Source organism: Nocardia sp. NPDC019395, from assembly GCF_040632335.1.
GTDB lineage: Bacteria > Actinomycetota > Actinomycetes > Mycobacteriales > Mycobacteriaceae > Nocardia.
In genome coordinates this window covers 1-57,671 of the sequence record NZ_JBEYBT010000025.1, presented here as the reverse complement: position 1 = coordinate 57,671, position 57,671 = coordinate 1, and the positions used below count along the sequence as shown (strand labels likewise).

Sequence of the window (57,671 nt, the reverse complement as noted above, 5' to 3'; positions counted from 1 at the left end):
CCCCGGCCGATCGTCCCGGGCCCACGTCCCGGCCCGGAAGGCCGGCGACCGGGGCCGAACACCGGAGGTATGCCACCGGCGCAGCGGGGTGCGCAGCCGCCGCAGCGCCCCGGCCCCCCGCCCGGGCGGCCACCGCAGGGCCGGCCGCAACCACCGAATCAGCCGACGCAGCGGATGGGCCGGCCAGGTGAGCCGGGTCCGCAACGCGGCGAACAGAGCACAGCGAAGATGCAGAATCCCGCCGGGCCGAACCCCGCCGGATCCCCCGAGACCGCGCGGCGCGAACGACCCGCGACCGGGCCGCGACCGGCGACCCGCCCCGGCTCGAGCACCGGGGAACGCCGCGCGGTCGGCCCGGACGGCGCATCCCGCGTTCGCTCCGGCCCCGGCGGTGGCCCACCGCCCCGGCGCCCCGGTGGAAACCGCTCGGGCGGACCGGGCGGCCCCGGGGGCCGGGGTCCCGGGCAGAAACGCAAGAGCCGGTGGAAGATCGCGCGCCGGATCGCGTACGTGCTGGTGGCGCTGGCCATTGTGGTGCCGAGCACGGTATTCCTGATCGCGTATTCCACGGTTTCGGTCCCCGAGCCCGGTGATCTCAAAACCAACCAGGTCGCAACGATTCTCGCGGCCGACGGGGAGACGGAGATCACCCGGGTCGTTCCGCCGCAGGGCAATCGCACCGATGTGACGATCGATCAGATTCCACCGCATGTGCGTAATGCCGTGATCGCCGCCGAGGACCGCGACTTCTACAGCAATCCCGGCTTCTCGATCTCCGGTTTCGCCCGCGCGGCACGGGACAATGTGCTCGGCCGGGACAGCGCCGGTGGTGGTTCGACGATCACCCAGCAGTATGTGAAGAACGCGCTGGTCGGTGACGAACGCAGTCTCACCCGTAAACTCCACGAGCTGGTCATCTCGGCGAAGATGGCCCGGCAGTGGAGCAAGGACGAGATTCTCTCCGCCTACCTGAACACCATCTACTTCGGGCGTGGCGCCTACGGCATCAACGCGGCCGCAAAGGCATATTTCGATAAGCCCGTGCAGGAGTTGAGCCCCGCCGAAGGCGCTGTTCTCGCCGCGTCGATCCAGCTTCCGTCGATGCTGGATCCGGAAACGAACCCCGAAGGCGCCAAGGCTCGCTGGAACTACGTGCTCGACGGTATGGTCGCCGGCGGCAATCTCCCTCCGGCCGAACGTGCGGGCCTGGCCTATCCCCAGGTCGTGCCGTCGTCACAGGCCGGTGAGAAAACCGAGGCGACCGGTCCGGAGGGCCATATCAAAGCGCAGGTGATGCGTGAACTCTCCGAAGCGGGTATCAGCGAACAGCAGATGAACACCTCGGGTTTGCAGATCACCACGACGATCGACTCCAAGGCACAGCAGGCCGCCCTGAACGCCGTGCACACGAATATGGAGGGCGAACCGGACAAACTGCGCACCGCGGTTGCCTCGATCGACCCGAAAACCGGTGCGGTCCGCGCCTACTACGGCGGGGAGGACGGCTACGGCTACGACTTCGCCAACGCCCCTCTGCAAACCGGTTCCTCGTTCAAGGTGGTCGGCCTGGCACAGAACCTGGAGCAGGGTATTCCGCTGTCGCAGATGTACGACAGCTCGCCGATCACGGTCAACGGGATCGAGATCACCAACGTCGAGGGCGAGCAGTGCGGGGTCTGCACCATCGCCGAAGCCCTCAAACGGTCGCTGAACACCAGCTTCTACCGAATGCAGCTGGAAATGCAGAACGGTCCCGAGAAAATCGCCGCCATGGGGCACAAACTGGGGATTCCGGAAGAGATTCCGGGCCTGGGTCCCACGCTGACCGAACCGGGCGGCGCCGGGCCGAACAACGGTATCGTGCTCGGCCAGTATCAGGCCCGGCCGTTGGATATGGCGTCGACCTACGCGACGCTGGCAGCCTCCGGCACCTACCACAAACCGCATTTCGTGACCAAGGTCGTCACGGCCGACGGCCAGGTGCTGCTGGACCGCGGTGATACGGCCGGGGAGCGCCGGGTTTCGGAAGCGGTCGCCGACAATGTGACCGCGGCGATGGAACCGATCGCCGCATCTTCGCGCAACCACGGACTCGCCGGTGGCCGCGCGTCGGCCGCCAAAACCGGTACCGCACAGCTGGGTGATACCGGTGAGAACAAGGACGCCTGGATGGTGGGCTACACCCCCTCGCTGTCCACCGCGGTCTGGGTGGGTACCACCGATAATTCGCCGTTGCGCAACTACGGCGGCGCCATGATCTACGGTTCCAGCCTGCCTTCGGATATCTGGAAGCAAACGATGGACGGCGCCCTCGAAGGCACGCCCAACGAGAAGTTCCCCAAACCGGCACCAATCAAGGGACAGGCCGGTGTACCGAAGTGGACTGCCCCGTATACCGCGCCGTCCACGACGATGCCGTCCTTCGAACCCCCGGTCGTGATCCAGCCGAGCCAGGTCGAGATCCTGCCCGGTATCACGATTCCGGTTCCCGGAGTCCAGCCGAACCAGCAACGCAGCCAGACGCAACCGCAAGGCCGGCAACAAGGCGATTCCGGAGCGGGCCCGATGCCGGGACAGCCGACGGCCACCGAGGGTTCTTCGCCGACCATCACCCAGGCCCCGGGCGCCGGCACCGAGAACGATACGGGCGGCGGGGACACCACAGGCAGTCCCGACGCCGGCGGCTGACGAACCGCACCATGCTCCCGGGGGCCCGGCTCGATCCGAGCCGGGCCCCCGGTAACAGGTAACCTCGGGTCCCGTGAGCGAGCAGCGACTGGCGGGTGGGCCGGACGAAGGGGACGAGCCCGGCAACGGGCGGACCCGGCCGGACGCCGACCGCGGATACGATTCGCCCGGACCGCTCGCCCCCGATCTGCGTTCGGCCGATGCCCGCGACAAGCCGAGCCGCAACGATTCGATGTCCGCCCAGCTGTGCACCGCGATCGGCGGGCCGGTAGGCGATCACGCTCTCATCGGACGGGCCCGTTTCTGGACCCCGATGCGGGTCCTGCTGGCGTTCACCGTGATCTTCCTGGCATTCGGGTGGTTCGCCAAAGCCGGTTGTATTCAGCAGACCGATACCGGCGGCGGCGCGCTCTCGCTCGACTGGAACAACGGCCGCCAGTACACCGCAATGTGCTACTCGGACACTGTGCCGCTCTACGGCGCCGAACGACTCAACGAAGGTGCCTTCCCGTACAAGAAGTACTGGGTGGAAGAGGCTCCGGGCGGCGGCACCGAAGTCAGGCATATGGAATATCCGGTGCTGTCCGGGCTGTACCAGTACGTGGCCATGCTGGTGGCCAAGACATGGGACGCGAGCCCACTACCTGGTGCGCTACAGGTGGTTCTCTACTTCAACGTGGTGGCGCTGGGGTTGTCGATGGCCTGGCTGGCCACTATCTGGGCGACAGCCCTACTGGCCGGACGCCGGATCTGGGACGTCGCCCTCATGGCTTGTTCACCGCTGGTGATCGTGCACGCCTTCACCAATTTCGACTTCCTCGCCACCGCGTTCGCCGCCGCGGGCCTGCTGGCCTGGGCGCGGCGCCGGCCGCTGCTGGCCGGCATACTGCTGGGCCTGGGTGGGGCGGCGAAACTGTATCCGCTACTGCTCCTGGGTCCGATCCTGGTGTTGTGCCTGCGTGCCGACCCGATGCAACGTACACCGCGGACACGACAGTCGACGCGATTGCGCGATGTGCGCAGTGCGGATTCCCTGGCGGACTGGCTGAGCGGGATTCCGGAACGGATCCGGTTGCTCGCCACCCGGCCGCTCGGCGCGGCCGGATTGACCGCCGGTGGCGCCTTGGCCACCTGGGCAGTGGTGAATCTGCCGATCGCGCTGCTGTATCCGGACGGCTGGCGGGAGTTCTTCCGGCTCAACACCAGCCGGCACGCCGACCCGGATTCGCTCTACAACGTGGTGATGTCGTTCACGGACTGGAGCGGTTTCGACGGCACGCTCCGGCACGGTGAAGCACCGACTGTGCTCAACCTGGTATCGCTGCTACTGTTCGCCGCGGCCTGCCTGGGTATCGCGTACGTCGGCCTCACCGCACCACGCCGCCCCCGGCTGGCCCAGCTGTGTTTCCTGGTGATAGCGGCTTTCCTGCTGACGAACAAGGTCTGGAGCCCGCAATATTCGTTGTGGCTGGTGCCGCTCGCCGTGCTGGCCCTGCCCCATCGGCGATTGCTCCTGGCCTGGATGACGATCGACGCACTGGTTTGGGCACCCCGCATGTTCTACTACCTCGGAATCGACCGAAAAGGCCTACCCGAGCAGTGGTTCACCGGCACGGTGTTACTGCGCGATATCGCTGTGATCGGCCTGTGCGTGCTGATCGTCCGCCAGATCTACTGCCCGGACCAGGATCTGGTGCGCCGGGATTATCTGGACGATCCGGTCGGCGGGGTCGTGGACCGAGCCCCCGACCCGCTCCTCCCGTGGCTACCGGAAATACTGCGGCCCAGGATCTCGCTGGACACCCACTGGACCCGCGAGGCAGCGGTAACCGCAAAGGTAGTCAGGTAAACCGGAACGTGAAGGCGTGAAGCGGGCTGAAACACGAAGGTGGTAGGCGGAGCAATCCGTGAAGGTTCTGTGTTTTTGGCGTCGCCTGCGGCGCCGCGACGCCGGAGGCGGCGCCAAAAACACGGCTCAGGAGGCTCTGAGGATCCTCGCCTGGCGTTCCGGTTCCTGGGGCAGGAGGTCCAGGTCGAGCTGCCAGGCATTGTTGGTCCAGGGATCGAACAGCGGGGTTCCGCTGACCGTCGGCAGATGCCGGCATGCTCGTGACAGCGCCGCCACCGTGCTGTCGTTCGAATCCGATTCGTTCGCACCGACAATCACCGTCGACAAACCGATCAGGTCCGCGCGGGCCAGCAACATGGCCAGGCGCTGCGCGTCCATGGACTGGTAGCCGTGCGGGAAATCCGCCGCCAACAGGATCCGGTGCTCGGCCGGCGGGACAGCCTGTCCGGAGTTGTAGGCCATTTCGGCGAGTTCGGCAGCGTCCACCAGTTGCTGCAACCGCGGGGATATATCCGAGTGGTCCGTGATCGGCGGCCCCGCCAGCAGTGGTGCCAGCATTCCCGTGAAACCGGTGAACGCACCCGTCAGGTCGATGACGTCCACCACCGTGCGGCGACCCGGCGCGGCGCGTAGCAACCGGGCCAGCAGCGCGCCGATCACCGGCGCTACCGCGACGGACGATTCGGTGTCGACCCATAGCGGCCGGTTCAGCGGAACCGGTACACAGTAGGGGATTCGGAGCGCTCCGCGGTCGAGCGCGTAGAGCTCGCCGAGCCGGATACCATCCGCGGGAGCGGCCGGGCGGTCCCAGGCCGGCGAGTTCCAGGATGCCAACGCCGCGGGCAGTACCGCATCCGCCTCGGCGAGTTCGCGCTGTAGCTGGGTGCTGTCGGCTCGGTGCCGATCCTCCGCGGTGGCGGTGAGCTCGTCGCAACGCCGCTGAGCGGCCGCGCGCGCGGCATCGGCTGCCGGGGTGTTACGGGTCGCCGGGTCCGATACCGCCGCGGAGAGTTCCTGGTCGAGCCGCTCGGCCGCGTAGCTGCGAGCCGATTCCAGTGCGGCGGCCGAACGCGCGGCGTCTTCGAAGATCATCCACAGCCGTTCGAGCCCGTGTCCGACCTCCATCGGTGGAATCTCGGCCGGAGGCGGCGAAGGCGGGGCCGCGGCCGCCGTGGCGGTGCCGTCGACCACAGTGGCGGCGGAGGCCGCCACCGGCGGTGCGGCCGTAACGTAATCCTGCGCACCATGGGTGCGCAGGAGCTCGGAAATCCCGCCCGCATAACCCTGGCCCAGTGCGCGTAGTTTCCAGCCTGTACCGCGCCGATACAGTTCGAAGCAGATCAACGCGGTTTCCCCGGCTTGCGGGGTGATCACGAATTCGGCTACCGGCGTATCGTTTTCGGACAGACCGGCGGTGATCACCCCGGGACCGCTGTGCGCCGAGACGACCAGCAGTACCGCCTGCGCGTCCGCGCGAACCTCCGCGGGCGTGACCACGACGGCGGCGGCCGCCTCCTCGATCCGCACGCCGGGACCCGTGGGCCGCTCGGACACCAGCACATCCGCTGCCGAACCCACCCGCAGATCATCGGCCACCACCAGCGCCGAAACCGTCAGCGGTACCGCCCCGTTCACCTGGAACCGGGCCACACCACCGGCGAGCGGAATGTTCTGACCTGCCTGCAAGAGCTTCATATCCTGTCCCCCGGACGCACTCATGCCGCCAGGAACCGTCCCAGCTGCGGAATGGCCTCGCCGGGATGTTTGGCATTGAAACCCTCACCGATGGCCTGCATCTTCCAGTCCCCACCGGCGACCCGGAACAGTTTCGACATGACCATGGCCGTGGTGGGAGCGCCGCCGGTCAGGGAGTACCGGGCCAGTTCGGCATTGTTCGCGCCGTCGATCAGCCGGCAGAACGCGTTCTGGACCTGGCCGAAGGTGTGCCCCTTGTAGGAGGTCACGATGAAAACCAGGCTGTTGACATGCGCTGGAATGCGCATGAGGTCGACCAGGATCACTTCGTCGTCACCGGCGCCCTCACCGGTGAGGTTGTCACCCTGATGGCGGATCGAGCCGTCCTTCGAGGTCAGCTGACCGTAGTAGGCGACGTCCACCGGGTTCAGGTCTGCGAACATCACCACCGACGCGTCCAGGTCGATATCGACGGTGCGGCTGCCGAACATGCCACGCTGCTGCACCGGATCCCAGCCCAGACCCATTTTCACGAAGGTGAGCGACGCGCCGTCCTCCTTACGGAGGCTGACCCGCTGACCCTTCTGCAGGCTCACGGGACCGGTCTTGCTCAAACTGATCTCACCGGGCTGCTGCGGCGGGGCCGGAGCGGGTGCGGGAGCCGGCTGACCGGGCTGGTAACCGGGGCCGGGCGGCGGCGGATAACCCCCACCCTGCGGCGGGTAGGGGGTGTTGAGCGGCTGCTGTTGCGGAGGGTAAGGCTGCTGAGGCGGCGGAGGCGGTACCGGCGCGGACTGCTGAACGGGCGGCGGGGGGGCCGGTGCGGGCGGCGGAGGCGGGGGCGCGGACTGTGTCTGTGCGGGTGAATCGTCGACTGTGACACCGTGATCGGTGACGAGCGCGGCGAAACCACCGGCGTACCCCTGGCCGACGGCGCGGACCTTCCAAGAGCCTTGGCGGCGATACACTTCGAGCGCGATGACGATGGACTCGCTGGCCAAGCCGTCGATCCGGTATTCGAAGAGCTGTGCCCCCGACTGATCGGAGACATAAGCGACGGGGGGCGCGAACTGACCGAAGTTCGCATTCGGATCGTCGAGGGTGATCACGGCGCGCACCTGCGCGATATCGGCGGGCACGGCACCGAGGTTCACTGCCAGCGAGGCGGGCTGTCCGGCGGGGCCGGGACGCAGATTCACGCCGGGACCACTGGGCTGGTTGTAGAACACGAAGTCGGCGTCGGTTCGGACCTTGCCCTGCTCGGTGACCAATAGTGCGGACAGATCGGCCGGTGCGGCCAATTGGATCGAAATCACCACATCGTTGGTGGCCAGTGGACCGTTCTGGCCCTTGGCGAGTGTTGCGGACAAGTCAGACCCTTCGCTTGTCGGTGCGTATGCGTTAGCTGCCACTGTACGAGAAACGTGGACCATACGAATCTCGTTGACAGTGTTCGCGGCGGGCGCGAGGTTGGACTCGGTCGACCTGCGGCGATTAAGGTGGCGGCGATGGATGGGTGCCGGTCGCGGATCGGGGCTCGGGGCGGCGACGACAGGGCGACACTTCATGGCACAACTCTTCGAACAGTCGAAGAAGGTGGTCGAGGCCCACCTCGCGAACACCAGTATTCGCGCTATATCCGGTTCCATGGTCGCCTACGAGGGGGCGGTGCAGTTCAAATCCGCGGGGTTCGGTGGCGGCGAGGGCGTGCTCGCGGGGATGAAGCGGCGAGCGACCGGTGAGAAGTTGTCGTTGATGGAATGCGGCGGTAACGGACGGGTGTTCTTCGCGGTCAACGGTCAGTATGTGTCTGTCGTGAATCTGAACAACGAAACCCTGCAGGTCGAATCGCAGCAGCTGCTGGCATTCGCCGGGAATCTGCGCACCGATGTGCGGTTCGCGGGGGTGCGCGGGGCGTCCAGTGGGCAGGGGCTTTTCACCACCACGGTGAGCGGGCAGGGACAGGTGGCGCTGCTCTCGGCCGGCGGGCCACTCATTCATCTCGAGGTGTCCCCGCAGTTCCCGCTGGTGGTCGACCCGGATGCGTTTGTCTCCGCTCGCGGTAACCTCAACCAGTCTTTCGTCACCGATGTGTCGTGGCGGTCGGCGCTGGGACAGGACGGTGGGGAAGCCTTCTCGCTGCGGTGGGACGGTCAGGGCGTGGTCTCGATCCAGCCGGCGGAACGGTAGGTCATGTTCGAGAAAGTCAATTCCAAGGTCGTCACAGTCGATATCGGCGCCGCGGGCGGGGTGGTCGCGCGGGCCGGCGGGATGCTCTTCTACACCGGCGATGTGTCGTTCGCCCCGCACGAGATACCCGGCGGGGCGGGCGCGGGTGGCGGTGGCCTGGTAAGGATGGCCGGCCGGATGATGGCGGGAGAGCATCAGCGCACCATGCTCGCCCAGGGCACCGGGCAGGTGCACTACGGGTTCGCGGGCCTGGAAGTCCAGGTGGTGCCGGTGCAGCCGGGCGCGGTATTGCAGGTCGAGGCGTCACGGCTGCTTGCCTACACCGCGGGTCTGCAGACCTCGGTGGTATCGGTCATGAGTTCCGGTGGCGGTGGTGGCGGCGGGGGTCTCATGGGCGCCCTGCGCGGTGCGGCCTCGGGCGCTCTCACAGGCCAGGGGATGTTCACGACCCAGCTCTCGGGGCACGGTTGCGCGGTCCTGCTGGCCCACGGCGGTTATCTCGAATTGCAGATCGGTGGACCCGACCCGGTGGTCGTGGACCCGCAGGCATTCATCGCCTCCTACGGGAATGTGCAGACCGAGTTGAAGACGGCGGTGAGCTGGCGGGACGCGGTCGGGCGCGGAGCCGGTGAGGCCATGCAGTTGCAGTGCGCCGGACAAGGTGTCGTGTATGTGCAGGCATCGGAGGAGAAACTGTGAGTGAGCCCGAGAGCGAACCATCGACACAGTGCGCATCGCGCACGACGGAGCCGAGCGTCAGCGAGGTGCAGTCGTGAGTGAGATCCTCAGCCCGATGACTCTCGGGGAGAGCGACAATATTCCCGGCAACAGCTACGCCTACTGCATCGACCTCACCAAACCCTGGTTCATGCGCAAGGGGGCGATGATCGCCTACTACGGCCAGATGCGGTTCCAGGCACTGACGCACGGTCTGCAGGGTCAGCTGCTGCATATGGTGGCCAACCAGTTCTCCGCACCGCTGTTCACCGGCGATTATGTGGTGGCCGAGGGCCAGGGCAAACTGCTGATCGGCGACCGCGGTTACGACATCAACTCCTACGACCTCGACGACGGCAACCTCACTATTCGCGCGGCGAATCTGCTCGCGTTCGAACCGGGGCTTTCGCTGAACCAGTCGATCGTGCCCGGCTTTCTCACGCTGATCGGTACCGGAAAGTTCCTGGCGTCGTCGAACGGTCCGGTGATCTTCGCCGAACCGCCGCTGCGCGTAGACCCCGAATCCCTGGTGGGCTGGGCCGACTGCCCGTCGCCGAGCCACCACTACGACCAGCGCTGGGTTTCGGGATTCCTGTCCGCGGGCGCCGCCGCGTTCGGGGTGAATTCCGGTGAGGAACGGCAATTCGATTTCACCGGCGCCGGAACGGTACTGATCCAGTCGAGCGAGAAGGTGCTCAGCGATTCGGCCCTGATCCGCACCATCGAAGGGCAGTTGCAGAGCGGGATCACCGTACCCGGGCTGCAGCGGTTGCAGGGTGTGATCGCGCGGCAACTGCAGGGGCAGCAGGGGCACTGAGCCGGAAACACCACGCCGCCGGAGGGCCGGGCTGCGGCGGCGCGGCCGGACGGGCAGACTTGGCGCATGCTGCATCTGCGGGTGATGGCGCCGGCCGAACTGACCGACGACGTCCTGACAGTTCTCGGATCCGACGACGCCGTCAGTGGTCTGGCGGTGCTACGGGGTAGCGCGATCCGGCCCGAAGGCGATGTGATCCTGGCCGATCTGGCCCGGGAAGCCGCCAACGACATCATCGACCGGCTGCGCGCGACCGGTCTGCACCACCACGGCAGTATCGAGCTCGAGCCGGTGCAGACCTGGATGTCGCTGTCGGGATATCTGGCCGAGATCCGGACGCCGGGCTACAGCGCGGATTCGGTGGTCTGGGCGGATGTGACCCAGAAGTCCTATGAGGAAACCGAACTCAACTGGACCTATCTGAGCTTTATGACCCTGGCGACCATCCTGGCCGGTATCGCGATCGTGGTGGATTCACAGATCCTGGTGATCGGGGCCATGGTGCTGGGTCCGGAGTTCGGTGCCATCGCCGCGCTGGGAGTGGCGCTGGTACGGCGGCGGCTGGCGTTGTTCGGCCGCGCGGTCGCCACCTTGCTGGCGGGATTCGCGGCGGCAATTTTCCTCGCGTTCTTCGCCGCCCTGGGGGCCCGTCTACTCGGCTGGATTCCCCCGGAAGCGGTCACCGGGGAACGACCCGACACAGCCTTCATCTACACCCCCGACAGGTGGTCGTTCGTGGTCGCCCTGATCGCCGCAGCCGCCGGGGTGCTCTCACTCACCTCGGCCAAATCCGGCGCGCTGGTGGGAGTTTTCATCTCGGTGACCACAGTGCCCGCGGCCGGCAACATCGCGCTCGGCCTGGCCTTCGGAGCCTGGCCGGCGGTGTGGGGCAGCGCACTGCAACTGGTGGTGAACCTGGCCGGAATGGCGCTGGCGGGCTGGGCGACGCTGGCTCTGCAGAACATCGTCTGGTCCCGGATCTCGTTGCGGCGGGCGCGAACCGCTGCCCGGGCGCGCCGCCGCATGCTCTGATACTCCCGCCCGGCAGGGCGAGGTACGCACAACGCAACGCGTATGTCCGCGGCACCGACGGCCGAGGTACGCGCGTGGCCGAAGCCGAGGACGCCTACACGGTGGAGTCGGCGACCCGGCCGGGAAGGGCGGCGGTGAACCAGTCGATGATCTCCTCCCCCGCCAGGATTCCGGTGGCGGAGGTGACCGTCAAGTTCGGGTGGGTCCAGCCGAGCTCTTCGAGTTCGCCGTGCCGGGGCCGGATTCCCCGATCCGCCGCGGCGAGCATTTCGGCGTCCAGCGCGCCGTCACCGGCGGCGAGCGTCGGTGCCACCGGGTCGAGCCGGCCGGCGGCGATGAGCCGGGTGCGAACCTCGGCCACGGCCTGGCTCTTACACACTGCCATGGGCATCGTGTAGATCTTGCGACCCTGTCGCGACGCCGACCAACCGCGGGGACGGCACCAACTGTCCCATTCGGCGAGGAAATCGTCCGGGGTGGCGGCCAGGTCGACCACCAGATAACAGAAGAGTTCGTCTGCCTCGCGATATTTCAGAACCCACGAATCGTCGATCCGGTCGCGCAGCGCGACACCGACCTCGGCCAGCGTCGCTCCCCCGGCCCGGACCGCCGCGTCGACCGTCCGGCGCCACTGCCGATCCGGCGACCCGTCGACCAGGATGTTTCCACCATTACTGGTGACCGCGTACGCCCACGGCTCGCCCGGGAACCGGATCCGCTCGAACTGAGCGATAGTGCGGGTCGTGGTGGGCAGGACCGCGGCGACCGACGCGAGAGCTGTCATCGCGTCCGCGGCGGCGACCGTCATATACGACAGGGGTGCGCCCTCGAGGTGCTCTACGCATAGCGCCGCCGGCTCGGCCGTGCCGAAAGCATTGCGGGAGTAGATCATCGTGCGATCCAGATCGGTCGCGATCAGTACCGGTTTCGGGGAAGTCATCTAGCGCCGCACATCCTTGATCAAGCCCATACACGAATAGGCGAGATCCGCCACAACCTCCACGGGCACTTCGCGCGCCTCGGCGAGCAGCCGGATATGCGCGTGTTCGGGGGCGCCCGGCTCGCGAACCAGGACCCGCCACGGCACCCGCCGCAGCAGTACCCGCGTCGTCTCCCCGACCCCCGGCTTCACGAAGTTCACGCTGTCGATGCCGTATTCGGCGCGTACCCGCTCCACCGACGTCCAACCGGTCCAGGCCGGGGTGCGGTCGGCGGCACGCAGTTGCGCGACCCGCGCGGAAACCCGGGGGCGGACCTCATCGAACGCCGCGGTGACGGTATCGATGAGCCGGCCGGAAACATCCTCGGCGGCGAGGTCGGCGTAGAACTTCGCACCGTGGAAATCGTTCGGGCCGATCAGGTCCCGGTTCAGCACCGTCCGCGATACCAGCCCGGAGACAGTGGAGTTGAGGCAGGCCGAGGCGATCAGGAAATCGTCGCGGGTTCCGAAGGTGCGCACACAGTTGCCCGGGTCGGCGAGTACGGCGAGATCATCGTCGAAGCGCGCGCCGCCGGCCGCGTAATATGCGTCGAGCGCCGCGGTGAGTTCCTTGGCGATAGCGCCCTTGCCGGTCCAGCCGTCGACGAATACCACCGCGCCGGGGTCGTGCCTGCGGGCCAGATAGTCCAATGCCACGGTGTCGATCCCGCGATCCCGCACGATCGACACCGCATAGTGCGGAATATCCAGACCTGGACGGGTGCCGTGACCGGTGGACAGCCAGCGGCGGATCAGTATTCCGATCGGTGTACCCGCCCGGGCCAGTGAGGCGAGCACGATATCGGTACCGCGTTCGGCGACAACCAATTCGGCGACCGTCCCCACCGCGAGAGCCAGGCGCTCGGCACTGTCGGCGAGGACCCGGTCGAACAACTCGCGATAGGCGGCATCGGGTTGATACTCGATCGGCAACGATTCCGCGTAGTGCGCGATACCGGCCTGGATCCGCCGCTCCCGATAGGCGAGATCCGCCTCCAGTTCGGCGGCGGAGAGGTCCTTCAACAGCCAGGCCACATCGTCGCGGGCGTAGGAGCCGAACTCGGGACCGAACAGTGGAGTGGGGCCGCCGATCGCCGCCGGCCGGGAACCCGCCCCGGTCCGGGCCGCGGCGAGTGCCCGCGGATCCGCACCGGGCAGCACCGCCACCAGCACCTCCGAGCCGGCCGCGGTGAGCACGTCCACCAGTCCGCCCGGCGCGTGCAGCGCCGCGCTGTCGCCCGGTGTATCGACCACGAACAGCAGTACCGGGTCGAGGGCGTCATCGGCGGGGGCCTCGGGCCAGCAGGCGTTGTACACGAAACGTGGCTGCTCCTCGCCCGGTTCCGGGGCGTGGAAACGGAATCCGCGGCGCAGCGGATAACCGGGTTCGTCGAGTACGTAGGCCGGTGACCGGGTGGTGGTCTGGTACCGCACCGGAATCCCCGATTCGGCCAGCGCCACGGCCAGGCACAACGGCAGGTACATCAGCTCCTCATGGGCGAGCACGACCACCGGGCGGCCGGCGTGCTCGGTGACGAGCTCATCCCGCAGGATCTTCGCCGCGACCGCGGTGGCCTGCTGGAACGCCGCGCGATCGGTACGAAGAAAGCCGTGCCGCCCGCCCTCGGGCACATCCCGCGGCCAGGGCAGTTCGATCCGCACCGAAGCTCCCCGGGACCCGGCGACCGGATTGAGCTGAGCCTCCGGAAGATCCAGCACGGTACCGACCAGCCCGTCCGGCAGCACGGCGCTCCCGGTGGCCAGGCAGACGGTATCGATCCGCGCGCCCAAACCGGCCGCCACCTCGGCGAACCGGGCGCGATCGGTATCGGTGCGCATATCGACCAGCGTCGCCAGCACGTAATGGGTGCGCGGCGCGAATTCGTGCAGGGCGGTGATCGCGTCCAAGGCGGTATTGCCCGTGGAGATCTCGTCGTCCACCAGAACGAGCGGCAGGCCGGCGGTGAAAACATCGCCGGGCACCGGCTGCAGCAGATGCGAGGTGGCGTGTGAATGCCCCTCTTCGAAACCGGTCAGGGTCGGTGCGCCCGGCAAGATCCGGCGGGTCGAATGCAGATAGCAGGCGGCATCGATCCGCGCCGCCACACAGTGTCCGAGGCCGGTCGCGGTCTCGGCGAAACCGAGAGTGACGGCATCCTGTTCGCCGAGTACGGCGCGCACCAGATCGCCGAGCCGATCGCCGGCGTCCCGCACTACCAGTGGATCGGTCGGCAGATGTTTACCGAGCACGGTGGAGACCAGCAGATGAGCGCGCCGCGGATTCTTACGCAACCCGGGTTGCAACAAATCGGTGATCGCGGGGCGCGGGGGAAGGGTGTCGGGCAAATCGCCGTGACGGAAACTCTCGTGGTGGTGCAGTTCGATCCCGAGGGTCCGAGTCGCCCAATAGCCCTCCGGGGTGGACCCTACGTGGTTACGCTCCGCTGCCGCCTCCGGGCCTGACTCGCTCATGCTGTATCCATCGCGTATGAGCGAGGGCCCTACGTGGTTACGCTCCGCTGCCGCCTCCGGGCCTGACTCGCTCATACGGTGACCAGCGCCGATAGCAGATCCACGAAGGACACACCTTTCTTCGCCACTCCGAAGACCCGGGCCCGGGCGAGAGTGTGCCGGGCCCAGCTGCGGTGTGGCCGCATCTCGTTCATCTTGTTCCGGTAACCGGACGCGGCGACTCCGCCGACCTCCACCTGCAGAATGTCGAGGGCGTCCGAATACTCCTCGTGGGTGACCACCGACAGTGCGTGCACCGCCGCCACATGCGAGGGGTGGATCACCGTCTTGCCCTGTATCCCGTTCGCCCGGTCCAGGGTGATCTCGCGCAGTAGCCCGTCGAGATCCCGGCTCACCAGATAGCTGCGGAACGGCACCGCGTCGGATTCCTCGAACGGCGCGGTCCGCAGCAGCGGCCGGAACATCCGCTCGTGATCGGCGAAGTACTCCCAGACCGGCCCCGTGATCACGAAACCCGAACCGTCGGCGCGCCCCAGATAGTTGACGATATCCGCGATGACATCGGCGATCACCCGGACGTCGTAGATGGTCAGGTCTCGATCCCGGCGGATCCCGAAGGTCGCGCACATATCGGTGGCCCCGATCCGAACCGCCAGGATCCGCTCCCGGTGCTCGTCCAGCAGCGCGGCGATCTGGGTGAGTTCGGAGTCCCGGGTCTGCCGGTGCACCAGCGCGGGGGACTCCAGCACGGGCATACCGTAGAGCGGCCGGTCCGGGCGAACGGCTGCGGCGGCCGTCAGTGCGGCAAGGTATTTCGGCCCCGAGGCGCTGTCGAATTTGGGGAAGACGAACCCGGTGAGCACCTCGGCGCCCGCGCCCAGCTGATCGAGCAGTTCGGGCACGGTATCCGCGTCGCGTACCCGGACGAAGAGCATCGGACTCGGGTCCCGGCGCTGCGCGAGCTCGTCGAGAGTACGCACCGTCTGCTGTTTGGCGGCGGCGACCTCGTGATCGGCGACCGCGTCTTCGAGGTCGATCACCATCGAACACACGCCTCGTTCGGCCCGCCGGACGATCGTCGCCGTCAGGTCGCTCCGGGTCGCCGGGACGTACAGGGTGGCGCCCAGCGCCAGCGCCAGCATCTCCCGCTCGGCCGCGTCGTCGAACGGCTCCGGTTGCCGGTGGAACAGGGCCCTGGCATCAGGGCCCTGTAACTGCCGGAAATGGCGGCGCGGTATCCGTTTGTGCAGGGAGATTTCCTGCCGGACGGCCATGCCTGCGGTCATGATCCCCCGTCTCATCCTTGGTGTTGTCCCGGTTGCCTGCGCATTCGATCGACCACGCCGGCGATGAATTCGGTAATGGTGTCGAGTTCGTTCACGTACGCCCAATAATCGGGGTGCCGCCCGGTCAGTGATGCGGTGACCCGGTCGAGCCGCTCGACCTGAGCGTCCAGTACCGAGCCCCATTCGGCAACCAACCCCCGTGAAACAGCAAGCATCTGCGCGTCCCGGAGACGGAATCGTACAGTCTCGGCGCGTTCGCGCGGATCGTCCCGGACCGCCCGTAGCTCGGTCAGCCGTTTGGTGACGGCGTCGACCAGTTGTTCGGCGTCGGCGAGGTGGCCGCGCGCAGTCGTGGTCAGGTCAAGGGCCGACTCCGGGTTGTGTTCGGCCGCGGCGGCTCGTGCCCGTGCGAGGGCCTCGTCCGCGGCGGTGATATGACGCTGGCTTGTGCGCTCATTGTCGGCCAGATCCGCCGAACTCGCAGCATTGAACTCGCGCAACAGGGCCGAGTACGCAGGGCCGAGCCGTTCGGCGCGAGTGCGTACCGCCGCGATTCGGGTGGTGACCGACGAGATCGCGTTGCGTGCGGCACCGGCGCGAGATGGGGCCTGGGCCAACGCTTCCGATAACTCGGTGGTCGCGGCCGCCAGTTGATTCGCCGCGGTCCGCACTCGCCCCAGCTCGCCCGCGGGCACGGCCTCCAGTGTGACGATCGCCTCATCCACCCGGGCAGCGGCCGCACGCATCGACGGGTACCCGGCATATTCGGATTCGGCCGCCAAACCGCGTACCCGCGCCGCCTCGGTGGTGGCGTGCGCGACCAGGTCGGGCACCGCGCCACGCACCGCGATCGCCTCGTCGAGTTGGTCGCGGGCACCGTGATAGAACCGGTCCACCTCCTGCGCGGCGGTCTGCAACTGCCGCACCACCGTGTCCAGCCGCTGCTGCCGGCCCGAGATGCGGGCGCCGGATCGTTCGGCGCGGTCGATATCGGCGGTCAGCGCGAGATAGGCCTCACCCGCGGCGTAGCAATGTTCCCGCACCGGCGCCCAGCCGCGGCCCAGTTCGCGGGCGGGAAAGATCTCCTCGGAGGCGATAGTGGCCGCGTCGGCGGCCGACTGCCGCCGATCCATATCCAGGAATGCCGTCGTCAACGCCGACCGTGCCTGTTCGAACCACGGATCCTCCCCCGACCGGAACCATCCACGCCTACGGCCTGCCACAGACCCGATGGTATGAGATCGCGATCCGGTCCGTGACAGCCGCTCGATATCGCAGGTGCAAGAGGGGTTCCGGACCCGGATGGCCGCATGACGCTACGCAACTTCACCGAAAACCACTACTGTCGTTTCCGTACCCGGCGATTTCGGACATGCTGGGAATCGCAGACAACTACGAAAGGGAATCCCGCATGGGTGTCAGTTTGTCCAAGGGCGGCAACGTCTCGCTGAGCAAGGCGGCTCCGGGCCTCACCGCGGTCGCTGTCGGTCTCGGCTGGGATGTGCGCACCACCACGGGCACAGACTTCGACCTCGACGCCAGCGCGATCGCCACCGGAGCCGACAAAAAGGTCGTGTCCGACCAGCACTTCGTGTTCTTCAACAACCTGAAGTCCCCCGAGGGCGCCATCGAGCACGCCGGCGACAACACCACCGGTGAGGGCGAGGGCGACGACGAGGTCATCAACGTCGATCTCGCGAACACCCCGCCGACTATCGACAGCATCTTCTTCCCGGTCTCGATCTACGAGGCCGACGGCCGGCAGCAGTCCTTCGGCCAGGTGCGCAACGCCTATATCCGCGTGGTGAACCGGGCCAACGGCGAAGAGCTGGCCCGCTACGACCTGTCCGAGGACGCCTCCACCGAAACCGCCATGGTGTTCGGTGAGCTGTACCGCAACGGCGCCGAGTGGAAGTTCCGCGCCATCGGTCAGGGCTACGCCTCCGGCCTGGCCGGGATCGCCCGCGATTACGGCGTCAACGTCTGACGATCCGCACCTCCGGGTAGCGTGAGGGGGTCCGGCAACGGGCCCCCTCATTTACGGCCCCTCTGCCGGCCGCAGGGGGACAAATTGGACAAATTAGCGGTGGGCGGCAACGCTGGTGACCACGGGTCGTCGACACCGCCGACCAGGTTTCTCGTCAAGGGCCGGGATTCCGACCGCAGTCCGGCCACCGCACACGAAAGGTCCCAGCGTGGTCCTGCGCATATTCGGTTTTTCCATAGTCGTGACGGTGCTGTCGCTGGGGGTGGCCTTCCTCTACGGCGGTCCGACCGCCCTGGCTCTCTGCCTCATCCTCGGCATCCTCGAAGTCTCCCTGTCGTTCGACAACGCCGTGATCAACGCCACCGTCTTGGAGAAGATGAGTGAGTTCTGGCAGAGGATCTTCCTCACCGTCGGCATCCTGATCGCTGTCTTCGGTATGCGGCTGATCTTCCCGCTGGTGATCGTATGGGTCACCGCGGGCCTGAACCCGGTCGACGCCTTCGATCTGGCATTGAACCCGCCACCCGGGGACGCCTCGCACTTCCCTGACGGTAGCCCCAGCTACGAAACCCTGCTGACCAGCGCACATCCGCAGATCGCGGCGTTCGGCGGCATGTTCCTGGCGATGCTGTTCCTGAACTTCATCTTCGAAGAACGCGAACTCACCTGGCTGAGCTGGCTGGAGCGGCCGCTGGCCAAGGCGGGCAAGATGGACATGATGTCGGTGGTCGTCGCGGGTATCGGCCTGGTGCTGGCCGCCGAGTTCCTCGCGCACGACGACACGCGCTCCACGGTGCTGCTGGCCGGCCTGCTCGGCATGATCCTCTACATCGCCGTCGACGGACTGGGTTCGATGTTCCATGTCGAGGAGCAGGCCGAAGGGGCCGGCGGCCCGTCCGGGCTGGCCAAGGCCACCGGTAAGGCCGGGTTCTTCCTGTTCCTCTACCTGGAGGTCCTCGACGCCTCGTTCTCCTTCGACGGTGTGATCGGCGCGTTCGCCATCACGGCCGACCCGATCATCATCGCGCTGGGCCTGGGGCTGATCGGCGCCATGTTCGTCCGGTCGATCACCGTGTATCTGGTGCGCAAGGGCACGCTGAACGAATACGTGTTCCTGGAGCACGGCGCTCACTGGGCGATCGGCGCGCTGGCGCTGATTCTGCTGATCACGGTCGGCGATATCCACGTCCCCGAACTCGTCACCGGTCTCATCGGTGTCGCGTTCATCGGCGCCGCGGTGATCTCCAGCATCGGCCGCAAGCGCAAGGAAGGCGATCCGAAGGAGCCCGCTACCTCGGAACCCACTCCGGTAGCCTGACCACAACCCATCCGAAGACCGCGGGAGCGGGCCGTCACGGTCCGCTCCCGCGGTCTTTCAACGCACGGGAGGTCCGTTGTCGAGCAGCAGTCCACCCCGCCAGGGTTTCAACCGACGGCACGCACTCGGGTTGCTAGCCGCCACTCCCGCCGCGATATCCGCTCTGCACACCGTGCGCTCCACTCCCACGAGCGCCGTTCCCGGACGTCGGCCGAACATCCTGGTGATCATGACCGACCAGGAACGCGCCGATATCGTCCGCCCGGACGGTTTCACCCTCCCGGCCCGCGACCGCCTCGCCGCGAACGGTGTCCGATTCGGCATGCACCACACCCCGACGGCGCCCTGCTCCCCGGCTCGGTCGGCGTTCTTCACCGGATTGCACGCTCCGGTCTCCGGTGTCATCGACAACGTCCGAGGCAACGAGCTACTCGGCGACGTCACCGCACGTTTCGCCGCCCCAGACCTCGCCACTACCGTCCCCACCCTCGGCGCGGTCCTGCGTGATGCCGGATACCGCACCGCCTATATCGGCAAATGGCATCTTTCCGGCGCTGTGGGTTCCGATCCGGCCGCCCTGGCCGGCTACGGTTTCGACGAATCCTACGATCTGCTCTCCGGCGGCGGCCCCGACGAGGGCCTGCGCGAGGACCCCGGGGTGGTCCGCCGGGCGGGTGACTGGCTGCGGCAGCACGGGAGCGACAGCGATCCCTGGTTATGCGTGGTGAGCATGATCAACCCGCACGACATGATGTACTGCCCGCGCTTCTACCGTCTCGAAGATGTTCCCGACTACGGGGCGGGCGTCCCGGCGAATTTCGAATCCGACCTCACCACCAAACCCGGCGTACAGACCGCGTGGCGCGCGCTCAATCAGGTGGTCGGCGGGGTGATGCCCAACGAGGTGGGCTCCCCGGAGGGACAACGCCAGTGGCGCCAGTGGGGCAACTGGTATCTGGAACTTATGCGCGCCACCGATATTCACTTCGGTCAGGTACTGGATGCCTTGGACAACAGTGGCGGCGCCGGCAATACCGTCGTGGTCCAGGTCGCCGACCACGGCGAACTCGGTGGCGCGCACGGACTCCGGCAGAAGGGCGCCATGATCTACCGGGAGAACCTCCGGGTCCCGCTGGTCATCGCCGACCCGCGCACCACTGCCTCGCACGGCACCGGCACCGACGCGCTGACATCCCATATCGACCTGATCCCCACCCTCGCCGCCTTGGCCGGCGCCACCGCCCCGGCCCTCCCGGGCCGGGACCTCACCCCGCTGCTCACCGAACCCACCGCCGCGGTCCGCGACGCCGTTCTCGTCACTTCCGACGCCCGCACCAGCGGCGGCATGGTTCCCGGTATCAATTACTGCCTGCGCGGCACGATCACGCCTCGCCACAGTTTCGCCCGCTACTCCACCCCGGAGGACATCGACGGCCCGCGTACGGATTTCGAGTACGAACTCTACGACCGGCTGGAGGACCCACTGGAGATGCGCAATCTCGCGCACGACCCGGGCACCGCGGGCCTGATCACCGAACTGAACGATCTGGTCGACTCCCTGATCGGCAGCGAACTCCAGGTAGGACAAAGTTGATCTCCATCGTTGCCGAAATGCTGTTGTGTCATCTCGGCCGCCGCTTCTTCGGGGCTGGGGATCATGACGGAGAAAGTCGGTCGCCCTGCCCGGGCAAGCCACGCGAAGAATCCCTTGGCCGAGTCGGCCAGACCCTGACCGTCGGCGTCGGTGTCACCCGACTGCGGCGCGCGCCGCCGGGTGGCCGAAGCTCACCGGTACGCCCGAACACCATCCGGGCGGTCGCTACGCTGGTGAATCCTGACGACGACTATCGGCGAACTCTGGCGTCGGACGGCGTCGCTGAGATCTGCTGGCATCGGCGAATTTTGATGCCAGCAGCGTGCGTGTCCGGCGGCTCGGGAAACGTCCGGAACCCCGCTCTCATGGTTGGCCGGCATCGGGTGCAGTCCTGCACAGGCCGAGCAGCGATGCCGAACCCAGATTCCTGGGCCGGTCGGCATCGCTGCCAGCATGTACCCAGACGGGTGCCACGATCTCCCGAACCTCGGTGACGAGCGGGAAACACCTGGTCCGCCGCCCGTTCAGTAGTGGCGGTGCACCTCGCCCTTGTACACCCGGTCGATGCTCGGATTTTCTGCGGGCGCCACCATGAACGAGGCCGTGGCGACGTTGGAACCATAGGAACAACTGGGGTACCCCAGCGTTGCAGTCACCCTATCCTCCACGTTGGGCCCGGTCCATTCCACTGCCTTCTCACGGTCGTCCGGCTGGAAGACGAGTGAGCCGTTTTTCACCTCATCGAGGGTTGGAGAATCGGGTTCGGCGGTCATCGTGGCCTTCCCGGCGTTCAAGTTGATCTCCACCACCCCGAACGGGTTACCATGCCAATCTTCGATCTCGCCGCTGTAGGTCGCGCCAATGCCGTCGGTATCTTGCCAGTCGGCCGGGGTCCCGCCGCAGGTCGGTTGGGCCTGAACCCCCGGACTCGCTATGGTCGTCACGCCCGCGCACACCGCGGCGGCGACCAATATCCGGACTCCGGACCACAGGGGACGGAAACGATGCTGTCAGGCCCGGCGGGCCTCCCCGGATCGCCGCCGCACCGATGTTCGTTCGAACCTGGACCGTGGAGCTGATCGCTCATACTGGGTGCCGTAGTGACTGCTCGGCTGGTGCACAACAACGGCGCAGAGGGAGGTTGCTCGATGCAGGCGAACGTCGGAGACCAACTGGTTCTACGCAGCGACAGTGTGGGCAAGACCGATCGGACCGGGGAGATCACCGAGATTCGGGGACCCAACGGCGCACCCCCGTATATGGTGCGGTTCGAAGATGGGCACCAAAGCCTGATCTATCCCGGGCCCGATTGTCTGATCAGACCGAGCTGACACCGATGGGCGCGCGCCCGGTGGCGCGCGCCCTCGGAGGCTGGCGCGACCTGAAACGCAGCGATACTACGGATACTGAACAGCCACTACCCGGGTGCCCGGCACCGCCATGGTCGGGGTCCTGGTACAGGCCACGGCGATCCGCCGAAGACCTCTGCCTGGCCTTCCCTCGGCACCGCTGCCCGATTGGCCGATTCCGTCCCCGGTACGGTCGGCGCTCCTATCGGGGCGGCGGTGCCCCTGCTGTTGTCAGCCGCTGCTGCGTTCGGCCTCGAAAGTGGTCAGCCGTGCCACGGTGGTGCCGGGGTTGCCGGGGTCGACGAACTCGACCGGTTCCTGCAGGTGGAACATTTCAGCGCGTGCGGGGAACTGGGTGAGCTGCGCGGTCAAGATCATCGGGACCTTGGCGTGCAGCTCGACCGGTTCCCTGCCCGAGAGCTCTATGGTCACGGCGTAGTCGAGGAAGTCCTTCTCCTCGTACCGCGGCGGGTCCTGCCGGGTGCGCGTCACCGTGCTGCGCGCGTCGACATCGACATCGTTCTGTTCGAGGGTGATCGCACCGCCTTCCTCGCTCTCCGCTGTCATCTTGAACCCGATGGTGCGCAGTCGCACACTGTTGTCCGGATCGTCGGGATTCACGTCGACGCGCTGTTTGATCCCGCCCTTGAACGTGACGGTGTAGGTCTCGCCGCCGTACTCGAACTTGCTGTCGACAGCGAGCATCGAGCTGGGGATCTCCGAGCCGATGGGCGGCGGGAAACCCGGCTGGGCTTGGGCCACTCCGGAACCGGTCGGGCACAACGCCACCGCCGCACAAGCCGCCGCAGTCGCGACCACTCGACGCCACCCCGACGCGGCGGAGACCCAGCACCGGGCAGATTTCGAACCGTTCAACGACAACTCCGTTCTCGCTGATGAAGCCGGACATCACTGACTGACCTGCCTGTATCCGCACCCGTCACTGCTGCTGGACGGCAGCAGCGCGGCGACCAGGCCCCGGGGAGTTTTCCATGGCGCACCCGCGTCCCGAGTAATCGCGCGATCGAGGACACCGACTCGTCCGGCCGGGTCAGCAGGGTGCGGACCTGCCGGACCTGTTCCTCGCTCATGGCCGGTGGCCGGCCGAGGCGCTGCCCGCAGGCTCGGGCCGCGCGTGGTCGGCGTTCGACTCGCGTGTCCGTTGACCAATATATATAGCGAGAAGATATTAATTGTGTGGCGCGCCGCTGATGCGAGCGCCTTGTCCGATTCAACAGTTCCTGGCGGAGAACACCAACCGGCGGACCGACCGTTACGGGAGCTCGCGCAACGGCCGGCTCCTGCTGGCGATCGATATCGTGACGTCCGTCGCGGCGGCGGTCGGTGCCGACCGGGTCGGCCTGCGCATCTCACCGGACAACCCGGAAAACGAGATCGCGGAGCAGGACCCACAGGGCACTCACCGCGCCCTCCTGGATACCACCTTCACATTGTCGAGCGTGGCGAGTACGCCGCCCTTGCCGACCTGCGCCCACGCTGGTCGAGCACGATGATCGCGAACTTCAACGGCCCGAACCCCACAACACCGGAAGCGGGACAAAGGTACTGGACACCGGGCCGGCCGATATTTTCTCGTTCGGACGCCTCGTCATCGCCAACCCCGACCTGCCTGCCCGGTTCGCCGCCGCGGCACCGCTCGCGCAGTACGCGCTTGACCTGGTGTACGGCGGCGGAGCCGAGGGCTACACCGATTATCCCGCGCTACAGACAGAACGAGTCTGACTCGTCGACCGTCCGTCTGCTTCCCGAGCCGCGCCTGTCCGGATCGACGGACCGGGCAGGCGCAGCCGGGGATGGGCTGCGTCCTACCGCTCGAAGTACGCCTGACCCACCGCGAAAACGCCGCGTTGGGGCAACCAGAATCCACCCAGCCTCGTCTGCTCGGGCAACGGCCCGGGTGGACCGATATCCACACCGCCGACACGGGCCACACTGTCATCGACCGTCCACAGCATCCGCGGGTTCGTCCGGAATTCTTGCCCGTTCGGCGTGGTCCCACGCAACCGCACCCGCCCGACACCCAACGCCGGCCCTGCGACCCGCGACATCATCGACAGCACGGCGGGGTTGCGCCACATAGCCGAGGGCATCATGGCACCGAGACCCGTCATCGCCTTCGTCGCCACCGACCTTCCCAGCTCGATATCCCAGACCAGCACATCCGGCACCTCCACCGTCAAGGTGAAGGGCCCTGTCCAGGTCACCGCGATATTCTCGACCCGGGCACCCGCCAGCGCGGAACCGTAGTAGCGGCCACAGCTCGCCTCCGGGGACACGCTGCTGTAGATGACCCATTGCCCGGCCGGGTCGCGGTGCCATACCGACTCGTATCCCGGTCCCACCGAACTTGCGGCGAAATGCCGGAAGGCCAGGTAGTGGCCGCTCGCGAAGGGCAGCCCCATCACTCCGTACCCGGCGAATCGCTCCTGGTCCGCACCTGGTGGGAGGGCCGGTTCTGTTTCGGCGATCGATCGTGGGCTGTCGGTCATGGCCGTTCTCCTCGACGAGCAGGGCCCCGCGCCCCCCACACTACGTCGCCTCGTCCCGGCCGGGAACGGCCGGGACGAGGCGATTCGGTTGCGGACAGGCCGCTCGAGAACGTGCGGCTAGCCTGTGTACTCGCGGTTGAACAGTCGTTTCGACCAGAGGTATCCGCCCAGTGCGATGACGGCGCACCAGCCCAGAGCGATCCACGCGTTGTTCCCGATCGCGGTTCCCAGGAGCAGGCCGCGCAAGGTTTCGATGATCGGCGTGAACGGCTGGTACTCGGCGAACCAGCGCAGCCCGGCAGGCATCGAGTCGGTGGGGGCGAACCCGCTGCCGAGGAAGGGCAGCAGGAGCAGCGGCATACCCACGTTACTTGCGGACTCGACGGTTTTGCTCACCTGGCCGAGCGCGACTGAGAGCCAGACGAGCGCGAACGTCACGACCACCAGGAAGCCGGCCGTGGCCAGCCATTCGGCCGGGCCGGCGGTGGGCCGGAAGCCGACGAGCAGCGCAACCCCGATGACGACCGCGATACTGAGCACGGTCTGGATGAGACTGCCGAGTACGTGTCCGGTGAGCACGGAGACACGGGCGATATGCATGGTCCGGAACCGCGCGATGATGCCTTCGGTCATATCCATCGCGACCGAGATCGATGTCCCCTGGACCGCGGCGGTGATGGTCATCAGGATGATCGCGGGCGAAACGTAGTCGACGTACGCGCCGCGTCCCCCGGACCCGTCGCCGAGCCCGGCTCCCATCGTGCCGCCGAACACGTAGACGAACAGCAGCAGGAACACCACCGGCATCCCGATGAGCATGACGGTCATCGACGGATACCGCAGCATATGTTTGAGGTTGCGGCGCAGCATCGTCGCCGAATCGCGCAGCGGGTGGAATCTGAGGTCCGCCGGGGCGGCGAGGGCGGGGGTGCTCATCGGGAGGCCACCTTCTGGTTGTCGGAATTGCCGGTGAGAGCGAGGAAGACATCGTCGAGATCGGGGGTGTGCACGGAGAGTTCGTCGACCTCGATGGCGTGCTCGCGGAGCCGGCCGATCAGGGTCTCGAGGGAGCGGAGGCTGCCGTCGCCGGGCACGCGCAGGGCCAGTCCGTCGTTATCGCGCGAAACCTGACCCAGCACCCGGACCGCCGCGTCGACGCCTCGGGAATCCGCGAACCGCAGCCGGATATGGCTTCCGGGGATGCGGCGTTTGAGCTCGTCCGCAGTGCCTTCGGCCACCAGCCGGCCGTGATCGAGGACCGCGATCCGGTCGGCCAGTTCGTCGGCTTCCTCCAGGTACTGGGTGGTCAGGAAGATGGTGACGCCGGTGGCCACCAGATCCCGGACGATCTGCCACATGGCGCGGCGGCTACGCGGGTCGAGGCCGGTGGTCGGCTCGTCGAGGAAGATCACTCGCGGGCTGCCGACCAGGGTCATCGCGAGGTCGAGCCGCCGCCGCATACCCCCCGAATAGGTCGAGACCGGTTTTCCGGCCGCGTCGACCAGATCGAACTGGTCGAGCAGGTAGGCGGCGCGACGCCGGCCGTCGCCGCGGGCGAGGTGGTGCAGATCCGCCATCATCAGCAGGTTCTCCCGGCCGGTGAGCAGATTGTCCACCGCCGAGAACTGGCCGGTGACACCGATCGCGGCCCGCACCGCGTCGGCTTCCCGGGTGACGTCGTGGCCGGCGACCCGGACCTCCCCGCCGTCGGCGCCGATCAAGGTGGACAGGATCTTCACGGTGGTGGTTTTCCCGGCGCCGTTCGCGCCGAGCAGTGAGAACACCGTTCCCTGCGGAACATTCAGGTCGATTCCGTCGAGGACGACGTGATCGCCGTACGATTTGCGCAACCCGGTCACCGCGATGGCCGGTTGAGATTGTCCGGTGGTCATGTTCTTCCTTCTTCAGGGCCGGTAGTGGTTCAGGAACGGCGGATCGTGATATCGCCGAACGCGGTGCGCGCCCGCACCTCGACGGTTTCGTCGGACTTTTCGGGTTGAGCGGCACTGTCCAGCAGGTTGTGCACGTGGCCGAACGAGGTGTTCACGTCCAGCCAGGCGGCGGTGCCCTCGGCGATACCGATTTCCAGCTCGCCCATCGCGGTCCCGAGTTCGACCGAGCCGCGAGCCACCTCGCCGAGGCGGATGGTGCCGCTGGATGTCTTCGCTTCGACCCCGGCACCGGCCCGGTCGACGGAAATATCGCCGTTCGCCGTGCGTGCGCGCGTATCGCCGGCGGCCGCGCCGATGACGATGTCACCGTTGGAGCTCTTGACGACCACGGGCCCGTCGATCTCGCCGAGGCTGACCTTCCCGGTGCCGGTGTGGATTTCGGCGCTGCCCACGACGTCGCCGACAGTGAGCTGGCCGGCCCCGGTGTCCAACCGCAAGGGGCCGGTGCGGTCGAGCCGGATATTCCCGGCCCCGGTCTTGTACCGGCATTCGCCGAGCCGGCCGGTGCCGATGAGGTGGCCCATCTCCACGTTGCCGGTGACTTGCGAACCCTGGGGCAAGTCGATGATCACCTCCACCGACCTGGTCTTGCGGGAGAAGTCGAATATCCGCGCTTTCGGCCCGGTGATCTGCAGCAAGCCGTTCGCGTAGTCGACGCGGATCCGCTGCGCGGCCTGCACGTCGGATTCATCGGATTCGTCGCTCGGCCGCACGTCGACCACAGTGTCGGCGCGGTCGCTCGCGGTGATCCGGAGATTGCCGACCCCGAGTTCGACGGTCACGGAAATCGGTTCGGGTGTCTCGAATGTGGGCATAGCTGTCCCCTCGATAGGAGTAGGTGATGCGTCCCCGCAGGTCGGGGGCGTGATGATGGTGGGCGGCGGGGCGGCTAACGCACCCAGCCGGTGAGACGCTGGGTGGTCTTCGTGCCGCGCGGTTCGGCGGGCTGTTCGCGGCCGGGTTGCCGCAGTGCCGCCGACGCCGCACGGACCAGCCAGGCGTTGACCGAACGTCCTTCCTTCGCGGCGGCCTCCTCGACCGCGGTCTTGAGCTGTTCCGGGAGACGGACATTGATCCGCGCGGTCGGGCCGTCCTCGGAGATCGGTGTGGTGTCCACCGTCGCCGGATCGTCCTTCGCGGCGGCGAACGCGACCGGTTCGGCGGGCGGCGTGGTCACGACGAAGTTCGGGTCGCGTCCACGCAGCCGCACCTCGACCGCTCCCGGTGCCAGATCGCGGGTGATCTCGTCCGCGGCGGCGGACAACGCGTCCAGCAAGGTCATTCGGATCGCCGATTCGAGCGATCCGGTCAACCGCTCGACCAGCGCACGAGCCTCGTCACCGCCGGTTTCGGCGAGGGTCGCGAATTCACGTCCGAGGTTGCTCACGTACGGGGTCAAATCCATGATGCCATCATGGCACACTCTTGGCACCACCACAAGCATTCATGGCACAACATTGGCTCACCCCGGCACCACATGGCACTTCGAACGCCGCTCGGGGTGCCGTCCGCGGACGGCGCCGAGCGCGGACGACCCGGGTGTGACCTGCTCAGCGCGGGCCGATCCGGTACCGGGGAAAGCTGCGCCCCGTAATGTCGTAGGCGTGGACGGCGCAGAGGATTTCGACTCGATCCGCTCTACTGTCGAGTCCTTCCTACTCGGCGGGCAGCGAGAATTCACACGCCAGGATGTCGCGGAGCAGGCAGGCGTCACATCGGAGAACTCACGGCGGCTCTGGGGTGCCCTCGGGTTTCCGGCGAACTCCGATGGAGCCGCCGAATTCACGGAATCCGATATCGCGGTGGTGCGATACTTCCGTGATCTTTCGGTGCTCAACGAGTCCGGGCCACAGGCTGTCGCTCTCGCGGCCGCGGCCCGGACCCTGGGGCAGACGATGGCTCGGCTCGCGGAATGGCAGGCCGACCTGGTGGCGTTGGAGATCATTTCCCGAGCGGGCGACGAGATCGGCTCGCCGGATCGGGTACGCGAAGCGGCCGAATCCACCGTCACGGCTTTCGAAGAACTGCAGCGCTATGTATGGCGGCGGCATCTCGCGGCCGCACTCAGCCGGACTTTCGACGGTATGACCGGCGAGGACCACACCCGCCCGTTAGCGGTCGGTTTCGCGGATATGGTCGGCTACACGAGACTGACCCGGCATCTGCATCCGAGCGAACTGACGATGCTGTTGGAGGCCTTCGAATCCACGACCGCGGCGGCGATCACGGAGAACGGCGGCTGGGTGGTCAAGCATGTCGGTGACGAGGTGATGTTCGCAGCCGAATCGGCGCGGGACGCAGGCCGGATCGCGGTCGAGATCCAGGAATCGACGATGATGGTCGGCGGTACTCCGGAGCTGCGGGTCGCTTTCGCCTACGGACCCGTTCTGCAGCGCTTCGGCGATCTGTACGGATCGGTGGTGAACGCCGCTTCCCGGCTCACCGGCGTCGCCCGCCCCGGTACCGTCCTGATCGACGATGCCGCGGCCGACGAACTGGCCGGCGATCCGGAATTCACCCTCCGAGGTCTGCGCAGTGTGCGGGTTCGTGGATTCGACCGGCTGCGGCCACATGTGCTGGAACCGCGGACACTTCCCCGGGATCTGTAGTCCGCCGCCGGCCGGCGCGACTCGGATCCCCTGTGCGCAGACCGGGATCAGCCACGCGCCATATCCACGAACCGCGACAGATGCAGCTGATGCGCGACGGTGATCGTCGCCGTGGGACCGTTTCGATGTTTGCCGAGAATCAGATCGGCCTCGCCGCCGCGCGGATCATCGCGTTCGATCGCGTCGGGCCGGTGCAGCAGGATCACCATATCGGCGTCCTGTTCCAACGATCCTGATTCGCGGAGGTCGGAGACCTGTGGGCGCTTATCCGTGCGCTGTTCCGGCCCACGGTTCAGCTGGCTGATCGCGACCACCGGCACTTCCAGTTCTTTGGCCAGAAGCTTGAGATGCCGGGAGAATTCGGAGACTTCCTGCTGCCGCGATTCGACCTTCTTACCGGAGGTCATCAGCTGGAGGTAGTCGACCACGACGAGTTTCAGATCATGCCGCTGTTTGAGCCGCCGGGCCTTCGCCCGGATCTCCATCATGGTGAGGTTCGGTGAATCGTCCACGAACAACGGCGCTTCGCTGATCTCACTCATCCGCCGTGCCAGTTTGGTCCAGTCGTCATCGCTCATCCGCCCGGACCGCATATCCCCGAGCTTGATCTTCGCCTCCGCCGACAGCAGTCGCATGACGATCTCGGTCCGGCTCATCTCCAGCGAGAAGATAACGCTCGCCAGCCCGTTCCGAATCGAGCAGCTGCGCATGAAATCCATTCCCAAAGTCGATTTTCCGACTCCGGGTCGAGCCGCGACGATGATCATCTGGCCCGGGTGCAGGCCGTTGGTGACCTCGTCGAGTTCGGAGAAACCGGTGGGGACACCCAGCGAGATACCGCCGCGGGAGGCGATGGAGTCGATTTCGTCCATCGTGGGCTGGAGAAGTTCTTCCAGCGGGAGGAAATCCTCGGAGGTCCGGCGTTCGGTGACCTCGTAGACCTCGGCCTGGGCCCGGTCGACCACCTCGGCCACGTCCTGGCCGTCGGCGCCGGCGTAGCCGTACTGGACGATGCGGGTACCGGCTTCCACCAGGCGCCGCAGGATGGCCTTCTCGGCGACGATCTCGGCGTAGTAGCCGGCGTTCGCGGCAGTGGGAACGGTCTGGGTGAGGGTGACCAGATAGGGCGCGCCGCCGATTCGTTTCAGTTCGCCGCTGCGGTCCAGGCCGGCGGCGACGGTGACCGGATCGGCGGGTTCGCCGCGGCCGTAGAGGTCGAGAATCGCGTCATAGACCGCTTGGTGAGCGGGGCGGTAGAAATCGCCGGAGCGGAGAACCTCCACCACGTCGGCGATGGCGTCCTTGCTGAGCAGCATGCCGCCGAGGACCGATTGTTCGGCTGCCATATCGTGCGGCGGCTGACGCCCGAAATCCTCACCGGGCGGCTCGGGTGGGAAATCCGTGTGGCCGCGGTCATCGACGACTGCCATCAGACTCGACCGTCCTCTCATCCAGACCGGACGCACCCTTTTGCCGTTCGGTTCTACCGCAGGGGTCCGACAAATTCACCGGTTCGGGAAGTGTCTGTGACCAGTGGTCAGACATCCCAGCTATCACCCAGATAGATCCGCTCCACCGGTTTCCGGCGGGGCATTGACGATGGTGCTGCGATGAACCTAGGCGAGGTTCTATCCACATGCCAAACGGTCCTGTGCATAGACCTGTGGATAACCTGGGGATAGTTCACCTCTGGTTGTGCACAACTTGTGGAGAACTTGGGGAAAACGCAGGTCAGCCGCAAAAAATCCCCAGCTAGACCGGGATTTTTTCCATCAACGCAGTGTGGATAAACAAAGCACCGGCGTGTCGGTGTTGTTGAACAGCCGGGCGTGTTGAGTTAACGGACAGGCGAACAGATATGAGCTGGGTCACAATACGTCCGGTTGGTTTTGCCATTGATCCACAGGTCTCACATCCTGTGGATAACACTGACGCAGCCCGAAGAGCACCGACAGCACCACTATCGGCGTCTACCTTTCGGCCGGCCACAGCTAACCGTTGGCTAATTTCCCCCGCAGAAGAAAGCACTCCAACCGGAGACCACGCGTAGGCGTGATCCCCGGTCAGAGAGTGGGTCGAGACCGCGGTCAGCCCGCAGCCACGACCTCCAAGGCGAATTTCGCGGCGACATCCGGGTGCAGGTGCACCGTGACCTGATGCTTACCGGTGGCCTTGATATGCGCTTTCGGCAGTTCGATGCTGCGCTTGTCCAGAACCGGGCCACCGGCCGACTTGATCGCCGAAGCGATATCGGACTGGGTGACCGAACCGAACAGCTTGCCGGTGCCGGCGGTCTTGACCGACAGCGACACACCTTCCAGGCCCTCGATGGCCTGCTTCAGTTCATTGGCATGGCCGAGATCGCGCACCCGGCGGGCCTCCTGGGCCCGGCGGATTCCCTCGACCTGCTTCTCGGCACCACGGGTGGCAACGATCGCCAGCCCGCGGGGCAGCAGATAGTTACGGCCGTAGCCGTCCTTGACCTCGACGGTATCGCCAGGAGCGCCGAGGTTGTCGACGTCGGCAGTCAGGATGAGCTTCATATGCTTGACCGACCTTTCTCAGCGAGCCGTCGAAACGTAGGGCAGCAGAGCCATCTCACGCGAGTTCTTCACCGCGATGGCGATATCGCGCTGGTGCTGCACGCAGTTGCCGGTAACCCGGCGGGCACGGATCTTACCGCGCTCACTGACGTACTTGCGCAGCAGCGGGGCGTCCTTGTAGTCGATATTGACAGGTCCGGTCTTGCTTTCTTTGCAGAAAGTGCAAGCCTTCTTCTTGAGCACCTTTTCGCGCGCCGGTGCCTTGGCCATTTTCGTTACTCCGTATTCTTGGTGGCCCGCCTGCGCGGGCCGATGCGGGCCGTCTCAGAACGGCGGTTCGTCGTCCATCCGGCCGCCGCCCCCGAAGGAGCCGGCCGCGGGCGCGCTACCCCACGGGTCTTCCGCTGCGCCCTGTTCGGACCGTCCACCGCCGCTGTTTCCGGCGTTGTAGTTTCCACCACCACCGCTGTTGGAACCGAATCCACCACCGCCGCCACCGCGGCTGGTCTTGTTGACCTTCGCCGTGGCGTATCGCAGCGACGGACCGACCTCGTCGACCTCGAGCTCGACAACAGTGCGCTTCTCACCCTCACGGGTTTCGAAGGAGCGCTGCTTGAGCCGTCCGCTGACGATCACCCGGGCGCCCCGGGTCAGGCTTTCGGCCACGTTCTCCGCCGCGTCGCGCCAGATATTGCAGCGCAGGAACAGCGCCTCGCCGTCTTTCCACTCGTTGGTATTACGGTCGAAAATGCGGGGCGTCGATGCGACGGTGAAATTCGCAACCGCCGCGCCCGCGGGCGTGAATCGAAGCTCGGGATCGGCCGTCAGATTTCCGATGACCGTGATGACCGTGTCGCCTGCTGCCATGGTGGGTTCCTCCTGCTCGGTGTGCAGTCCGAGTGCACTCGCTTGTTGCGCTAGAGCCTAGAGACAGACTCCGACGAAACCGCGATGCCGCCGGAACTACTTTTCGTTGCGCAGAACCTTGGTGCGCAGCACCTGCTCGTTGAGGCCCAACTGGCGGTCGAGTTCGCTCACCGTGGCGGGCTCGGCGGTCAGATCGACGACCGCGTAGATGCCTTCGGCCTGTTTGCGGATCTCGTAGGCGAGGCGCTTACGGCCCCAGATATCGACCTTGTCGATTTTCCCGCCCTCGGTCTTCACAACGTTGAGCATCGTGTCCAGGGACGGCCCGACGGTGCGCTCGTCCATGCTCGGATCGAGGATGACCATTACTTCATAATGACGCACGAACCAATCACCTCCTGTGGTCTGGTAACGGCCACGGACGGTCCGTGGCAGGAGGTCGTCGCGTCAGCAACCGGGCAAGAGTACCCGAGAGGGTGGGTCACCGCGAAATCGATCTACGGAACCGGGCTGCCCAGGTAACGGGTGGTGCCGCACCCGGTTTCCCAGCACCAGGAGTCCGGTGGGATTCGCTCGGTGAGTGCGACGGGTGACCTGGCGTTACGACCTCTCGGGGAGTGCCGGAGCCGCGCGCGCACCGCACTCGGCCGGGACGACGACCACTAGGGTGATCGCTATGTCGATCGGAGCGGCCGCGCGCGCGTTCGCGACCGGTCGCGTTTCCCGGCAGACGGCGGCGGTGACCGCGGCTGTATTGCTGTGTGTCATGACCCTGGCAGTGGCATTTCTCAACAAAGCCCGCTGCGCGGGGACGCCTTTTCGGGCCGACGGGCGCAGCGTCGCCTTCGACTACGTAAAAGACGCCCGGGTCTGCTACTCCGATATCCAGTTCCTCTGGCTGGGCCGCGATATCGATCAGCATATTTTTCCGTATGTCCACGGCGGTATCACCGCTGATGGATCGTTGATCGGCGGCGCTGTCGAGTATCCGGTGCTCAGCGGTGTACTGATGTGGCTCGGTGCGCTGGGCTCGCACAACGATGCGATGTTCCTGTTGCATTCAGCACTGCTGTTGGCCCCGTTCGCCCTGGTGACCGCATGGCTGCTGGCCCGGATGGCGGGCCGGGCCGCCCTCCTGTGGGCGGCGGGACCTCCGCTGGTGCTGTACGCGTTCCACAACTGGGAACTTCCGGTGGTGTGCACGACTGTGGCCGCGATGGCGGTGATGACACTGTCCCGCCGGCCGCTGCGGTCCCGCGCGGTGCTCGCGGCGATCCTGCTGGGGCTGGGATTCTGTTTCAAGATCTATCCGGCGATCTTCGTGGTTCCGCTGATGCTGTATGTACTGACCGGCGGCGACCGGCGGGACGACGGGCCGCGCCCCGATATCCGCGGGGCGCTGTGGACCGGGGGCGCCGCGGCCGCGACGGTCCTGGCGGTCAATCTGCCCTTCGCGATCGCCGGTTACGACGGCTGGCGCGCTTCGATCGAATTCCAGCAGCAACGGCAGGCCGATATCACCACGAACTCGATCTGGTTCTGGGGTCTGCGGCCGCTGTTCGGTACTGATCGCGTGGGCACGGCCGCGTTCGCCGATACCGTGGCGATCGCGTCACCGGCGCTCATCCTCGCGTCCTTCGCACTGGCCCTGTGGGTCGGATACCGGCGCTACACGGAAACGGGCGTCTACCCGTGGATCGGCGTCAGTGGGGCGATGCTGTGCGGGTTCCTGGTCTTCCACAAGGTGCATTCACCGCAGTACACCCTGTGGTTGATTCCGTTCCTGGTCGTCCTGGCCGTGCCGTGGCCGGTGGTGTGGAGTTACCTGGTCGCCGATATCGCGATCGGGGTGGGGGTCTTCCGCTATTTCTACGCGATGGGGACCGGACATTCGGTCGACCTCATGGAGGCGGTGGTTCGTTTCGGGGTCTGGGGCCGGGCCACACTGCTGATCTTTTTGTTCACGCTCTTCCTGAGAGTTCCGATGCGCAAGCCGCCCGAACTGGTGACGCCGGCCGGTGCCCGAGCGGGATCGCCCGGCCCGGACGAGGTAGCCACGCGGGCGAATCGGTTCCAATAAAACTAGAACGTGTTACATTCAAGGTATGGCACCTGTCGGGCTCGCGCGCACCATCCGCCTGCACCCGCGGCACGCGGCGCATTCGAGTCCGAGAGGTGACTGCGGCCGGATCGGCCGCCGCGCGGCAATTATGTAACTTGTTCCAGGCATAGGGAGACACCACCGCCATGCGTACCGATATCTGCGACCGGCTGGGGATCGAGTTCCCCATCTTCGCCTTCACCCATTGCCGCGACGTGGCGGCCGCGGTCAGCAACGCCGGCGGGCTCGGCGTACTCGGCGCGGTGGGCTTCACCGCGGAAGAGCTCGAGGTCGAGCTGGCCTGGCTGGACGAGCACGTCGGCGACAACCCCTACGGTGTCGACCTCGTGATCCCGTCCAAATACGAGGGCAAGGGCATCGACGGGCTCTCCCCGGAGGAACTCGAGGCCGAACTCGCCAAGCACGTACCGCAGGGTCACCGCGATTTCGCCGAGAAGATCCTCGCCGACCACGGCGTACCGAAGCTGCCGGAGGAAGAAGTTCATCCGCAGCTGCTCGGCTGGACCGCGACCACCGCGGCGCCGCAGGTCGAGGTGATCCTGAAGCATCCGAAAGCGAAACTCGTCGCCAACGCGCTGGGCACCCCGCCGCCGGAGTTCGTCTCCCAGATCCAGGATTCCGGACGCCTCATCGGCGCGCTGTGCGGTTCGGTGAAGCACGCGATGAACCACAAGAACGCCGGCCTCGATTTCGTCGTATGCCAGGGCACCGAGGGCGGCGGCCACTGCGGCGAGGTCTCCTCGCTGGTCCTGTGGCCGCAGGTCATCGACGCCGTGGGTGATCTGCCGGTGCTGGCCGCGGGCGGTATCGGCGACGGCCGGCAGGTCGCGGCCGCCATGGCGATGGGCGCCGCCGGCGCCTGGACCGGTTCCATCTGGCTGACCGTGGAAGAGGCGAATGTGCCCCCCGCGCAGATGAAGACCTATATCGACGCCACCAGCAACGACACCATCCGCTCCCGCGCCTGGACCGGTAAACCGGCCCGGATGCTGCGCAACGACTGGACGGACGCCTGGGAATCGGAAGGTACCCCGGACCCGCTGCCCATGCCGCTGCAGATGATGGTCGCACTGGACGGCGTCAAGCGCGGGCACCGCTACCCGGAGGCCGCCAAGGACGTGAACTTCAACCCGGTCGGCCAGGTGGTCGGCATGATGAACAAAACGGAACGCTCCGCCGATGTGATGAACCGCCTCGTCGAGGACTACGTAGCCGCCTGCGAACGGCTGAACAAACTGAACGAAGCCGGGTAATCACACCCGACTCACAACGGTCGAAAACTGGGCCCATCCACGGATCTCCGTGGGTGGGCCCAGCCCGTAGTCGCTCGGCCCTCCGCACGGAGAACGCCAGTGGGCCGAGCCTGCCCGGAAATCAGCTCAGGCGGCACAGACTCCGGCGATGCCCGCAAGGTCCCGTACCCCGCCCGAGGCGAACACGCCGAGCAGCGCCGGGCTCAGCGAGGAGGTTGAAGGGCCACCATCCGCCGCCTCCCCTGGCGCGTTTGCCCCCTACCGCCCATCTATCCGCATGCAACCCCACCCCGTTTCCCCGCCTGCGGCCGGTCGGCCTTGGTAGTTCGTGGCCGTCTCGTTCCGGAGCGAAGGCACGCAGCACCCGAGCGCACTCGCCGCCGCCCCTCGGGCGCGTTTGATCCCCCTACCACCAGTCTGTCCGCATCCGATCCCCGCCCCCGTTTCCCGCATGCGGCCGGTCCGCCTTGGTGGTTCGGGGCCCGTCTCGTTCTGGAGCGACCAGAGCGAAGGAGCGCAGCGACTGAGCGCCGGGAGTGAAGAACGAGACCAAGGGGGCCCCGAACCCGCGCGCGCCAGCGCGCCGAAAACACAGCACCCTCACGACCCCACCTGTCACCTGAACAGGCCAGCGCCCCGAAACACCAACCTTCACCTTGCCCTGCTTACGACCCTTGCAGACCCGTTCCCCGCCCGGCCGCAAACCCGGCCTTCCGGCCGGCATCGACAGTCCAGCCGATTCACGCAGTAGCCGCGTGAACCCCCGAATCCTCGCCCTGCACCCCGAGCAGTTCCTCGAACCGCGCCATGACCTTGTTGTGATAGATCCCGAAAAGATCCTCGAACAGCGCGAGCTGCGCAGGCGAAGGCCCGGATTCCGATTCCCATACCGCGATCAGCGCCCGCCAGACCAGAACGTGCAGGTCCGCCGCGCCCGCGAAGTATGCGTCGACCGCCTGCGGCACCTCCAGCACCATATCGCCGATCGAATTCAGAATGGCCCGCTGCAGACTCGATTCGAGGGCCACGAGCAGACGCCGTACGATCCCGATTTCGATGGCGAGGATGCGGCGATGATCGGGGACGTCCAGGCGGGCGAGCGTTTCCAGCGCATCGACCTCCGCCTTCAGTTCGGCCAGGTCGAATCCGGCGACCGGGCCGCCGTGCGCCGTGCCCGTGTAGGCGAGCAGCGCGTCCATGACGATCCCGCGCTCCACTTCGACGATATCCCGGAACATCTCGATCGCGACCTCGGGCATCGGGATGGAGAACCGGAAGAGATGGCGGTACACGTCCAGCCCACCCGCGGAGCGGACCTCGCGGATGGTGAAACCCTTACCGCGCCGGGCTTCGACGAAACCGTAGGACTCCAACCGGCCGAGTGTGAGCTGGGCGGTGGCCCGGTTCATTTCGAATTCGTCCGCCACTTGGCGGACCGAGGGCATCAGCTCACCCGGTTGATATTCCCCTGCGGCGACTCGCCGTGCCAGTTCGTCGGCAACATCGGCGACCACCGTGCGGGACCCCATGGATACACCTCTCTCGGCACTTGTTACGTCCCAGACAGTCTATGCACAAATATGCCAGACTGCACGGGAGATCAAGCGAATCGGTTCTGGGGTTGAGGGTATGAGCAGTCGACGGGATCCTGGTGCGTCTCCGGCACGGCCGGCGCTGCGCAGCGCCAAACTCATGGCACTGCCGGTGGCTTACGCCGGCCGGCAGGCGGCGGGCGCGGGCCGCAGAGCGCTCGGCCGGCCCGCGCGGGAGGTGAACCGGGATATCCAGAACCGCACCGCCGAGCATATCTTCGCCGTATTGGGCGAGCTGAAGGGCTGCGCGGCCAAACTCGGTCAATTACTGGCGGTCTACCAGCTCGCGCTGCCGCGCGATATCGCCGCGCCGTACCAGGCCGCGCTGGCCCGGCTGCAGGATTCGGCGCCGGTGATGCTGCCGCCCACTGTGCACGCGGTACTGGCCGATAATCTCGGGCCGGATTGGCGGGATCTGTTCCAGGAGTTCGACGATCGGCGGGCCGCGGCCGCTTCGATCGGTCAGGTGCATCGCGGGGTCTGGCACGACGGCCGCGAGGTCGCGGTGAAAGTGATGTACCCGGGGGCGCGGGCCGCGGTGGAGTCGGATCTGGTGCAGCTGCGGCGGATCTCGACATTGGCCTCGGTATTCCTGCCGGGTGCCGATGTGAAGTCGGTGACCGAAGCGCTGTGTGAGGGCGTGCGCGCGGAACTGGACTACGCGGGCGAGGCCGAGAATCAGCGGGCCTTCGCCGACGAGTACCGCGGGAGCACCGAATTCTATGTCCCCGAAGTGCTGGAACAGCGTGGCGATGTACTGATTTCGGAATGGCTGCACGGTACCGCCGCCACCCGGATCGTCAGCTCGGGCAGCCGGGAGCAGCGCGACCGGGTCGGTGAGTTGATGATGCGGTTCGTGCTGACCGGTTGGGAGCGGCACGGATTCCTGTACTGCGATCCACATCCCGGGAATCTGTGGCTGCTGCCGGACGGCCGGCTCGGGGTGGTCGATTTCGGCGCCTGCGCGCCGTGGCCGCATCCGGGGTTCACCGAATTGACGGTGCAGATGTGCGACGCGATCCTCAACGGTGGCCCGGCCGCGCTGGAGTCGGCCGTGCGCACGCACGGGTTCGCGCTGCCGGGACGGGATTTCGATCCCGTCGCGCTCGATTCCGCACTGGCGGCGTGTGGTGAACCGGTGCGCCACGAACGGTTCCGGCTCACCACGCCTTGGCTGCGTAAACAGGTGCTGCGGATCACGAATCCGCGGTTGAACAATGTGATGCGCGAGCTGACACTGCCTCCGGGGTGCACGCCCTTCGCGCGGGCCGCGCTCACCATGGTCGGGACATTGAGCCAGTTGGAGAGCGAATGTGATTACGGCGCGGAATTGGTGCGATCGGTTCCGGAACTAGCGGAGGTGTTCACCACGATGCGGCGTGGGTCCGAACCGGGGGTGCCCGCGAACTGAGCGACACCGGACCGGATCGGATCGCACCGTCTGGGACATTTTCCGGTGAGGGCTCGTATTTTACGGAATAATATCCTATCTATCTTCTTTCGCGCTCAGTAATCCAGCCATTCGCGCCATCCGGGCAGCAGCAGTTCCGCGAACCCGGCATAACCGGCCGCCCCGGGATGCGCACCGTCACCGGCCCGCACCTGCTCCGTCCAGACCGAGTCGGCCGCCAGCCGATGACAGCTGCCGATATAGGGGACCCCGCGCTCGGCGCAGACCTTCTCGAAACGCGCGTCGAGTTCCGCGATCCGCTGGTTGTGCTCCGCGTCGTCGACCGGCGGCGGCCCGACCATCAGCAGTGGCCACGACTCCTCGCGCGCGGCCGCGAGCACCGCACACAAGTTCGCCACCGAAGTATCCGTATCCACTCGGGTCCCACCCTCGACCCGCACGGTGTCATTGACCCCGAACGAGAACACCACCCGGCCCGGTACTCCGGCAGGCAGCCGCGACCGGCATTCGGCCCGCCAGCGGCCGGCGATATCGGTGGAGGCCTGCCCGCGGATACCCAGGTTGTAGCTGGTCAACGCGAGCCCGGCACGCCGGGCGTGCGCTGTCAGCCGGCCGCTCCAGCCCAACGCCTCCTGGTCCCCCTCCCCGGCGACGAAGGAATCCCCCACGAAACAGATGCGCAGATCACAGATCACCCCACGATTCTGGCAGCGTGTTGATGTGTATCGTCCGGCTCGGCCTCCTGCATACTCACCATCTGGCGGGTGCGGGCGGCCGGCCGGCTTCACCTCGATCCGAAAGTACCGATACGACATGCGAGTCGATGGGCGGGAGATCCCGGTAACGGGCAACCTGCTACAACCGCTCACCCGGCGCTCCAGCGATATCCTCCGTGTCGTCTTCGCGGCGGTCGGCGTCGCCGTGGTCATCGCCGGATCCCTGATCACCCGGCCCGAATGGCTGGCGCTCGAGCGTTCGGTGTCCAATATCGTCGGGTTCCTCAACTCGGACCAGTCGAACCTCGTCTACCTGGTGTACGGGATCGCCATCCTGATCCTGCCGTTCGCGATCCTGGTGGAACTGGTGTGGGGCGGGCATTGGAAGCTACTCGCCGGGTACGCGACCGCCGGGCTGGTCGCGGGGATCCTGCTGTCCATCACACCGAGCGGCCTGTCCGCCCCGCAGTGGCATCTGCAGGTCCCCGAGAACCTGGCCGACAAGACCTTCCTGCAACAGTTCCTCGACGACCCCCGCTGGATCGCCATGCTGGCCGCGGTACTCACCGTGGCCAGTCCGTGGCTGCCGGTCCGCGCGCGACGCTGGCTCTGGGTGCTGATCCTGGCCTTTGCGCCGATACATCTGGTGGTCAGTACGGTCGTCCCGGCCCGCGCCATGTTCGGGCTGGTCCTCGGCTGGCTGGTCGGCGCCGTGATCGTGCTGCTGGTCGGCACACCCGCGCTGGAGGTCCCGCTGGACGCGGCGGTACGCCAGCTCACGCGCAACGGCTATACCGTCACCCGGCTCACCGTCGTACGGCCGGCCGGGCCCGGAGCGCTCATGCTCTCGGCGACTATCGAGGAACGCGAGAAGGCGCTGGTCGTCGAACTGTACGGAAAGAACCAGCGCACGCTCAGTGCGGTCCGGCAGCTGTGGCGCTGGCTGACCTTCCGGTCCAGCGAGACGGCGCCGCTGCACGGTTCCATGCATCGTGCTGTGGAACATCGCGCGCTGATGGCGATAGCGCTGGGGGAACTCGGGGTGGCCGCGCACCGGCCGGTAACCGTGGCGGCCCTTCCACGCGGGTGGATGCTGTACGCGCACACTCTGCCCGCCGGACGCTCGATCGAACAGGACCCCACCGATACCGAGGCACTGACCGCGGTGTGGCGCTCGCTCACCGTCCTGCGCGAACACGGAATCTCGCACGGCGAACTACGGCCGGCGGAGATCCGGGTGAACGAGCACGGCGCGGTGTTCGGTGGTTTCACCGCGGCCGAACTGTGCGCCTCCGATGCCCAGCTCCAATCCGATATCGCCCAGCTGCTGGTATCGATGACGGCCGTTTTCGGGCAGACGGCCGCAGTGCGGACCGCGATCGAAGCCCTCGGCGAGCAGACGCTGCTCACCGCCTCGCGCCGGCTGACGAAGTTCGCGATGCCGCGCGGTATCCGTAACTCCATCTCCGACTGGAAATCGGTGGTGACGGCGGCGCGCGACGAAGTGCGGGCACAAACCGGACAGGACCGGATCGAGGCGGAGCAGATCACCCGGTTCAACCGCAAGAGCCTGCTCCAATTGGCGCTGCTGATCGGCCTGGTCTACGTCGCCTACCCGTTCATCAGCGCGGTACCGACCTTCTTCACCCAGCTCCGCGAGGCCGACTGGTGGTGGGCGCTGGCCGGATTGGCACTGTCGTCACTCACCTACCTCGGCACCGCGGCCGCGCTCTGGGCCTGTGCTTCGGGGGTCGTCAAATACTGGCCGCTGGTACTCATGCAGATAGCGAACACCTTCGCCGCGACCACCACCCCGGCACGAGTGGGCGGACTGGCGCTGAGCGTTCGATTCCTGCAGAAGGGCGGGGTCGGTGCGGTCCGCGCCACCGCCGCGGTCGCACTACAGCAGGGCGTGCAGGTGTGCACGCATATCGGCTTGCTGGTGCTGTTCAGTGTGGCCGCCGGAACGTCGGCCGACCTATCACATTTCGTACCCTCACCGACCGTGCTGTATCTGATCGGTGGTGTCGGGGTGGGCATCATCGGCACGTTCATGTTCGTACCGAAACTGCGCCGCTGGCTGAACAACTCGGTACTACCGCAGGTACAGGAGGTCGTGGGGGAACTGGCACGACTGGCCCGAGACCCGAAACGCTGCGCGGTCATCGTCCTGGGTTGCGCGGCCCTCACTCTCGGTCAAGCGCTGGCGCTGTGGGCGAGTGTCCAGGCGTTCGGAGGCGGTACAACGTTCATCACTGTCACGATCGTGACGATGATCGGTGGCACGCTTGCCTCGGCCGCCCCGACACCGGGCGGGGTCGGGGCGGTTGAGGCGGCACTGATCGGCGGCCTGGCCGCGTTCGGGCTGCCTGCGGAGGTCGCGGTGCCGTCGGTACTGCTCTACCGGGTGCTCACCTGCTGGATCCCGGTGTTCTGCGGCTGGCAGGTGATGCGCTGGATGACCGAGAAGAACATGATCTGAGATGTAGCTATGGCGGCGGCTCGGGTGATACGAGTTGGCGGCGGCTTGGTCAGGGGTGTTGGGGAGCCGGGGCACCGGGCGAAGTCGGGCTGGGTTTGCGGGACTTCCGGGGGCGCGGTCCTGCGCTGGTGGGGGCTCGATCGTGAGAAGTGGGGGTTGGCTGCACGGCGATAGGACGGGGTGGGCCGGACCGCGACAGTGAGAGCTGATCAGTCCGGGAAGGTTCTGTGTTTTTGGCGCCGCCTGCGGCGTCGCGGGTTCGGGGCCCCCCTTGGTCTCGTTCTTCACTCCGCCGCTCCTCCGCTTCGCTCCCCCGCTCTGTCGCTCCAGAACGAGACGGGCCCCGAACCACCAATGCCGACTGGCCGCATGCGGGAAACGGGGGTGGGGGCGCATGCGGGCAGACGGGTGGTAGGGGGATCAAACGCGCCCGAGGGCGGCGGCGAGTGAGGGCGGGGAGGTTCGCAGGGGTGAGCGGGGGTCTTGCGGGCCAAGGTTGGCTCACTGTGGAGGTCACTTTCCCACCTTCACGACCCAGCCCGCCTCGGCCTCGGCCCCGGCCCCGGCCCCGTATCCCCGGACATCACAGCTACTCAGCGCTGCGCAGCTGTATCTTCACCACCTTGCCACTGGCGTTGCGGGGCAGTTCCGCGACGACCACCAGGTCTTTCGGGTGTTTGTAGCGGGCGAGGTTCTCGTTGAGGAACGGTTCCAGGTCGGTGAGGGTGAGCTCGTCGTCCGGGTCGTCGAGGGCGACGACGGCGACCGGGACCTCGCCCCACTTCTCGTGTGCGCGGCCGATGACCGCGGCCTCGCGGATCTTCGGATGCGCGAACAGGACGTTCTCGACCTCGGCGCAGTAGATGTTCTCACCGCCGGAGATGATCATGTCCTTCTTGCGGTCCACGACGTAGATGAAGCCCTCTTCGTCCTGGCGCACCAGGTCACCGGAGTGGAACCAGCCGCCGGCGAAGGCGTCGGCGGTCGCGTCCGGCTTGTTCCAGTAGCCGGCCATCATGGTGGGCCCGCGGTAGACGATCTCACCGACCTCGCCCGGTGCCACATCGTTCATCTCGTCGTCGACGATGCGGGCCTGGATGGTGGGGATGACCTTGCCGACCGATCCGAGCTTGCGGATAGCGTCCTTACCTTCGAGGACGCAGGTGATCGGTGACATTTCGGTCTGCCCGAACACCGCCACGTTGAACGCGTCCGGGAATGCGTCGGCCATGGCCTTCAGTACGGTGTCCGAGGCCGGTGCGGCGCCCCAGCTGAGTGCTTTCAACGCGAGTTTGCGCTGTTTCACCGTCGGGTCGTCGCAGATCAGCTGCCACTGGGCGGGCACGCAGAAAGCCGAGGTGGCCTGCTCGGCCTCGACAGCGTCGAGGAACTCGGTGGCACTGAAGGCACCCAGGGGATGCAGGACCGTTTTGGCACCCAGGACGAATGCGGGGGCGAGGCTGCCGATGCCGGCGATATGGAACAGCGGGGAGGTGCAGAAACCGATCGAATCCTGCTCCAGCGCGAGCGCCCGGATACAGGTGAGCGCCTGGGCGTTCATATTGCCGTAGGAGAGGATGGCACCCTTCGGGCTGCCGGTGGTGCCGGAGGTGTACATGATGAGGCACGGGGTGTCCTCGGGGATATCCAGCGGAATGTGCGCCGCACCCTCTTCGGCGAGTGCGTCGTCGAAGCCTATGACACCGTCGCCGCTGCTGCCGCCGATCACGAAGCAGTGTTCCAGCCCGGGCGCCTGGCCCTGCACCGCGGTGGCCAGCGGCTGCAGCATGGTATCGGTGACCACGGCCTTGGCTCCGCTGTCGCCGACGATATAGGCGACCTCGGGCGGGGTGAGCCGGAAATTCACCGGGACCGCGATCGCACCGATCGCGTTGATCCCGAAAACGGCCTCCAGGTATTCGGGATAGTTGAGCGCCAGGATGATCACCCGGTCGCCGAAGCCGACTCCCCGGCGCGCGAGCGCGTCGGCGAACTTCTGGGAGCGTTCGTGCAGTTGACGCCATGTGGTGTCGGCGCCGCGGAAGCGGAGCGCCACCTCGTCGGGCCGCATCACCGCGTGCGCGGCGATCTGGTTGTTCCAGTGGTTACGACGCGACCTGATCGGCTCGTCGAGGGCCTGCGCACCGGTGGTCATCCCACGTACTCCTCTCGGTACCGCGTGACCCACCGGAGTGTCCGGCGCCACACGCGGTGTGAACATGTCGGCAGAATAACAATTCACATCGGCACCGGCAAGGAGATCGGAGCCGAATTGCGGTTAATCCCGAGGAACCGGACGGCGGAACAAGTTCACCCGCGTTGAACCGTGTATTTGCGATGATACCGGCACTTACGCAGATCACCCAGCTATCCAGTAGGCGATCACTTATGCGAATCCTGACTCACTTCCAGGGTTGATCGAGCCGTGATTCCCGTGGCACCATGCAGCAGGCGCGGACTATCCGCGAAACGTAGAGGAGAGCACCGATGCTGCGGACCAGGTTCACCGAGATTTTCGGTATCGAACATCCGATCGTGCAGGGCGGAATGATGTGGGTCGGCCGGGCCGAACTCGTCGCCGCGGTTGCCAACGCCGGTGGGCTCGGTTTCATCACCGCACTCACTCAGCCGACCCCCGACGATCTCCGGCGCGAGATCGAGCGCACCCGCGAACTCACCGATAAGCCGTTCGGGGTGAATCTGACCATCCTGCCGTCCATCAACCCGCCGCCGTACGAAGAGTACGTGCGCGCGATCGTGGACAGCGGCATCAAGATCGTGGAAACCGCGGGGAGCAACCCCGAGCCTTTCCTGCCCGCCTACCGCGAGGCCGGGATCAAGGTGGTGCACAAATGCACCAGCGTCCGGCACGCGCTCAAGGCACAGAAGATCGGTGTGGACGCGGTCAGCATCGACGGTTTCGAATGCGCCGGACATCCCGGCGAGGACGATGTGCCCGGGCTCGTCCTGATTCCGGCCGCCGCTCGCGCGCTGACCATCCCGATCGTCGCGTCCGGCGGTATCGCCGACGCCCGCGGCCTGGTCGCCGCGCTGGCGCTGGGCGCCGACGGGGTCAATATGGGCACCCGATTCCTGTGCACCCAGGAATCTTCTATCGACCAGCAGGTCAAGGAACAGATCGTCGCCAACTCCGAGCGCGATACCCAGTTGATCTTCCGCACCATGCACAACACCGCGCGGGTCGCCGATAACGAGATCAGCCGCAAAGTGGTCGAGATCGAAAAGGCCGGCGGCAAGTTCGAGGACGTCCGTGAACTCGTTTCCGGCGCGCGCGGCCGGCGGGTGTTCGAAGAGGGTGACCTGGATGCCGGCATCTGGTCGGTCGGCCTGTGCCAGGGCCTGATCGAGGACATCCCCACCTGCGCGGACCTGATCGGCCGGATGGTGACCGAGGCCGAGGAGCTGATCAACGCCCGGCTGGCGCGGTTCGTCTCCGCCTGACCCCCTGAGCCGCGTCGGAAGTATGGCGATCGTTCCGACGCCGGAGCGCGGGAAGCCACCTGTGAGGGGCCGGCTTCCCGCGCTGTAGGTCCCGGGCGGATTCAGTGCGCCGCGAGCGCGGCGACGGCGTCGTAGTCGTGCGCGGCGACCACCTCGATCCCGGCGGGCAGTGCGTGCAACCGGTGGATTGTTTCGAACGCCCGGTCCCGGTCGGCATCGAACAACTGCCCGGGCATCGGTGCCTTCTCCCGGATAAGGCCGATCTGCAGCCGATTCCATACCGAATCCCCGGCCAGCAGCACCCGGCGGCCGTCGGCGGTGGCCAGCAGTACGCCGATACTGCCCGGAGTGTGGCCGGCCAGGTCCACCAGCAGCACCGAACCGTCACCGAACAGATCGAGACTGCGCTGGAAGGTGAGCACCGGCGGGCCGTCGAGTTCCAGTGGGTCCAGGGGGCGGCCCCGCAGCGGTGGCCGCACCACACCGGCGGGAGCGTGCGGGCCGTCCAGCGCCCAGCTCAGCTCCGCGGCGGGCAGCCGTACCGGGACCGAATCGGGCAGTTCGAGCACACCCGAAATATGGTCCCAGTGCAGATGGGTCGGCAGCACGAAGTCGATGCTCGCCGGATCGATATCGCGGGCGGCGAGGGCGTCGCCGAGTCCGAGCACCGGCTTGTCCGGCGCCACCAGCAGCGGAATCGGGAACGGCAGCCCAGGCAACACGCGCTGGTGGACATGGGCGCACAACGCCGGATCCACCAGGAACCGGGCCTTCGGATGTTCGACGAGATACGCGCCCATCGCCATCGGCAGATGCCCGAGACTGCGGACACCCTCGGCCACTATCGCGGTCGGCGCCTTCATCCGGCCCTGCAGCAGCACAGTCAGTCCGACGCTCGCCCGGGCCGGCGGCGGGGAAACCGGCTCCAACCGCGCCAGCAGCTGCGTATCGGCCTGTCGCGGGCGCAGGAGCCGAGCGGGTGTAGCGGCCAACGCCGCACAGCAGCGCAGCAATGTCGGAAAGGTCGGAGTTCGTCCTTCGACAGAAGCGGCCACACGGCAACGGTACCGGCCGGATCCGGACCGGAGTAGCGGGTGCGGATATCGAAATGCATCCATTCCGGTGAAATCGCCCGTCCCGGCATCCTCTCCGGAACCGGATATCGTCCGGACCACGGACGTGCCTGTGACGCCGTAGCCGAGGACGCGGCGGCCTCGGATGTCCGGGACTGCTCGCCGGGTGGCTGATTGCCGGGGCGAACGCCGAGCCGGCGGGCCGAGTCGCATACGGACCGGGTACGCGCTTCGGAAGCCGCACGGCGCCAACGAGTTCGGTGATGTCACTGGGGCCGGGATTCTTCCGGCATAATCTAGGCGTGAGGCCGGACACGCAGCTGCTGTGCTGGATTCACGGCTCGCCGGGTAGCCGGGTCCATGCGCGCACCGTTTGCCACCGCCACCGCCCCATCCCACCGTCCCCACCGTCGCGCCGATGACAGGTTCCGCAGGCAGAGTGGTCTTCCTGTTCTCACCGGAAGGCGGCGAGCACGATCGGATGGGACGGGCCCTCGCCGGCCGCTACCCCACGTTCGCCGCATCGGTAATCGAAACAAGCGACGCCGTCCGCGCCGCAGGTGGACCGCGGGTATGGACTCCGCGATACGGATTCCGGCACCCCGGGACGACCCAAGGGCCGGACCGACAGCACCGCGACCCGGCATTCACCCAACCCGCACTGTTCACCTACCAGGTCGCCACCGCCGCCCTGCTGATCTCCTGGGGCGTCCGGCCCGACACCGTGATCGGGCACGGGGTCGGGGAGCTCGCGGCGGCGGTGACCGCCGGTGCGCTACCCCTCGCCGAAGCCGCCAAAGTGGTGGTCGCACGTGGTCGCGCCTCGCGGCGGGCGGCGAAGTCCGATATCGTCGCCGAACTGTCGGCGCCGGTATCGGAGGTGCGGCGGCTGGTCGAGCCCGTGCGTGAGGTCGTCGCGATCACCGCTGTCCACGGTCCGAACTCGGTATATGTCTCGGGCGAGCCGCGCTATATCGCCGCCGTCGTACGCCGGGCCGGCCGCCGCGGAATCACGGCCGCACCGTCCGGCTTGCTCCAGCCCACTCACGGTCATCGGGGATCGGCGGATGCGCTCGGACTCCTCACCGAGCTCGACGGGCTGCGAGCGACCACCCCCGATATCACGATCTACTCGACCACCCGCCGCGGCGCGATCATCGATTCTGCGGCCACCGGCGCCGACTACTGGGTCGATAATTTCGCCGGGACAGTAGAACTGGACGCGGCGCTGGTCAACGCGGTCCGGCCGGATACGACCATCGTGTTGGAAGTCGGCCCGGACCCGCTGCTCTGCGACACGGTGCGTGCTCGGCCGGAGTTCACTCACACCACCTACCCCACCGCCGGTCCCGACGACGAAGCAACCACTTTCCTGACCTGTCTGGCCCAGGTCCAAGCAGCACGCGCTACCGCCACAAGTGGGCTCTATCGGGAAGAAACAGCTGCGAACCCGCGGCGCGCGGGTGGACCGGAACATCATCTCGACCACGGAAACAGCTCCCCCACAGCGATCCCGGCCGAGATCCGGCCCGCGACCGGTAGTGGCGAGCGCCGACCGGCGGACCAGGAGCACCCTGGCCTGGAATTTCCCGAAACAGACAGCGCGGAGAATGGCATCGAGCGGATTTCGCGGGCGGAGGTCACGGGTGCCGGAACGCTGGCTTCGATACGGCTCGCCGATGACCTCCCACCCACCGATATCATCGCATGGACTCGAATGGTCGACGCCAACAGGGCTATCCGCTTCGTCACCGGGCGGGTGGCACTGGATCCGCCGATGCGGATCGACCCGGCGGGCACCTATGTGGTCAGTGGCGGACTCGGCGCGCTCGGGTCGGTGATGGTGCGCCGCCTGCTGGTGGCAGGTGCCCGCGATGTGCTGGTACCCACCCGTTCGCCGCGTCCGGTCCCGCCGCTGCTGGAGGGATTCGAGGACCGGGTCGTAGTGGTGCGCTGCGATACCGCCGACCGTCTCGACCTCGACAACGCACTCCGGGATATCCGCGAATCCGGTTGCGCCATCCGCGGTGTGATCCACGCGGCTCAAGTTTTCGAAGAGACCGTGATCGCCGCGGCCGTGGACGGCGCGGACATACGGCTCGACGAGCAGGGTGGGCGGACACCGCACCCCGCGGACGGATCAGCGGATCCGGCGCTGAACGCCGGGCGGCTCGCGCGAAAGTTCGCGCGTATGTCACCGGCGACGGCCAATCTCATCGAACTCACCGCCGCCGACCCGGTGACCTTCTTCGCGGTGTTCTCGACTCCGGTCAGCGGCGATGACCCATTCGGGGATGCGAACGGGGCGACGACTCGACTGTGGTCGGCCCCGGGGTGATTCTGGTACCTCGGGCGAAGGAACGCAGTCGGCGGATTCCACAACACGGCGTTGCCTACGACGGGAGCAGTCCGGCTGCGACCCGAGCACGGAGGGTCACCGCCGGATGGTTCACCGGGCCGGTTACAGGGCAGTGTCAGCGATCGGTCCGGCCCAGAAGCCGGTCCGTTTCCCGTCGATCCCGCTTGGTGGGGCGACCAGTTCCGCGGTCGCGTTGCGGCAGGGAAGCGAGAACCTCCCGCGGCGGCGGAGGTGGACTGCGATCGATCAGGCATTGGGCGGCGATCGGAGCACCGACCCGCTTGGTGATCACACGTTCCACGACGACGATCCGCTCGACGCCGCCACTACGGATACGAACCTCGTCTCCCGGACGCACCGGCTGAGCCGGTTTGGCCGTGGCACCGTTGACCCGCACATGACCGCCGCGGCACGCTGCCGCGGCAGCCGATCGCGTCTTGAACAACCGCACAGCCCAAACCCAGGAGTCGACCCGGGCCTGGGTCGGGCCGTTGTCCGGCACGGAGGGAGCTGAGCTCACCCCTTAGACGATACGGCGCGCGGTAACCACTTCGTCGGACGAGAGGTTGGTGTAGGTCACCGGCTCGCCGGACTGCACCGCGTTGAGGAGCTTGCCGTCACCGGCATACATGCCGACGTGCCCGCCACCGTTGGTGATGACGATATCGCCGGGCTTCAGGTTCTGGAAGGCCACCGGCGCACCGACGTGGGACTGCTCGAAGCTGGTGCGCGGCAATTTGATACCGGCCTGCTTGTAGGCCCACTGCACCAGGCCGGAGCAGTCGAAGTTGTAGGGGCCCGAGGCACCCCACGAGTACATGGCGCCGACCTTGGTCTTGGCGGCGTCCAGGGCGACATCGCCCAGAGTCTGCTGCACCGGGGCGGCCGGCGCGGGCGGCGCGAAGTTCGGCAGCGCGGGCGCCGCCGGCATCGCTTTCGGGGCATCCTTGAGCGCCTGGTTCAGCTGATCCGCCTGCGCGGTGAACTGATCCGGCACCTCGACATCGAATTTGCCGACGCCCGGGACATCGATCGTGGTCGTCGCGGCCGAGGCAATCGCGGGCATCGTGCCCGTGGTGGCGGCGAGGGTGCCCATGACGAGCGCGCCCTTGACAGAATTTGGCAGCTTGGATTCTCGCTGCAAGCTGTGCTTACCCACCGAGCTCCGTCTCCGATCTTCGTGCTCTCCCGCCTCCGGCGAACGCGCGTCCTACACACTTCGCGACATTCCGCGATGGCGGTGACCAGTGGCGCCGCCTCACTGACGAAACGACTCGACTCCACTAAGTCACAAAGAGGTTACGATGCCCAGCCGACGTTGTCCAGCCGAACACGCAGTATTTTCACGCGAGCTGGGGGTACAGGTGTAAAACACTGTGCGGGAATACATTTCCGGCCGGACGGTAGATCACGGGCAGATATCGGCGGGCGTGTTCGATCAGGTAGGGGCATAACGCCCGGCGCACAGGCGACTCCCGGCTATCTTCTGATAGCCCAATCTAGGACACGCCATAGAATCCCCCATATTTCCCGATTCCCGCGCTACGGTATGAGGGTTATGGACCCCGTGCGGAACCCGTATGCGCCCGGCGCAGGTCAGCGCCCACCCGAACTCGCCGGGCGCGGTAAACAGCTCGACGCCTTCGATATCGTCTGTGAACGCATCGCCCGTGGCCGGCCGGAACGCAGCGTCATGCTCACCGGACTGCGCGGCGTCGGCAAGACGGTCCTGCTCAACCAGTTGCGTTCGGCGGCGGGCGCGCGGGGCTGGGGTACCGGGAAAATCGAGGCCCGGCCGGATCAGGACTTACGCCGCCCGCTCTCATCGGCTCTGCACATGGCGGCCAGGGCCATTGCCAAAACACATCGCAATACCGAACGCGTCGACGACTTTCTCGGCATTCTCAAGGCATTCGCGCTGCGCGCGACCGCCGACAAGGGAATGCGCGAGCGTTGGCAACCGGGTATTGATGTTCCGGCGGTCACCGGCCGCGCGGATTCGGGCGATATCGAGATCGATCTGGTGGAGCTGCTGGCCGAGGCCGCGGGCCTGGCCGCGGATATCGGCGTGGGTATTGCCGTGTTCATCGACGAGATGCAGGATCTGGGCCCGGCGGATATCTCTGCCATCTGCGGCGCCTGCCATGAGCTGAGCCAGGACGCCGCGCCGCTGATCGTGGTGGGCGCGGGCCTGCCGCACCTTCCGGCGGTGCTCTCCGCGTCGAAGAGTTATTCCGAGCGGCTGTTCAGTTATCACCGGATCGACCGGCTGGACCGGGAATCCGCGGACCAGGCGCTGATCGCCCCGGCCGAGCGCGAAGAGGTGAAGTTCTCCGACGAAGCCCTCAGCGCGCTGTACCGAAAGGCCGACGGCTACCCGTATTTCGTGCAGGCCTACGGCAAGGCGACCTGGGACCAGGCACCGGGTAGCCCGATAACTGCCGAAGATGTCGAGGTCGCGGCACCGACCGCCGAGGAGGAGCTCGCCGTCGGCTTCTTCGGTTCCCGCTATGAACGCGCGACGCCCGCCGAGCGCGAGTACATGCGCGCGATGGCCGATCTGGCCGGCGACGACGGTCCGGTCGCGACGGCGGCGGTGGCTACCGAACTCGGCCGCAAACCGGCTTCCCTGTCCCCGGCCCGCGACGGTCTGATCAAAAAAGGCCTCATCTACTCCGCCGAGCGGGGAACCATCGGTTTCACCGTTCCGCATTTCGGGCGCTACCTGCGCAGCGTGACCACCTGACAGTCGTCCCTGCCGGACCGTCCGGTTGCCGACCCCTTCCGCCGGGCCCGAGAGCGGCCCGGCGCATCTTGTGAATACGAGACGGTCGCGCGCGTTGAAGACCGGAACCGGCGGACAGCCAGGCGGCACGATAAAGCTATTCGAATATCTATCGATTGAACTAGATATCGTTAGACATTCCGATCATTGCCCTCCGCGAGCATCCATAGAACTTTCTAGCGATATCTAGGACCAGAACACGAGTGCGTGATACTTCGCTCGCGACACCCTCTGTCAATTTCTAGCCGGTTCTAGTGGAATCCGTAGGCGCCCCCGAATGGCTACAGACCGCCCCCGGCGAGGCCCCCGGCACCGATACCGGACCCCCACGAGTCATCCGGTTGTGCACATCGGCTCCCAACCGCAACCCGTTCTTGACCACCCGACGAGCCCGGATCGGGTTTTTGCCGTACTGTGTTGTAGATCACCCTGTGCGGTCAGTCACAACATGTATCCGGATGGCCAGTGCAGCCCACGTGGCGTTCCACCGCGACCGGTGAGCAACCCAGGAGGTATCCATGACACGTAGCGACTTCGCGGAACTCCGGTACGCCGTAAATCAGCTCCGGCAGTCCATCGGGGTGCTGCGCACCCACTACGGGGACGCAGGCACTGTCCGGCGACTGGAGAACGACCTGGAACGGCTCTGCATCGATGCGGACGAGTTCGAGCGGACCCCGCCGCCACCACTGGCCGGGCGCGCACAGGAACCCATCTATGTACCCGACAGCAAATCCGACGAGTCCGCGTGGATGGGCGCCCAGGACGAGGGGCTCGGATTCCATTCGCGGCCGCGTACCCAGTAGCGCCGCCGAGTTCACCGTCGGATAACTGAACACCTCGCCCCGAGGCTGCGCCCGGGGCGCCGAGGGCGGCCGGTCGCCGGAGAGGCGGCCGGCCGTTCGCGTTTGCGGTGTATTCACCCGTTCAAGATTGGCAGTAAATGTGGCGCAAATCACCACCCCGGTTACCCCATGAGAATGCGCGGACCCTGCTCGACCGATAGCAGGCCTGCCGTATGGTGCTCAGCATCACATTCGATCGCGGAGGTATCCATGACCACCCGCACCGCCGATCAGCGAGGCATCGACCAGTGAATGCCGCAACAACCGCAACCGCTCCCGAATCGGGAACAGGTGTTTTCAGCAAGACCCGGGCCCGGATCAACGCCCGCACCCTACGCACGGATCGGTGGTGGCTACCGCCGCTGATCACCGTCGTCGGGCTGGCAGCGTTCGTCATCTACGCGACGATCAGATCTTTTGTGCGTACCGCGTATTGGGTGCCGGACTACCACTATCTGACGCCGTTCTACTCACCCTGTCTGAGTACTTCCTGCGTCGAGGGATCGAGCCATTTCGGAACGCCGTTCGGCGATCTGCCGATGTTCCTGCCGCTCGGTTTCGTGGTGCTGCCGTTCCTGCTCGGATTCCGGCTCACCTGCTACTACTACCGCAAGGCCTACTACCGTTCGGTCTGGTTCTCGCCGCCGGCCTGCGCGGTGGCCGAACCCCATGCGAAATACACCGGTGAGACCCGTCTGCCGTTGATCATCCAGAACGCGCATCGTTACTTCTTCTATGTCGCGGTGATCATCTCGGTGATCAACACCTACGACGCCGTCGGCGCCTTCCACGGCAAAACGGGCGGCTTCGGCATGGGTCTGGGCAGCCTCGTTCTCACCGGGAACGTGATCCTGTTGTGGGCCTATACCCTGTCCTGCCATTCCTGCCGGCATATCGCGGGCGGACGGCTGAAACATTTCTCGGCCCATCCCGTGCGCTACTGGCTCTGGACCCAGATCTCCAAGCTCAACACCAGGCATATGGCGCTGGCCTGGACAACGCTCGGCACCCTCGTGCTCACCGACTTCTACGTGATGTTGGTTGCCAGCGGCACGATTTCGGATCTTCGCATCATCGACTGAGGAGTTTGGACGGCTATGCCCGAAGTGGAACGGCACACCTACGACGTGGTCGTGATCGGTGCCGGAGGTGCCGGCCTACGCGCCGTGATCGAGGCCCGGGAACACGGCCTGTCGGTGGCGGTCGTATGCAAATCGTTGTTCGGCAAAGCCCATACGGTGATGGCCGAGGGCGGCTGCGCGGCGGCCATGGGAAATGCCAACGAGAAGGACAGTTGGCAGACCCATTTCCGCGACACCATGCGCGGCGGGAAGTTCCTGAACAACTGGCGGATGGCCGAACTACACGCGCTGGAGGCCCCCGACCGGGTCTGGGAGCTGGAAACCTATGGCGCCCTGTTCGACCGGACTCCCGACGGCCGGATCAGCCAGCGCAACTTCGGCGGTCACACCTTTCCGCGGCTGGCGCATGTAGGCGACCGGACGGGGCTGGAGTTGATCCGCACCATGCAGCAGAAGATCGTCTCGCTGCAGCAGGAGGATTACGCCGAAACCGGCGACTACGAAGCGCGGATCAAGGTTTTCGCCGAATGCACCATCACCGATCTGCTGAAGGACGGGGACCGGATCAGCGGCGCCTTCGGTTATTGGCGTGAATCGGGACGCTTCATCCTGTTCGAAACCCCGGCGGTGGTCCTCGCGACCGGTGGTATCGGCAAGTCCTACAAGGTCACCTCGAACTCCTGGGAGTACACCGGTGACGGCCACGCGCTCGCCCTGCGCGCCGGGGCCCGGCTGATCAATATGGAGTTCCTGCAGTTCCATCCCACCGGGATGGTCTGGCCGCCGAGTGTGAAGGGCATTCTGGTCACCGAGGGTGTCCGCGGCGACGGCGGGGTGCTGAAGAACACCGAAGACAAACGCTTCATGTTCGACTACATCCCCGCGGTTTTCAAAGGCCAGTACGCCGAAAGCGAGGAAGAAGCCGATCAGTGGCTGCGCGATAACGATTCGGCCCGCCGAACCCCTGATCTGCTGCCGCGCGACGAAGTCGCGCGGGCGATCAACGAGGAGGTCAAGGCCGGCCGGGGCACGCCGCACGGCGGTGTCTACCTCGATATCGCCTCCCGGCTGACGCCCGAGGAGATCACCCGGCGGCTGCCGTCCATGCACCACCAGTTCAAAGAACTGGCCGACGTGGATATCACCAAGGAACCCATGGAGGTGGGCCCGACCTGCCATTACGTGATGGGCGGTATCGAGGTCGATCCGGATACCGGTGCGGCGCACGTCCCCGGGCTGTTCGCAGCCGGGGAATGCTCCGGCGGAATGCACGGATCCAATCGGCTCGGTGGAAACTCGCTGTCGGACCTGCTGGTTTTCGGTCGCCGGGCCGGGCTGGGCGCGGCCGAGTACGTCCGGATGTTGTCCGAGCGGCCGGCGGTCGCCGATACCGATATCGCCGCCGCGGCGGAGATCGCCCTCGCCCCGTTCGATCCCCCGGAGGGTGCGTCGGGCGAGAACCCCTACACCCTGCATACCGATCTGCAGCAGACGATGAACGATCTGGTCGGGATCATCCGGAAAGAACATGAGGTCCGCGAGGCGATCTCCCGGCTCGAGGGGCTGCGCGAACGGTTCGCCCAGGTCACGATCGAGGGCCACCGGCAGTTCAATCCGGGCTGGCATCTGGCCCTCGATATGCGCAATATGCTGCTGGTCAGCCAGTGTGTGGCACAGGCGGCCCTACTGCGCACCGAGAGCCGCGGCGGGCATACCCGCGACGACCATCCGGGAATGGACGCCCAGTGGCGCAACAAACTCCTGGTCTGCGCGGTCGACGGTGAATCATCCGATTCCGGTGTACCCGATGTGTCGGTGACCGTGCACGACCAAACGCCGATGCGGGCCGAACTGCTGGCCCTTTTCGACCTCGGTGAGCTGGAGAAGTACTACACCCCGGCCGAGCTCTCCGGGCATCCGGCGGCCGAGGGCGGCCCGGCGGAGATCCGCGACGGCCGCGACTCGAATACCGAGGAGGCGTGAGGCGATGAGTTACGACGCCCGATTCCGCGTATGGCGCGGTGATTCCGATACCGGGGACCTGCAGGATTTCACTGTTCCGGTGCACGAGGGCGAGGTGGTACTCGACATCATTCACCGGTTGCAGGCCACCCAGGCGCCGGATCTCGCCGTCCGGTGGAACTGCAAAGCCGGCAAATGCGGTTCGTGTTCGGCCGAGGTGAACGGGCGCCCGCGCCTGCTGTGCATGACGAGGATGTCCACCTTCACACCCGAGGACATCGTCACAGTGACACCGTTGCGGGCATTCCCGGTTATCCGCGATCTGGTCACCGATGTGTCCTACAACTACCAAAAGGCCCGGGAGATACCGTCTTTCACGCCGCCGGCAGATCTGAAACCCGGTGAGTACCGCATGCAGCAGGTGGATGTGGAGCGCTCGCAGGAGTTCCGCAAATGCATCGAATGTTTCCTGTGCCAGGACACCTGCCATGTGGTGCGCGACCACGACGACAACAAGGAATCGTTCGCCGGCCCCCGGTACCTGATGCGTATCGCGGAACTGGAGATGCATCCACTGGATGTCGCCGATCGTCGCGACGAGGCCCAGGAACAGCACGGCCTGGGCTACTGCAATATCACCAAATGCTGCACCGAGGTGTGCCCCGAACACATCAAGATCACCGATAATGCGTTGATCCCGATGAAGGAACGGGTCGCCGACCGGAAATACGATCCGATCGTCTGGCTCGGCAACAAGCTTTTCCGACGCTGACGCCCGCTCGCTGCGGGTGTGGTCACAGCATTGCGACCACGCCCGTGGCGACCAGCGCCACGAGTACACCGACGAACAGTGCCGAAAGCACCGATCCGGTGAGTACGAATACTCCCACCGCGGCTGCCGCGAAGAGCAGGAGCACGATCAGCCACGCAACACCGTCGCTGGGCCCGAACCTGCGCAGCCGAAGATGGGAATTCTTTATCCCTCGGTCCACATATTGTTGTCTACCCGTTACACAGTCGGGCAAACCCCATTCTGACCAGGCCGGACCAGATGCCGAACGGCCCCGGGAACATCACGGACGGTCGAACTCGCCGTCCCGCACGCCGGCCGTGAAGGCCGCCCATTCGCCAGGAGTGAAGACCAGCACCGGCCCGTCCGGGTTCTTTCCGTCCCGCATCCCGACATGACCGTCGGCGAGCATCGCGATCTCGACACTATGCGATCCGGGCACGCCCTCTGCCGGACTGCCCAGCCACTGCGCACCGGAAAGGTCCACGTTCGTGCCGTTATCGATGCTCATCCCGGTTTCCTCCATCAGCCGCGGCGTGTTCTGTCGAGGGCGCGGCGCTACACGCCGCAAGCGTTGAGCGCGATGCTACGCGCACGCATGTCCGCACCGCTGGCGGATATCCGCGGAGCCGTTTTCGCAAATTCGATGCGGGAAAACCACCGAATATCACACGATTCGGCCGGTTCTCGGCCTATGGTGAGCTGTTGGTCGTATGTGCACACCCGGAAACCGACCGCGGACAACAGGAGTCGCCGCGGGTTCACAAGGAGGTCGTGTGATGCGGTTGAATCTGAGTACCCGGATCCCCACCCTGCTCGACTGCGGTGACGATCCAGGCGCAATGAGCCCCGAACAAGCGCATTCGGCAATGCAACTCCACCTCGACTGCACCGTCGATATGTGCCGTGTCCGCCGCCGCGCCCGGTCGACACTGGTGGAATCGGGCCGCTGCGTCCTGGACAACCGCGCGCTCCAATAGTTCTCCCCCGCCCCACCTCGTTTCCCCGCATGCGACCAGTCCACCTCGGGCGGTTCGGGGCCGGCCAAACCCGGCCCCGCAAGCCCCGCGCTCACCCCCGCCCCTCGCCGACCAGCCGAACTCGCCGTCGCTCTGGGCGCGTTTGATCCCCTACCGCCCGTCTGTCCGCATGCATCCCTACCCCCGTTTCCCGCATGCGGCCGGGTCAACCTTGGTGGTTCGGGGCCCGTCTCGTTCTGGAGCGACCAGAGCGAAGGAGCGCAGCGACTGAGCGCCGGGAGTGAAGAACGAGACCAAGGGGGC

General features: G+C 66.5%; 50 protein-coding genes. 24 read left to right on the top strand and 26 right to left on the bottom strand.

Going from position 1 to position 57,671, the window contains the following annotated elements; translation table 11 throughout:
- Positions 1 to 228 precede the first annotated feature (228 nt).
- Together ABZ827_RS29400 and ABZ827_RS29395 are read left to right on the top strand one after the other, a co-directional pair.
- Positions 229 to 2,688: a transglycosylase domain-containing protein gene (locus ABZ827_RS29400; protein ID WP_357243646.1), complete on the top strand. Its 2,460-nt coding sequence runs from the start codon at positions 229 to 231 to the stop codon at positions 2,686 to 2,688.
- A 187-nt stretch (positions 2,689 to 2,875) separates the two neighbouring features.
- Complete coding sequence (locus ABZ827_RS29395; RefSeq protein ID WP_357243658.1) at positions 2,876 to 4,537, top strand: glycosyltransferase 87 family protein; 1,662 nt, start codon at positions 2,876 to 2,878, stop codon at positions 4,535 to 4,537.
- 126 nt (positions 4,538 to 4,663) lie between these two features.
- Here ABZ827_RS29395 and ABZ827_RS29390 read toward each other — a convergent pair whose 3' ends face one another.
- The gene (locus tag ABZ827_RS29390) at positions 4,664 to 6,232 is read right to left on the bottom strand and encodes a TerD family protein (protein ID WP_357243643.1); all 1,569 of its coding nucleotides are present in this window, start codon (positions 6,230 to 6,232) and stop codon (positions 4,664 to 4,666) included.
- 20 nt (positions 6,233 to 6,252) lie between these two features.
- A complete protein-coding gene (locus ABZ827_RS29385; RefSeq protein ID WP_357243640.1) occupies positions 6,253 to 7,602 on the bottom strand; it encodes a TerD family protein in 1,350 nt (449 codons plus the stop codon).
- Positions 7,603 to 7,798: 196 nt separating this feature from the next.
- On the opposite strand from ABZ827_RS29385, the gene ABZ827_RS29380 reads away from it, so the two are divergent.
- The 4 genes from ABZ827_RS29380 (at position 7,799) to ABZ827_RS29365 (ending at position 10,988) form a co-directional block, all read left to right on the top strand.
- Positions 7,799 to 8,422 (top strand): AIM24 family protein, encoded by a 624-nt coding sequence (locus ABZ827_RS29380; RefSeq protein ID WP_357243637.1) that lies wholly within the window; start codon positions 7,799 to 7,801, stop codon positions 8,420 to 8,422.
- Positions 8,423 to 8,425: 3 nt separating this feature from the next.
- Positions 8,426 to 9,121 carry an AIM24 family protein gene (locus ABZ827_RS29375; RefSeq protein WP_357243634.1) on the top strand — a complete coding sequence of 232 codons (696 nt, stop codon included), beginning with the start codon at positions 8,426 to 8,428 and terminating at the stop codon, positions 9,119 to 9,121.
- 73 nt (positions 9,122 to 9,194) lie between these two features.
- Positions 9,195 to 9,956 carry an AIM24 family protein gene (locus tag ABZ827_RS29370; RefSeq protein ID WP_357243631.1) on the top strand — a complete coding sequence of 254 codons (762 nt, stop codon included), beginning with the start codon at positions 9,195 to 9,197 and terminating at the stop codon, positions 9,954 to 9,956.
- A gap of 66 nt (positions 9,957 to 10,022) precedes the next feature.
- Entirely contained in the window at positions 10,023 to 10,988 is a 966-nt protein-coding gene (locus ABZ827_RS29365) for a DUF389 domain-containing protein (RefSeq protein WP_357243628.1), read from the top strand.
- Between the two features lie 94 nt (positions 10,989 to 11,082).
- On the opposite strand, the gene ABZ827_RS29360 is transcribed toward ABZ827_RS29365, so the two are convergent.
- The 4 genes from ABZ827_RS29360 to ABZ827_RS29345 all read right to left on the bottom strand — a co-directional run bounded on the left by ABZ827_RS29360 (position 11,083) and on the right by ABZ827_RS29345 (position 16,948).
- Positions 11,083 to 11,928: an HAD family hydrolase gene (locus ABZ827_RS29360; RefSeq protein WP_357243625.1), complete on the bottom strand. Its 846-nt coding sequence runs from the start codon at positions 11,926 to 11,928 to the stop codon at positions 11,083 to 11,085.
- Positions 11,929 to 14,439 carry a phosphoribosyltransferase gene (locus tag ABZ827_RS29355; protein WP_357243622.1) on the bottom strand — a complete coding sequence of 837 codons (2,511 nt, stop codon included), beginning with the start codon at positions 14,437 to 14,439 and terminating at the stop codon, positions 11,929 to 11,931.
- Positions 14,440 to 14,510: 71 nt separating this feature from the next.
- On the bottom strand, positions 14,511 to 15,725 hold the full coding sequence (locus ABZ827_RS29350) for an HpcH/HpaI aldolase/citrate lyase family protein (protein WP_357243620.1): 1,215 nt from the start codon (positions 15,723 to 15,725) through the stop codon (positions 14,511 to 14,513).
- An 11-nt stretch (positions 15,726 to 15,736) separates the two neighbouring features.
- Positions 15,737 to 16,948, bottom strand: coding sequence for a hypothetical protein (locus ABZ827_RS29345; protein WP_357243617.1), 1,212 nt, complete (start codon positions 16,946 to 16,948; stop codon positions 15,737 to 15,739).
- Between the two features lie 188 nt (positions 16,949 to 17,136).
- Between ABZ827_RS29345 and ABZ827_RS29340 the strand changes: the two genes are divergently transcribed.
- From ABZ827_RS29340 to ABZ827_RS29330, 3 genes are all read left to right on the top strand, one after another.
- The gene (locus tag ABZ827_RS29340; protein ID WP_357243614.1) at positions 17,137 to 17,712 is read left to right on the top strand and encodes a TerD family protein; all 576 of its coding nucleotides are present in this window, start codon (positions 17,137 to 17,139) and stop codon (positions 17,710 to 17,712) included.
- A gap of 208 nt (positions 17,713 to 17,920) precedes the next feature.
- Complete coding sequence (locus ABZ827_RS29335) at positions 17,921 to 19,030, top strand: DUF475 domain-containing protein (RefSeq protein WP_357243611.1); 1,110 nt, start codon at positions 17,921 to 17,923, stop codon at positions 19,028 to 19,030.
- Positions 19,031 to 19,202: 172 nt separating this feature from the next.
- Positions 19,203 to 20,624 (top strand): sulfatase-like hydrolase/transferase, encoded by a 1,422-nt coding sequence (locus ABZ827_RS29330; RefSeq protein ID WP_357243655.1) that lies wholly within the window; start codon positions 19,203 to 19,205, stop codon positions 20,622 to 20,624.
- A 524-nt stretch (positions 20,625 to 21,148) separates the two neighbouring features.
- Here the strand turns inward: ABZ827_RS29330 and ABZ827_RS29325 are convergent.
- Positions 21,149 to 21,568, bottom strand: coding sequence for a hypothetical protein (locus tag ABZ827_RS29325; RefSeq protein WP_357243608.1), 420 nt, complete (start codon positions 21,566 to 21,568; stop codon positions 21,149 to 21,151).
- Positions 21,569 to 21,772: 204 nt separating this feature from the next.
- Here ABZ827_RS29325 and ABZ827_RS29320 point away from each other — a divergent pair, with 204 nt between their 5' ends.
- Entirely contained in the window at positions 21,773 to 21,955 is a 183-nt protein-coding gene (locus ABZ827_RS29320; protein WP_357243605.1) for a DUF1918 domain-containing protein, read from the top strand.
- A gap of 249 nt (positions 21,956 to 22,204) precedes the next feature.
- On the opposite strand, the gene ABZ827_RS29315 is transcribed toward ABZ827_RS29320, so the two are convergent.
- Complete coding sequence (locus ABZ827_RS29315; protein WP_357243602.1) at positions 22,205 to 22,792, bottom strand: hypothetical protein; 588 nt, start codon at positions 22,790 to 22,792, stop codon at positions 22,205 to 22,207.
- Between the two features lie 392 nt (positions 22,793 to 23,184).
- On the opposite strand from ABZ827_RS29315, the gene ABZ827_RS29310 reads away from it, so the two are divergent.
- Positions 23,185 to 23,487 carry a hypothetical protein gene (locus tag ABZ827_RS29310; protein ID WP_357243599.1) on the top strand — a complete coding sequence of 101 codons (303 nt, stop codon included), beginning with the start codon at positions 23,185 to 23,187 and terminating at the stop codon, positions 23,485 to 23,487.
- A 312-nt stretch (positions 23,488 to 23,799) separates the two neighbouring features.
- Here ABZ827_RS29310 and ABZ827_RS29305 read toward each other — a convergent pair whose 3' ends face one another.
- From ABZ827_RS29305 to ABZ827_RS29285, 5 genes are all read right to left on the bottom strand, one after another.
- The gene (locus ABZ827_RS29305) at positions 23,800 to 24,483 is read right to left on the bottom strand and encodes a hypothetical protein (protein WP_357243596.1); all 684 of its coding nucleotides are present in this window, start codon (positions 24,481 to 24,483) and stop codon (positions 23,800 to 23,802) included.
- Positions 24,484 to 24,600: 117 nt separating this feature from the next.
- Positions 24,601 to 25,419 carry an ABC transporter permease gene (locus tag ABZ827_RS29300; protein ID WP_357243593.1) on the bottom strand — a complete coding sequence of 273 codons (819 nt, stop codon included), beginning with the start codon at positions 25,417 to 25,419 and terminating at the stop codon, positions 24,601 to 24,603.
- Positions 25,416 to 26,375 carry an ATP-binding cassette domain-containing protein gene (locus ABZ827_RS29295; protein WP_357243590.1) on the bottom strand — a complete coding sequence of 320 codons (960 nt, stop codon included), beginning with the start codon at positions 26,373 to 26,375 and terminating at the stop codon, positions 25,416 to 25,418. Before ABZ827_RS29295 ends, ABZ827_RS29300 begins: the two co-directional genes overlap by 4 nt.
- Positions 26,376 to 26,404: 29 nt before the next feature.
- Positions 26,405 to 27,250: a DUF4097 family beta strand repeat-containing protein gene (locus ABZ827_RS29290; protein ID WP_357243587.1), complete on the bottom strand. Its 846-nt coding sequence runs from the start codon at positions 27,248 to 27,250 to the stop codon at positions 26,405 to 26,407.
- A gap of 74 nt (positions 27,251 to 27,324) precedes the next feature.
- Complete coding sequence (locus tag ABZ827_RS29285) at positions 27,325 to 27,840, bottom strand: YlcI/YnfO family protein (protein ID WP_357243584.1); 516 nt, start codon at positions 27,838 to 27,840, stop codon at positions 27,325 to 27,327.
- A gap of 199 nt (positions 27,841 to 28,039) precedes the next feature.
- On the opposite strand from ABZ827_RS29285, the gene ABZ827_RS29280 reads away from it, so the two are divergent.
- The gene (locus ABZ827_RS29280) at positions 28,040 to 29,044 is read left to right on the top strand and encodes an adenylate/guanylate cyclase domain-containing protein (RefSeq protein WP_357243581.1); all 1,005 of its coding nucleotides are present in this window, start codon (positions 28,040 to 28,042) and stop codon (positions 29,042 to 29,044) included.
- A gap of 47 nt (positions 29,045 to 29,091) precedes the next feature.
- Here ABZ827_RS29280 and dnaB read toward each other — a convergent pair whose 3' ends face one another.
- The 5 genes from dnaB to rpsF form a co-directional block, all read right to left on the bottom strand.
- A complete protein-coding gene (gene dnaB, locus ABZ827_RS29275) occupies positions 29,092 to 30,474 on the bottom strand; it encodes a replicative DNA helicase (protein ID WP_357243578.1) in 1,383 nt (460 codons plus the stop codon).
- A gap of 657 nt (positions 30,475 to 31,131) precedes the next feature.
- Positions 31,132 to 31,587 (bottom strand): 50S ribosomal protein L9, encoded by a 456-nt coding sequence (rplI, locus tag ABZ827_RS29270; protein WP_357243575.1) that lies wholly within the window; start codon positions 31,585 to 31,587, stop codon positions 31,132 to 31,134.
- Between the two features lie 18 nt (positions 31,588 to 31,605).
- Entirely contained in the window at positions 31,606 to 31,857 is a 252-nt protein-coding gene (gene rpsR, locus ABZ827_RS29265) for a 30S ribosomal protein S18 (protein WP_033246575.1), read from the bottom strand.
- Between the two features lie 54 nt (positions 31,858 to 31,911).
- Positions 31,912 to 32,454 (bottom strand): single-stranded DNA-binding protein, encoded by a 543-nt coding sequence (locus ABZ827_RS29260; protein ID WP_357243572.1) that lies wholly within the window; start codon positions 32,452 to 32,454, stop codon positions 31,912 to 31,914.
- 96 nt (positions 32,455 to 32,550) lie between these two features.
- Entirely contained in the window at positions 32,551 to 32,838 is a 288-nt protein-coding gene (gene rpsF, locus ABZ827_RS29255; RefSeq protein ID WP_357243570.1) for a 30S ribosomal protein S6, read from the bottom strand.
- A 382-nt stretch (positions 32,839 to 33,220) separates the two neighbouring features.
- Here rpsF and ABZ827_RS29250 point away from each other — a divergent pair, with 382 nt between their 5' ends.
- Positions 33,221 to 34,534, top strand: a complete 1,314-nt coding sequence (locus tag ABZ827_RS29250; RefSeq protein ID WP_357243652.1) for a glycosyltransferase 87 family protein — start codon at positions 33,221 to 33,223, stop codon at positions 34,532 to 34,534.
- 167 nt (positions 34,535 to 34,701) lie between these two features.
- Positions 34,702 to 35,829, top strand: coding sequence for a nitronate monooxygenase family protein (locus tag ABZ827_RS29245; RefSeq protein ID WP_357243567.1), 1,128 nt, complete (start codon positions 34,702 to 34,704; stop codon positions 35,827 to 35,829).
- A 740-nt stretch (positions 35,830 to 36,569) separates the two neighbouring features.
- On the opposite strand, the gene ABZ827_RS29240 is transcribed toward ABZ827_RS29245, so the two are convergent.
- The gene (locus ABZ827_RS29240) at positions 36,570 to 37,358 is read right to left on the bottom strand and encodes a winged helix-turn-helix domain-containing protein (RefSeq protein ID WP_357243564.1); all 789 of its coding nucleotides are present in this window, start codon (positions 37,356 to 37,358) and stop codon (positions 36,570 to 36,572) included.
- A gap of 100 nt (positions 37,359 to 37,458) precedes the next feature.
- Here ABZ827_RS29240 and ABZ827_RS29235 point away from each other — a divergent pair, with 100 nt between their 5' ends.
- Positions 37,459 to 38,832, top strand: coding sequence for an AarF/ABC1/UbiB kinase family protein (locus ABZ827_RS29235; protein WP_357243562.1), 1,374 nt, complete (start codon positions 37,459 to 37,461; stop codon positions 38,830 to 38,832).
- A gap of 95 nt (positions 38,833 to 38,927) precedes the next feature.
- Here ABZ827_RS29235 and ABZ827_RS29230 read toward each other — a convergent pair whose 3' ends face one another.
- A complete protein-coding gene (locus tag ABZ827_RS29230) occupies positions 38,928 to 39,527 on the bottom strand; it encodes a GDSL-type esterase/lipase family protein (RefSeq protein WP_357243559.1) in 600 nt (199 codons plus the stop codon).
- A 118-nt stretch (positions 39,528 to 39,645) separates the two neighbouring features.
- Here ABZ827_RS29230 and ABZ827_RS29225 point away from each other — a divergent pair, with 118 nt between their 5' ends.
- A complete protein-coding gene (locus ABZ827_RS29225) occupies positions 39,646 to 42,030 on the top strand; it encodes a lysylphosphatidylglycerol synthase transmembrane domain-containing protein (protein ID WP_357243556.1) in 2,385 nt (794 codons plus the stop codon).
- A 589-nt stretch (positions 42,031 to 42,619) separates the two neighbouring features.
- Here the strand turns inward: ABZ827_RS29225 and fadD5 are convergent.
- Entirely contained in the window at positions 42,620 to 44,185 is a 1,566-nt protein-coding gene (gene fadD5, locus ABZ827_RS29220; protein ID WP_357243553.1) for a fatty-acid--CoA ligase FadD5, read from the bottom strand.
- 332 nt (positions 44,186 to 44,517) lie between these two features.
- Here fadD5 and ABZ827_RS29215 point away from each other — a divergent pair, with 332 nt between their 5' ends.
- Positions 44,518 to 45,492, top strand: coding sequence for a nitronate monooxygenase (locus ABZ827_RS29215; protein ID WP_357243550.1), 975 nt, complete (start codon positions 44,518 to 44,520; stop codon positions 45,490 to 45,492).
- A gap of 101 nt (positions 45,493 to 45,593) precedes the next feature.
- Here ABZ827_RS29215 and ABZ827_RS29210 read toward each other — a convergent pair whose 3' ends face one another.
- Entirely contained in the window at positions 45,594 to 46,547 is a 954-nt protein-coding gene (locus ABZ827_RS29210; protein ID WP_357243547.1) for an MBL fold metallo-hydrolase, read from the bottom strand.
- A gap of 436 nt (positions 46,548 to 46,983) precedes the next feature.
- Here ABZ827_RS29210 and ABZ827_RS29205 point away from each other — a divergent pair, with 436 nt between their 5' ends.
- The gene (locus ABZ827_RS29205) at positions 46,984 to 48,903 is read left to right on the top strand and encodes an acyltransferase domain-containing protein (protein WP_357243544.1); all 1,920 of its coding nucleotides are present in this window, start codon (positions 46,984 to 46,986) and stop codon (positions 48,901 to 48,903) included.
- A 136-nt stretch (positions 48,904 to 49,039) separates the two neighbouring features.
- On the opposite strand, the gene ABZ827_RS29200 is transcribed toward ABZ827_RS29205, so the two are convergent.
- Both ABZ827_RS29200 and ABZ827_RS29195 read right to left on the bottom strand, forming a co-directional pair.
- Positions 49,040 to 49,444 carry an RNA-binding S4 domain-containing protein gene (locus ABZ827_RS29200; RefSeq protein WP_357243541.1) on the bottom strand — a complete coding sequence of 135 codons (405 nt, stop codon included), beginning with the start codon at positions 49,442 to 49,444 and terminating at the stop codon, positions 49,040 to 49,042.
- Between the two features lie 3 nt (positions 49,445 to 49,447).
- Positions 49,448 to 50,020: an NlpC/P60 family protein gene (locus ABZ827_RS29195; protein WP_357243649.1), complete on the bottom strand. Its 573-nt coding sequence runs from the start codon at positions 50,018 to 50,020 to the stop codon at positions 49,448 to 49,450.
- 462 nt (positions 50,021 to 50,482) lie between these two features.
- Here ABZ827_RS29195 and ABZ827_RS29190 point away from each other — a divergent pair, with 462 nt between their 5' ends.
- The 5 genes from ABZ827_RS29190 (at position 50,483) to ABZ827_RS29170 (ending at position 56,370) form a co-directional block, all read left to right on the top strand.
- The gene (locus ABZ827_RS29190) at positions 50,483 to 51,670 is read left to right on the top strand and encodes an ATP-binding protein (RefSeq protein WP_357243538.1); all 1,188 of its coding nucleotides are present in this window, start codon (positions 50,483 to 50,485) and stop codon (positions 51,668 to 51,670) included.
- Positions 51,671 to 52,227: 557 nt separating this feature from the next.
- On the top strand, positions 52,228 to 52,515 hold the full coding sequence (locus tag ABZ827_RS29185; protein WP_357243535.1) for a hypothetical protein: 288 nt from the start codon (positions 52,228 to 52,230) through the stop codon (positions 52,513 to 52,515).
- A gap of 287 nt (positions 52,516 to 52,802) precedes the next feature.
- On the top strand, positions 52,803 to 53,636 hold the full coding sequence (locus ABZ827_RS29180; protein WP_357243532.1) for a hypothetical protein: 834 nt from the start codon (positions 52,803 to 52,805) through the stop codon (positions 53,634 to 53,636).
- A gap of 15 nt (positions 53,637 to 53,651) precedes the next feature.
- Positions 53,652 to 55,619 (top strand): fumarate reductase/succinate dehydrogenase flavoprotein subunit, encoded by a 1,968-nt coding sequence (locus ABZ827_RS29175; protein ID WP_357243529.1) that lies wholly within the window; start codon positions 53,652 to 53,654, stop codon positions 55,617 to 55,619.
- Positions 55,620 to 55,623: 4 nt separating this feature from the next.
- Positions 55,624 to 56,370: a succinate dehydrogenase/fumarate reductase iron-sulfur subunit gene (locus ABZ827_RS29170; RefSeq protein ID WP_357243526.1), complete on the top strand. Its 747-nt coding sequence runs from the start codon at positions 55,624 to 55,626 to the stop codon at positions 56,368 to 56,370.
- Positions 56,371 to 56,392: 22 nt separating this feature from the next.
- Here ABZ827_RS29170 and ABZ827_RS29165 read toward each other — a convergent pair whose 3' ends face one another.
- Both ABZ827_RS29165 and ABZ827_RS29160 read right to left on the bottom strand, forming a co-directional pair.
- On the bottom strand, positions 56,393 to 56,590 hold the full coding sequence (locus ABZ827_RS29165; protein WP_357243523.1) for a hypothetical protein: 198 nt from the start codon (positions 56,588 to 56,590) through the stop codon (positions 56,393 to 56,395).
- A gap of 81 nt (positions 56,591 to 56,671) precedes the next feature.
- Positions 56,672 to 56,899 (bottom strand): DUF397 domain-containing protein, encoded by a 228-nt coding sequence (locus ABZ827_RS29160; RefSeq protein ID WP_357243520.1) that lies wholly within the window; start codon positions 56,897 to 56,899, stop codon positions 56,672 to 56,674.
- 268 nt (positions 56,900 to 57,167) lie between these two features.
- Here ABZ827_RS29160 and ABZ827_RS29155 point away from each other — a divergent pair, with 268 nt between their 5' ends.
- Positions 57,168 to 57,368, top strand: a complete 201-nt coding sequence (locus tag ABZ827_RS29155; RefSeq protein ID WP_357243517.1) for a hypothetical protein — start codon at positions 57,168 to 57,170, stop codon at positions 57,366 to 57,368.
- Positions 57,369 to 57,671: the final 303 nt, after the last annotated feature.

Coding starts and splice junctions, on each gene's coding strand:
- ABZ827_RS29400 (WP_357243646.1), top strand. CDS start 229: ATGCAGAATCCCGCCGGGCCGAACCCCGCCGGATCCCCCGAGACCGCG.
- ABZ827_RS29390 (WP_357243643.1), bottom strand. CDS start 6,232: ATGAAGCTCTTGCAGGCAGGTCAGAACATTCCGCTCGCCGGTGGTGTG.
- ABZ827_RS29380 (WP_357243637.1), top strand. CDS start 7,799: ATGGCACAACTCTTCGAACAGTCGAAGAAGGTGGTCGAGGCCCACCTC.
- ABZ827_RS29375 (WP_357243634.1), top strand. CDS start 8,426: ATGTTCGAGAAAGTCAATTCCAAGGTCGTCACAGTCGATATCGGCGCC.
- ABZ827_RS29365 (WP_357243628.1), top strand. CDS start 10,023: ATGCTGCATCTGCGGGTGATGGCGCCGGCCGAACTGACCGACGACGTC.
- ABZ827_RS29360 (WP_357243625.1), bottom strand. CDS start 11,928: ATGACTTCCCCGAAACCGGTACTGATCGCGACCGATCTGGATCGCACG.
- ABZ827_RS29355 (WP_357243622.1), bottom strand. CDS start 14,439: ATGAGCGAGTCAGGCCCGGAGGCGGCAGCGGAGCGTAACCACGTAGGG.
- ABZ827_RS29350 (WP_357243620.1), bottom strand. CDS start 15,725: ATGACCGCAGGCATGGCCGTCCGGCAGGAAATCTCCCTGCACAAACGG.
- ABZ827_RS29340 (WP_357243614.1), top strand. CDS start 17,137: ATGGGTGTCAGTTTGTCCAAGGGCGGCAACGTCTCGCTGAGCAAGGCG.
- ABZ827_RS29320 (WP_357243605.1), top strand. CDS start 21,773: ATGCAGGCGAACGTCGGAGACCAACTGGTTCTACGCAGCGACAGTGTG.
- ABZ827_RS29310 (WP_357243599.1), top strand. CDS start 23,185: ATGCGAGCGCCTTGTCCGATTCAACAGTTCCTGGCGGAGAACACCAAC.
- ABZ827_RS29305 (WP_357243596.1), bottom strand. CDS start 24,483: ATGACCGACAGCCCACGATCGATCGCCGAAACAGAACCGGCCCTCCCA.
- ABZ827_RS29300 (WP_357243593.1), bottom strand. CDS start 25,419: ATGAGCACCCCCGCCCTCGCCGCCCCGGCGGACCTCAGATTCCACCCG.
- ABZ827_RS29295 (WP_357243590.1), bottom strand. CDS start 26,375: ATGACCACCGGACAATCTCAACCGGCCATCGCGGTGACCGGGTTGCGC.
- ABZ827_RS29290 (WP_357243587.1), bottom strand. CDS start 27,250: ATGCCCACATTCGAGACACCCGAACCGATTTCCGTGACCGTCGAACTC.
- ABZ827_RS29285 (WP_357243584.1), bottom strand. CDS start 27,840: ATGGATTTGACCCCGTACGTGAGCAACCTCGGACGTGAATTCGCGACC.
- dnaB (WP_357243578.1), bottom strand. CDS start 30,474: ATGGCAGTCGTCGATGACCGCGGCCACACGGATTTCCCACCCGAGCCG.
- rplI (WP_357243575.1), bottom strand. CDS start 31,587: ATGAAGCTCATCCTGACTGCCGACGTCGACAACCTCGGCGCTCCTGGC.
- rpsR (WP_033246575.1), bottom strand. CDS start 31,857: ATGGCCAAGGCACCGGCGCGCGAAAAGGTGCTCAAGAAGAAGGCTTGC.
- ABZ827_RS29260 (WP_357243572.1), bottom strand. CDS start 32,454: ATGGCAGCAGGCGACACGGTCATCACGGTCATCGGAAATCTGACGGCC.
- ABZ827_RS29250 (WP_357243652.1), top strand. CDS start 33,221: ATGACCCTGGCAGTGGCATTTCTCAACAAAGCCCGCTGCGCGGGGACG.
- ABZ827_RS29245 (WP_357243567.1), top strand. CDS start 34,702: ATGCGTACCGATATCTGCGACCGGCTGGGGATCGAGTTCCCCATCTTC.
- ABZ827_RS29240 (WP_357243564.1), bottom strand. CDS start 37,358: ATGGGGTCCCGCACGGTGGTCGCCGATGTTGCCGACGAACTGGCACGG.
- ABZ827_RS29235 (WP_357243562.1), top strand. CDS start 37,459: ATGAGCAGTCGACGGGATCCTGGTGCGTCTCCGGCACGGCCGGCGCTG.
- ABZ827_RS29225 (WP_357243556.1), top strand. CDS start 39,646: ATGCGAGTCGATGGGCGGGAGATCCCGGTAACGGGCAACCTGCTACAA.
- fadD5 (WP_357243553.1), bottom strand. CDS start 44,185: ATGACCACCGGTGCGCAGGCCCTCGACGAGCCGATCAGGTCGCGTCGT.
- ABZ827_RS29215 (WP_357243550.1), top strand. CDS start 44,518: ATGCTGCGGACCAGGTTCACCGAGATTTTCGGTATCGAACATCCGATC.
- ABZ827_RS29205 (WP_357243544.1), top strand. CDS start 46,984: ATGACAGGTTCCGCAGGCAGAGTGGTCTTCCTGTTCTCACCGGAAGGC.
- ABZ827_RS29195 (WP_357243649.1), bottom strand. CDS start 50,020: ATGGGCACCCTCGCCGCCACCACGGGCACGATGCCCGCGATTGCCTCG.
- ABZ827_RS29190 (WP_357243538.1), top strand. CDS start 50,483: ATGGACCCCGTGCGGAACCCGTATGCGCCCGGCGCAGGTCAGCGCCCA.
- ABZ827_RS29185 (WP_357243535.1), top strand. CDS start 52,228: ATGACACGTAGCGACTTCGCGGAACTCCGGTACGCCGTAAATCAGCTC.
- ABZ827_RS29175 (WP_357243529.1), top strand. CDS start 53,652: ATGCCCGAAGTGGAACGGCACACCTACGACGTGGTCGTGATCGGTGCC.
- ABZ827_RS29170 (WP_357243526.1), top strand. CDS start 55,624: ATGAGTTACGACGCCCGATTCCGCGTATGGCGCGGTGATTCCGATACC.
- ABZ827_RS29160 (WP_357243520.1), bottom strand. CDS start 56,899: ATGAGCATCGATAACGGCACGAACGTGGACCTTTCCGGTGCGCAGTGG.
- ABZ827_RS29155 (WP_357243517.1), top strand. CDS start 57,168: ATGCGGTTGAATCTGAGTACCCGGATCCCCACCCTGCTCGACTGCGGT.